The 57,671-nt window shown below is 39.7% G+C and carries 50 protein-coding genes (1 of these 50 running past the window's edge); 16 read left to right on the forward strand and 34 right to left on the reverse strand.

Going from position 1 to position 57,671, the window contains the following annotated elements:
- Both LY11_RS02940 and LY11_RS26615 read left to right on the forward strand, forming a co-directional pair.
- Positions 1-271, forward strand: a 271-nt coding sequence (locus tag LY11_RS02940; protein WP_146610789.1) for a transposase, incomplete at its 5' end; no start/stop codon positions are given.
- Positions 264-416 (forward strand): hypothetical protein, encoded by a 153-nt coding sequence (locus tag LY11_RS26615; RefSeq protein ID WP_170132610.1) that lies wholly within the window; start codon positions 264-266, stop codon positions 414-416. The genes LY11_RS02940 and LY11_RS26615, both read left to right, overlap by 8 nt.
- Here LY11_RS26615 and LY11_RS02945 read toward each other — a convergent pair whose 3' ends face one another.
- The 3 genes from LY11_RS02945 to LY11_RS02955 form a co-directional block, all read right to left on the reverse strand.
- The gene (locus LY11_RS02945) at positions 417-2,816 is read right to left on the reverse strand and encodes an ABC transporter permease (RefSeq protein WP_111632254.1); all 2,400 of its coding nucleotides are present in this window, start codon (positions 2,814-2,816) and stop codon (positions 417-419) included.
- Between the two features lie 386 nt (positions 2,817-3,202).
- The gene (locus LY11_RS02950) at positions 3,203-3,478 is read right to left on the reverse strand and encodes a hypothetical protein (protein ID WP_146610790.1); all 276 of its coding nucleotides are present in this window, start codon (positions 3,476-3,478) and stop codon (positions 3,203-3,205) included.
- A 222-nt stretch (positions 3,479-3,700) separates the two neighbouring features.
- Positions 3,701-5,077: a sulfatase family protein gene (locus tag LY11_RS02955; protein ID WP_111632256.1), complete on the reverse strand. Its 1,377-nt coding sequence runs from the start codon at positions 5,075-5,077 to the stop codon at positions 3,701-3,703.
- Positions 5,078-5,233: 156 nt separating this feature from the next.
- Here LY11_RS02955 and LY11_RS02960 point away from each other — a divergent pair, with 156 nt between their 5' ends.
- Together LY11_RS02960 and LY11_RS02965 are read left to right on the forward strand one after the other, a co-directional pair.
- Positions 5,234-5,422: a hypothetical protein gene (locus LY11_RS02960; RefSeq protein WP_111632257.1), complete on the forward strand. Its 189-nt coding sequence runs from the start codon at positions 5,234-5,236 to the stop codon at positions 5,420-5,422.
- 151 nt (positions 5,423-5,573) lie between these two features.
- A complete protein-coding gene (locus LY11_RS02965) occupies positions 5,574-6,065 on the forward strand; it encodes a DinB family protein (RefSeq protein ID WP_111632258.1) in 492 nt (163 codons plus the stop codon).
- On the opposite strand, the gene LY11_RS02970 is transcribed toward LY11_RS02965, so the two are convergent.
- Both LY11_RS02970 and LY11_RS02975 read right to left on the reverse strand, forming a co-directional pair.
- Positions 6,066-7,745 (reverse strand): sodium:solute symporter family transporter, encoded by a 1,680-nt coding sequence (locus tag LY11_RS02970; protein ID WP_111632259.1) that lies wholly within the window; start codon positions 7,743-7,745, stop codon positions 6,066-6,068. It lies immediately after the preceding gene.
- A 108-nt stretch (positions 7,746-7,853) separates the two neighbouring features.
- A complete protein-coding gene (locus LY11_RS02975) occupies positions 7,854-8,735 on the reverse strand; it encodes an inositol oxygenase family protein (RefSeq protein WP_111632260.1) in 882 nt (293 codons plus the stop codon).
- A 174-nt stretch (positions 8,736-8,909) separates the two neighbouring features.
- On the opposite strand from LY11_RS02975, the gene LY11_RS02980 reads away from it, so the two are divergent.
- Complete coding sequence (locus LY11_RS02980; protein WP_111632261.1) at positions 8,910-9,920, forward strand: LacI family DNA-binding transcriptional regulator; 1,011 nt, start codon at positions 8,910-8,912, stop codon at positions 9,918-9,920.
- Between the two features lie 22 nt (positions 9,921-9,942).
- Here LY11_RS02980 and LY11_RS02985 read toward each other — a convergent pair whose 3' ends face one another.
- The 3 genes from LY11_RS02985 to uxuA form a co-directional block, all read right to left on the reverse strand.
- Positions 9,943-11,304: an MFS transporter gene (locus tag LY11_RS02985; RefSeq protein WP_111632262.1), complete on the reverse strand. Its 1,362-nt coding sequence runs from the start codon at positions 11,302-11,304 to the stop codon at positions 9,943-9,945.
- Between the two features lie 94 nt (positions 11,305-11,398).
- Entirely contained in the window at positions 11,399-12,820 is a 1,422-nt protein-coding gene (gene uxaC / locus LY11_RS02990) for a glucuronate isomerase (RefSeq protein WP_111632263.1), read from the reverse strand.
- Positions 12,821-12,890: 70 nt separating this feature from the next.
- Positions 12,891-14,099, reverse strand: coding sequence for a mannonate dehydratase (gene uxuA / locus LY11_RS02995; protein WP_245952586.1), 1,209 nt, complete (start codon positions 14,097-14,099; stop codon positions 12,891-12,893).
- Between the two features lie 328 nt (positions 14,100-14,427).
- On the opposite strand from uxuA, the gene LY11_RS03000 reads away from it, so the two are divergent.
- From LY11_RS03000 to LY11_RS03030, 7 genes are all read left to right on the forward strand, one after another.
- A complete protein-coding gene (locus LY11_RS03000) occupies positions 14,428-15,447 on the forward strand; it encodes a LacI family DNA-binding transcriptional regulator (RefSeq protein WP_111632264.1) in 1,020 nt (339 codons plus the stop codon).
- A 457-nt stretch (positions 15,448-15,904) separates the two neighbouring features.
- Positions 15,905-19,036 carry a SusC/RagA family TonB-linked outer membrane protein gene (locus LY11_RS03005; RefSeq protein ID WP_111632265.1) on the forward strand — a complete coding sequence of 1,044 codons (3,132 nt, stop codon included), beginning with the start codon at positions 15,905-15,907 and terminating at the stop codon, positions 19,034-19,036.
- Between the two features lie 13 nt (positions 19,037-19,049).
- The gene (locus LY11_RS03010) at positions 19,050-20,591 is read left to right on the forward strand and encodes a RagB/SusD family nutrient uptake outer membrane protein (protein WP_111632628.1); all 1,542 of its coding nucleotides are present in this window, start codon (positions 19,050-19,052) and stop codon (positions 20,589-20,591) included.
- A 92-nt stretch (positions 20,592-20,683) separates the two neighbouring features.
- Positions 20,684-21,859 (forward strand): multiheme c-type cytochrome, encoded by a 1,176-nt coding sequence (locus tag LY11_RS03015; protein ID WP_146610791.1) that lies wholly within the window; start codon positions 20,684-20,686, stop codon positions 21,857-21,859.
- 148 nt (positions 21,860-22,007) lie between these two features.
- The gene (locus LY11_RS03020) at positions 22,008-22,469 is read left to right on the forward strand and encodes a lipocalin-like domain-containing protein (RefSeq protein ID WP_111632267.1); all 462 of its coding nucleotides are present in this window, start codon (positions 22,008-22,010) and stop codon (positions 22,467-22,469) included.
- A gap of 149 nt (positions 22,470-22,618) precedes the next feature.
- Positions 22,619-22,960 (forward strand): PadR family transcriptional regulator, encoded by a 342-nt coding sequence (locus LY11_RS03025; protein ID WP_111632268.1) that lies wholly within the window; start codon positions 22,619-22,621, stop codon positions 22,958-22,960.
- Positions 22,957-26,163, forward strand: coding sequence for a protein O-mannosyl-transferase family (locus tag LY11_RS03030; protein WP_111632269.1), 3,207 nt, complete (start codon positions 22,957-22,959; stop codon positions 26,161-26,163). Before LY11_RS03025 ends, LY11_RS03030 begins: the two co-directional genes overlap by 4 nt.
- A gap of 203 nt (positions 26,164-26,366) precedes the next feature.
- Here the strand turns inward: LY11_RS03030 and LY11_RS03035 are convergent, their stop codons facing one another.
- From LY11_RS03035 to LY11_RS03045, 3 genes are read right to left on the reverse strand one after another with little or no spacing between them, the layout of a single operon-like run.
- Positions 26,367-27,644 carry an MFS transporter gene (locus LY11_RS03035; protein WP_111632270.1) on the reverse strand — a complete coding sequence of 426 codons (1,278 nt, stop codon included), beginning with the start codon at positions 27,642-27,644 and terminating at the stop codon, positions 26,367-26,369.
- A gap of 4 nt (positions 27,645-27,648) precedes the next feature.
- Positions 27,649-27,873, reverse strand: coding sequence for a hypothetical protein (locus tag LY11_RS03040; RefSeq protein ID WP_111632271.1), 225 nt, complete (start codon positions 27,871-27,873; stop codon positions 27,649-27,651).
- 50 nt (positions 27,874-27,923) lie between these two features.
- The gene (locus LY11_RS03045; protein WP_111632272.1) at positions 27,924-28,514 is read right to left on the reverse strand and encodes a TetR/AcrR family transcriptional regulator; all 591 of its coding nucleotides are present in this window, start codon (positions 28,512-28,514) and stop codon (positions 27,924-27,926) included.
- Between the two features lie 103 nt (positions 28,515-28,617).
- Between LY11_RS03045 and LY11_RS03050 the strand changes: the two genes are divergently transcribed.
- Positions 28,618-31,689, forward strand: coding sequence for an AsmA family protein (locus tag LY11_RS03050; protein WP_146610792.1), 3,072 nt, complete (start codon positions 28,618-28,620; stop codon positions 31,687-31,689).
- A gap of 155 nt (positions 31,690-31,844) precedes the next feature.
- Here LY11_RS03050 and LY11_RS03055 read toward each other — a convergent pair whose 3' ends face one another.
- The 10 genes from LY11_RS03055 to LY11_RS03095 all read right to left on the reverse strand — a co-directional run bounded on the left by LY11_RS03055 (position 31,845) and on the right by LY11_RS03095 (position 42,584).
- The gene (locus LY11_RS03055) at positions 31,845-32,135 is read right to left on the reverse strand and encodes a hypothetical protein (protein WP_111632274.1); all 291 of its coding nucleotides are present in this window, start codon (positions 32,133-32,135) and stop codon (positions 31,845-31,847) included.
- Positions 32,136-32,139: 4 nt separating this feature from the next.
- Positions 32,140-32,445, reverse strand: a complete 306-nt coding sequence (locus LY11_RS03060; protein ID WP_111632275.1) for a hypothetical protein — start codon at positions 32,443-32,445, stop codon at positions 32,140-32,142.
- A gap of 18 nt (positions 32,446-32,463) precedes the next feature.
- Complete coding sequence (locus tag LY11_RS03065; protein ID WP_111632276.1) at positions 32,464-37,827, reverse strand: phage tail protein; 5,364 nt, start codon at positions 37,825-37,827, stop codon at positions 32,464-32,466.
- Between the two features lies 1 nt (position 37,828).
- On the reverse strand, positions 37,829-38,236 hold the full coding sequence (locus LY11_RS03070) for a hypothetical protein (RefSeq protein ID WP_111632277.1): 408 nt from the start codon (positions 38,234-38,236) through the stop codon (positions 37,829-37,831).
- 1 nt (position 38,237) lies between these two features.
- Positions 38,238-40,118, reverse strand: coding sequence for a hypothetical protein (locus tag LY11_RS03075; RefSeq protein WP_111632278.1), 1,881 nt, complete (start codon positions 40,116-40,118; stop codon positions 38,238-38,240).
- 211 nt (positions 40,119-40,329) lie between these two features.
- Positions 40,330-40,809 (reverse strand): hypothetical protein, encoded by a 480-nt coding sequence (locus LY11_RS03080; RefSeq protein ID WP_111632279.1) that lies wholly within the window; start codon positions 40,807-40,809, stop codon positions 40,330-40,332.
- A gap of 2 nt (positions 40,810-40,811) precedes the next feature.
- Entirely contained in the window at positions 40,812-41,315 is a 504-nt protein-coding gene (locus tag LY11_RS03085) for a hypothetical protein (protein ID WP_111632280.1), read from the reverse strand.
- 26 nt (positions 41,316-41,341) lie between these two features.
- Positions 41,342-41,464 (reverse strand): hypothetical protein, encoded by a 123-nt coding sequence (locus LY11_RS27160; protein ID WP_262510906.1) that lies wholly within the window; start codon positions 41,462-41,464, stop codon positions 41,342-41,344.
- Positions 41,465-41,559: 95 nt separating this feature from the next.
- The gene (locus tag LY11_RS03090) at positions 41,560-42,078 is read right to left on the reverse strand and encodes a CHAP domain-containing protein (RefSeq protein ID WP_146610793.1); all 519 of its coding nucleotides are present in this window, start codon (positions 42,076-42,078) and stop codon (positions 41,560-41,562) included.
- Positions 42,075-42,584, reverse strand: a complete 510-nt coding sequence (locus LY11_RS03095; protein ID WP_111632281.1) for a phage holin family protein — start codon at positions 42,582-42,584, stop codon at positions 42,075-42,077. The genes LY11_RS03090 and LY11_RS03095 overlap by 4 nt, the downstream gene beginning before the upstream one ends.
- A gap of 274 nt (positions 42,585-42,858) precedes the next feature.
- Between LY11_RS03095 and LY11_RS26490 the strand changes: the two genes are divergently transcribed.
- A complete protein-coding gene (locus LY11_RS26490; RefSeq protein ID WP_146610794.1) occupies positions 42,859-43,260 on the forward strand; it encodes a hypothetical protein in 402 nt (133 codons plus the stop codon).
- Here LY11_RS26490 and LY11_RS03105 read toward each other — a convergent pair whose 3' ends face one another.
- The 4 genes from LY11_RS03105 to LY11_RS03120 all read right to left on the reverse strand — a co-directional run bounded on the left by LY11_RS03105 (position 43,261) and on the right by LY11_RS03120 (position 46,800).
- A complete protein-coding gene (locus tag LY11_RS03105) occupies positions 43,261-43,575 on the reverse strand; it encodes a hypothetical protein (protein WP_111632283.1) in 315 nt (104 codons plus the stop codon).
- Positions 43,576-43,666: 91 nt separating this feature from the next.
- The gene (locus LY11_RS03110) at positions 43,667-43,936 is read right to left on the reverse strand and encodes a hypothetical protein (protein WP_170132611.1); all 270 of its coding nucleotides are present in this window, start codon (positions 43,934-43,936) and stop codon (positions 43,667-43,669) included.
- Positions 43,937-43,950: 14 nt separating this feature from the next.
- Complete coding sequence (locus tag LY11_RS03115) at positions 43,951-44,655, reverse strand: ATP-binding protein (protein ID WP_111632285.1); 705 nt, start codon at positions 44,653-44,655, stop codon at positions 43,951-43,953.
- Between the two features lie 54 nt (positions 44,656-44,709).
- Positions 44,710-46,800 carry a hypothetical protein gene (locus LY11_RS03120; protein ID WP_111632286.1) on the reverse strand — a complete coding sequence of 697 codons (2,091 nt, stop codon included), beginning with the start codon at positions 46,798-46,800 and terminating at the stop codon, positions 44,710-44,712.
- A 153-nt stretch (positions 46,801-46,953) separates the two neighbouring features.
- Between LY11_RS03120 and LY11_RS03125 the strand changes: the two genes are divergently transcribed.
- Positions 46,954-47,847 carry a LexA family transcriptional regulator gene (locus LY11_RS03125; RefSeq protein ID WP_111632287.1) on the forward strand — a complete coding sequence of 298 codons (894 nt, stop codon included), beginning with the start codon at positions 46,954-46,956 and terminating at the stop codon, positions 47,845-47,847.
- Positions 47,848-48,092: 245 nt separating this feature from the next.
- Here LY11_RS03125 and LY11_RS03130 read toward each other — a convergent pair whose 3' ends face one another.
- The 5 genes from LY11_RS03130 to LY11_RS03150 form a co-directional block, all read right to left on the reverse strand.
- Positions 48,093-48,665: a hypothetical protein gene (locus tag LY11_RS03130; protein WP_245952587.1), complete on the reverse strand. Its 573-nt coding sequence runs from the start codon at positions 48,663-48,665 to the stop codon at positions 48,093-48,095.
- Between the two features lie 215 nt (positions 48,666-48,880).
- Positions 48,881-49,819: a tRNA (adenosine(37)-N6)-dimethylallyltransferase MiaA gene (miaA, locus tag LY11_RS03135; RefSeq protein ID WP_111632288.1), complete on the reverse strand. Its 939-nt coding sequence runs from the start codon at positions 49,817-49,819 to the stop codon at positions 48,881-48,883.
- Positions 49,810-50,664, reverse strand: a complete 855-nt coding sequence (locus LY11_RS03140) for a hypothetical protein (protein WP_111632289.1) — start codon at positions 50,662-50,664, stop codon at positions 49,810-49,812. The genes miaA and LY11_RS03140 overlap by 10 nt, the downstream gene beginning before the upstream one ends.
- 60 nt (positions 50,665-50,724) lie before the next feature.
- Complete coding sequence (locus tag LY11_RS03145) at positions 50,725-51,057, reverse strand: hypothetical protein (protein WP_111632290.1); 333 nt, start codon at positions 51,055-51,057, stop codon at positions 50,725-50,727.
- 44 nt (positions 51,058-51,101) lie between these two features.
- On the reverse strand, positions 51,102-52,196 hold the full coding sequence (locus LY11_RS03150) for an MBL fold metallo-hydrolase (protein WP_111632291.1): 1,095 nt from the start codon (positions 52,194-52,196) through the stop codon (positions 51,102-51,104).
- Between the two features lie 192 nt (positions 52,197-52,388).
- Here LY11_RS03150 and LY11_RS03155 point away from each other — a divergent pair, with 192 nt between their 5' ends.
- The gene (locus tag LY11_RS03155; protein WP_111632292.1) at positions 52,389-53,213 is read left to right on the forward strand and encodes an aminotransferase class IV; all 825 of its coding nucleotides are present in this window, start codon (positions 52,389-52,391) and stop codon (positions 53,211-53,213) included.
- 97 nt (positions 53,214-53,310) lie between these two features.
- On the opposite strand, the gene LY11_RS03160 is transcribed toward LY11_RS03155, so the two are convergent.
- The 4 genes from LY11_RS03160 to kynU form a co-directional block, all read right to left on the reverse strand.
- Complete coding sequence (locus LY11_RS03160; RefSeq protein WP_111632293.1) at positions 53,311-55,167, reverse strand: DNA topoisomerase; 1,857 nt, start codon at positions 55,165-55,167, stop codon at positions 53,311-53,313.
- A 282-nt stretch (positions 55,168-55,449) separates the two neighbouring features.
- Positions 55,450-56,358 (reverse strand): histone deacetylase family protein, encoded by a 909-nt coding sequence (locus LY11_RS03165; RefSeq protein WP_111632294.1) that lies wholly within the window; start codon positions 56,356-56,358, stop codon positions 55,450-55,452.
- Entirely contained in the window at positions 56,359-57,219 is an 861-nt protein-coding gene (locus LY11_RS03170; protein WP_111632295.1) for a bestrophin family protein, read from the reverse strand.
- Positions 57,216-57,671, reverse strand: partial view of a kynureninase gene (kynU, locus tag LY11_RS03175; protein ID WP_111632296.1) — the 3' portion only. Its footprint extends 834 nt past the window's final position; 456 of the gene's 1,290 nt are visible here — the last part of the coding sequence; the start codon falls outside the window, past its right edge; its stop codon occupies positions 57,216-57,218. The genes LY11_RS03170 and kynU overlap by 4 nt, the downstream gene beginning before the upstream one ends.

Here is a 57,671-nt window from a genome sequence, read left to right on the forward strand (position 1 = left end):
CATACTTAGCCACTCAAAAGACAGGTTGGTCGCATTTAAGAAACTGGCGATATGGTACAACAGGATAGAAGAAGCGGGGTGCAAGTCATTTAATACAATCGCAAGGACTGTTCAGAACAACTACGAAACGATATTGAATTATTTTGATAACAGATCCACGAATGCTTCTGCAGAATCATTTAACGCAAAGATAAAAGCCTTTAGATCACAGTTTAGAGGGGTGAGAAATGTCAAGTTCTTTCTTTTTAGGCTATCTAAAATATATGCATAGTCACTCCCCAACTTTTTTGCTTGATCCATTTATTGTCAATACGGAAAAAATAACCTCTTTTTCTCCATCAATGATTGAGATAGGTAAAAAAGAAATCCCTATTGGCCCCATGTACAAGCAAAGTGTGGATGCAGCCTTAAGATAGTTATTCATATTTTAAGGCATCAACAGGATTCGCCCGGGCAACTTTAAAAGTCTGTAAGCTAACAGTGAGCAGCGCAACACCAATTGATAATCCTATCGTGGCTATCATTGGCCATAATGTTATCTCCGCCCTGTAATCAAATTGCTGTATCCATTGATAACTTATGATATAGGCCAGCGGACAGGCGATTAAATTGGAGATCAGCACCAGTTTCATGAAATCTTTATTCAAAAGGATCAGTAAATGGCCTGGATCTGCGCCCAATACCTTACGTATACTGATCTCTTTGCTTCTTTGCTCAGCCATATATAAAGCCAGCCCTAATAATCCCAGGCACGAAATCAAGATGGCAAATCCTCCAAATAGATTCGACAAAACGCTCAATAAATGCTCATTTGCCAGTTTATCTTCCATTTCTTTGTTCACAAAGTATAATTCCACAGGATATGCCGGGTTCATCTTTAAACTCAGGTCTTTGATCATTTGTATAGAAGTACTCAAATTCTGTGCAGGGTTCAGCCTCAATAGTGCTATGTAAGTTTCCCTTTTAGGTGTGGCGGCTGTTCCCAGAAAGGTAAGTGTTGGTGATACTTTATAAGCTGGCGACTCATAACTATAATCTTTGATAACGCCTATAATTTTGAACGGGCTTCCTGATTTAGTAATGATGGTTCCCACCGGATTTTTCAATTCCATCGCTTTAACTGCACTTTCGTTCAATAACACACTGCTGGTGTCAGTACCAAACTCTTCGGCGAAATCTCTGCCCGCTAATAATTCAGCGCCGATAGTTTTGGTAAAATCATACCCGGCAACCCTGTTGTTCCACGAATATTTCCAGTTGTCATTATTTCCGGGCCAGGTAACATCCGAAGAGTTGTTGCCATTATTCGTTAATCCTGTAGAATAATCCGTTGCTGAAAGGACAGCACCCGATCTGATCAGTTCTTTCCTGAATACCTCGCGTTTTCCCGGTTTGCTGAACTCCCCGGTAGTTTCCAGCTCAACCAGGTTTTCTTTATTAAATCCTAAAGGTTTATTCCTGATATAGCTGATTTGTTTATAAATAATGACCGCACAGATGATCATACAAACTGAGCAGCCAAATTGTACAACAACCAGGATCTTACGAATAGGCAAGGATGTTTTTCCAATTCCAGTGAAGCCTTTCAAAACTTTTACAGGTACGAACGAAGAGAGATAGAATGATGGATAACTGCCAGCAAGAACTCCTGTAATCAGAACTAGTGCCAGTAGTGCTGACCAGAAGGGTACTGAAGAATAATTGATGATCATTTCAATATTCAGCAGATGGTTGAAATAGGGAAGGCAAAATTCGAGCAGGACGAAAGCAATTATCATGGCGATAAATGATAGTACCAATGATTCTACCATAAATTGTCCGGCAATAGCTTTCCTGGTAGATCCCAAAGCCTTTCTTACCCCTACTTCGCGCGCTCTTTTTTCAGATCTTGCCGTTGAAAGGTTCATATAATTGATACAGGCGATAGCCAAAACACAAAAAGCAAGGAACAGAAATAGTTTGACCTGATCGATCTTTCCACCAACTGATTTTCCGTTTTCAAATTGTGTGTACAGATGTGTTTTACTGAAAGGGAACAGAAAAGCTTCGGTACGATCGTGTTGATCTGTTGAATGATTAATAATCATTTTTCTTAAAGAGGCATCGGCAGACTCGAAATACTTGTTATCCTTTAATTTAATGATAGTATTGGCATATCCGGTAGACCAGCCCAAATCCTTAAACCCGGGATTATCCATCAAAAAGAAAGTCCATGTCGTTAATGCTTCAAATTGTAAAGTCTGATTACCAGGTAAATCTTCAATAACTGCCGTTACTTTAAGTGCTTCCCGGTTATCCCACTTGATAACCTGTCCAATTGGGTTGGCTTCCCCAAAAAGTTTGCTGGCAGTTTTTGCCGTGATCAGTATTGATTTCGGATCTGTAAAAGCAGTTTGCGCATTGCCTCTTATAAATTTATAATCAAATATTTGCAGAAACTGGGGGTCAACTGCCCAGGTATCTATTTTGAAACTGTTATTCTTGTAATTAGCTAATTTGTAAACCTTTACTAAACGACTCACTGCTTCAACACCTTGTATTTTCCCCTGAGCTTCTGGAGCCAGTGTTGCAGGCAAGCCATTGTCCAGCGGCCCGAGTGTACGATCAAAACCAGCCGTATTGGCCGCATGTTTGGGCACACCATAGATACGGTCTATATTTTTGAACTGCTTATCATATCCCCACTCGTAATTCACATAAAGGAGTAACAAAAGACAGCAGGTTAAGCCAATAGCTAACCCGCCGATATTAATCAAGGCAAAGCCTTTGTTTTTCCAAAGGTTACGAAGGGCCACTTTAAAGTTTAGCTTAAACATAATGGTGTGATTTAAATCTGATCAATAAATTCCGATATGCCATTTTCATACCACAGGGCTAAAAACACATTAATATGCTGTTTTATAGAGAAGTACGGACAAGTGATTATCGTATGCTGTTCGTTTTTGAACAGGTCTATGTGCAGTAACGGACATTCAAAGGTTATCAATTGATGATATAAAACTATATGCTGTAAGCGTTGAAAAGATCCGGATACAGCCCATTCTGCGGCTAACATTAATTCAGGGAAGTTGTATTCTTTTTACGGATTATTTGTAACCGGCCAATCCTGATTTTTGGAATTCACATCAAATTCCCCACGTTCTCCCGTAGTTGTTTTTTTATTTCGTTTATTAAAAATTGTAAAGTTTTTCGCTGTTACTTTTTATGTGTTTTTATTGAAGACAATTTCGTTCGCAGTTAAGTCAAAATTTTCACAGCTAAATGTTGCTTTGCCATATAATGCTACTATTGACTTATGCTTATTCCACTTCGTTGAATCCTGGGCAGCATAATTAAATTTTTCTTTTACACTATCTGTCTGCAGAGAAAACTGCCGATTATTTTCTGGTTTTTTTTCTGCGCGGACACCCTGTACAGAAAATATTAAGCCTATACTCACTGGTATAACCAATAAACCAATTATTTTTTTCACTTTCATAAATTTTGAATCAGATACAATTTTAAACAGCTTAAAATACACAAAAAAGAGATCCTATCTTAGCAATAAAACCTCTTTTTTAGCAATGATATTTTTACTTTAATTTTTCTGTTCTACCCGGTTAGTTTCGGAGTTATCTGAATTCCCCGCAGCCTTATTTCTTTTGCTGTTTCAAAAATGGTAAAGCAGCATCGCTTTTCGGTTGTCCCTATATTAAATTCCTTAATTTTCCGTTTGACCAGGATATTGATCAAACAGAACTTTCATCTGCTTTGCAATTTCCGGATTTTCTGCGATCACGTTACTTCGTTCTCCAGGATCATAAGCCAGGTTAAATAGTTCAATTTTATCTTCGGTCGTTTTTTCTGAAATACCATTGTCCGGTTTTCCTCCTTTAACTTTTCTATACTTCCATACGCCCTTTTTAACGGCCTCACAAATACCACTATTAACGATATAAATCTCTCTGTGTGCGGGATGTTTCGCCCCTTTCTGAAGTAAAACATTACCAATATCCTGCCCATCAAGTGTACGATTCTCCGGCAAGGGGGCATTCACCCACCTGGCCAGCGTAGGCAGTACATCCAGATTGCTCATCATATCAGTAATTGTCGCTCCCACAGGGGTATGATTTTTCCAGTAGACGATGAAAGGTTCGCGCACCCCGCCTTCATAACTTTCTCCCTTACTTCCCCTGAAAACTCCTGCTGTTCCTGCATGCCAGCGTTTTGTAGCACCATCTGCAGACATTCGCTCAGGAAAATCTATCCACGGTCCGTTATCACTGGAAAAAATAAATATAGTATTATCAGCTAAGCCTTGTTTTTCCAAAGCGGCCCAGACTTCAGCCAGGCTTGCATCCAGTTGTTCAACCACATCACCTAATGGCCCGCCTTCAGAACGCCCTTTATTCTTTTCAGAAGAAGCAAAGGCTACGGGTAAATGTGGCATATTATGCGCTAAATACAGAAAGAATGGTTTATCCTTTTGCTGCGCTTTGATATATTTCACCGCTTCATTTTTATAGAGTTCGGTGATGGACAAATCAGCAGGTTTGATGACTTCCGCTCTGCGGTTCCTGAAAATTTTCAGCGTAGTATCCGTCTTCACATATGGCGCATGATAATCATGGCTGTATAACATGCCGTAATAAGAATCAAAACCCTGGGCAATAGGATGATTATAGCGTTCATGATCACCAAGATGCCATTTACCGATCATTGCCGTATTATAACCGGTTTTCTTTAACACTTCTGCAATGGTCACTTCCTGATCAGGCAGCCCCAATACAGATCCAGGGCCAATTACGATAGGCAAATTCATTCTTGTCGCGTATCTTCCTGTAAGTAATGACGCTCTGGAAGGTGTACATGAAGGACTGGAAACTACATAATTGGTTGCCTTCACTCCCCTTTGGGCCATTTTATCCAAAAAAGGAGTCATAATTACCGGATTACCGTAACAGCTAAGGTCTGAGTGGCCCATATCATCAGCCAATACAAAAATGATATTAGGCCGCTGCTGCGCATAAATATTTACAGAAAAGATTAGAGATAAATAAATAAGAACTCCTTTAATAACTGCTTTTTTATGTTTCATAAGCGAAAATATCAAATAATCTATAAAACAGTATACTTTAATAAACTGTAGCAGAAAGGTGACCAGATTCAAGAATTCTTCAATTTAATTTTATGACAAACTATTTATAACAGAGGTTGTTATAGCCCGGAATCTACAATCAAAAATTATTGACATATGAAAGCAAAACCTAAAGAAAAAGAAAGATTTGACCCTGTTAGAGATTATTCTTATCGTAAACGCGGATATTATTTTCACGCGGATGAAGATTTCAGAGAAGATTGGGACTGGGGTAAAACAAAAGATCAAAAATCAACCGATCACCAGCGTCCGGGAAAAGACACGCCAGATATTTTTATTTCCTGACCAAATCTGATACTCCTGGAAAAAAACTAATAAACCATGTCCTGATTACCCCCTGAAATTGCCTTATCTGCACCCCCTTGCTGCCAATAAAACCGCTTAGATTTACATTATAAACAACTAAATATTAATCCATTAGTTAAATCTTAGTCTCATGAAAACAGCAAGCGACAGAATGAATTCACTACTCGTTTTATACGATATGTATACCACATTTTTCCCTAAAGCTTTAGACGGTATTTCAGCGCAGGACGCGCAAAACAGATTGGGTACAAAAGCAAACCACATAGCCTGGATCACAGGAAGTCTTGTTCAGGAAAGGTACGAATTAGCAGGAATTCTGGGAACAAAACTACAGCAAACTGCCCATGACCTGTTTAAAGACCATCAGGGAATTCAGGATGAAGTTACCTACCCCTCTCTGGAAACATTTCAGCAAGACTGGGATAAAATCAGCCCCGTATTAAAAGACCTGCTCCTGAAGGTCAGCGATGAAAAACTGGACAGCATTTTCGAAATGATGCCCGGTTATAAAATGAGTATTTATCACCTGATCTCCTTTACCACCTACCGGGAAGCCAGCTGCATTGGCCAGATTGCTTTATGGCGAAGACTATTGGGCTACCCGGGGCTGAAATACGATTAGTTACCAGAAACGTGCATATATAGCAATCAGCAGCAGCATAATAGATACGATTAGTACAATTGAAGAAGGCTTTAATTTAAACATTTCCGCATCCAGTTCAAAAGCTTTTGGATTGATACGCGGGCCTAAAATACTCGTACCTACCATCACCAGCACAGTGATGATGAAAGACCAGCTCAGACAAATAAAGAATGGGATTTCATATATGCCGTCCATATTCGGGAAAGCTGTGTACAAAATTGTCTCCGGACCAAATACTTTCACAGCGAATTCGTTAAAGAAAACAGAGATCACAAACCCGAAAATAATGCCCGTAAAAGCAGCTATACTATTGGTACGTTTCCAGAACATTCCTAAAATGAAAGTGGCAAAAACCCCGGGACTGATATAACTGGTATATTTTTGAACGAAGGTATAACCACCTGCCCGGCCGATCCCCAGTAAATCATTCCACGTAAAAAGTACAGCAACTACCATGGAAATTACAATCGCAATACGCCCTGTCCAGACCATGCGCTGCTCACTTGATAGTGTATTTATATGTTTTTTATAAATATCAAGCGTGAAAATAGTAGATATACTATTACATTTTCCAGCCAGAGAAGCCACAATAGCAGCTGTTAAAGCAGCAGCGGCCAAACCTTTTAACTCAGGAGGTAAAAGACTAAGAATAGCAGAATATGCACTGTCTTTGCCTCCTGTCAATTGCAAATGGCCACCTTTATATAACACATAAGCTATAATTCCCGGCAGCATAACAATCACCGGCATTAATATTTTGAGCAGACTTGCAAAAAGAATACCAGTACGGGCAGTTTGCAAATCTGCACCTAATGCACGTTGCGTGATATATTGATTACAACCCCAATAATTCAGATTACTGATCCATTGTCCTGCCGCATACATACCCACAGCAGGGAGAATCAGGTATTTATTAATATCCACCTGTGAAGCACCCGGTTTAGGTTTGGCCAGCATCAGGTGAAAATGTTCCGGCGCTTCTCTAAGCAACACTTTAAAACCAGCAATAGCTTCACTGCCCACACCAAATTTTTCGCCAACAATAGTTAAGGTCATGTATGTTGTAGCCAGCCCGCCGATAATCAATACCCCAACCTGAATTACATCTGTGTAGCCAATTACGCGCATACCTCCCAGTGTAATTATAATCGCAAATACAGCCAGGCAGATCATCACGATATGGAAATAATCACCACCTATCAATCCATTGATCGCTAAGGCCCCAAGGTATAAAATAGAAGTTAAATTGATAAAAACGTACAGGAAAATCCAGAATACACTCATGATCAGCGCTACACTGCCATTGTACCTGTTTTTAAGGAACTGAGGCATCGTATAGATCTTGTTCTTAATATATACCGGCATAAAAAACACCGCAACAAGGATCAGTACCGCAGCACCCAGCCATTCATAGACAGCAACTGCTATGCCAGCGAAAAATCCTTCGCCACTCATTCCAATAAATTGTTCTGCTGATATGTTAGAGGCAATAATTGAAGCCCCTATTGCCCACCAGGTCAGTGACCCTTCGGCTAAAAAGAAATTCTTGGAATCATTAACCTTACTTTTCTTTTTGTAAACGTAGTATCCATATAAAGCGACGATGATAAAATAAATTACAAAGACGCTAATACCCCCCATTGAGAGTGTCGAGTTCATAGTTTGATATTTGGTTGTAGAATTGAGGGGATTAGATTCATTACATTAACAGCTAACCGTGTTAGGTAAATGTAATGAATCTAAAAGAAATGATAGGTATAGCTTTGCTTAAAACCGCAATTTAGCGGGCAGATATTTAGCAACCAGGTCTTCATAATAAGGTTTTAGCGCTTTCCAGTCTGGCGGAACCGCACTTTTAGAATAAAGGTCAAAAGGATTAAACAGATCTACCCATTTAAACATTTCCTTATCATGACTGGTCATCAGATGCGCATAAGCATTTTCGCGGTGCTGAGGATAAAATGAATGATAACGAAGCATATACAAAGCTTGTTCCGGCATATAATCTTTCAATAAATGATAAACATATTCATCATGCCCCCAGGTCATGGTGACGTTATCCAATCCACATCCGGGTTCATAAATCCCATATTTAGTATTGTATAATGGGTTTTTAAAATCAGGGTTATCTGCAAAAAACTCAGAGAAAACTATTTTATCAGAATAAGCGCAGCCCACAGGATAACTGTCTCCTACTACTGCCCATTGTGGCTCACCAAATAAACAAAGTACTTTTCCCATATCATGAAAAAGCCCTGTCAGAACCATCCAATCGGGATGCCCCTCTGCCCGGATTGCCTCACTGGTTTGTAATAAATGTTGCAACTGATCCAGGTCAGTATCCGGATCTGAGTCATCTACCAGCTGATTTAAAAAATCAAAAGCTTCCCAAACCGACATTTCCATTTGAGCAAACTTCAGGTATTCTGCTCTTTTCTGTTGTACAAAATCATAAGTCTGGTTAAGATGCTGTAATCTGTAAAATTCTTTTACAGATGCCTTTTCAGGTGTTTCATAATTCCGGAATGCAGCAGTATCTTTTTCCTGAGCGATCCCTTTGGGATCAGGGTAACGCGCTAATAAATCGTCTTCCCATTGATCGAGTGAATTTAACGGATTTTCCTGGTCTGTTCTGATTGCTTCTTTCATATTACAAATTTTAAGATTCCGACCATTAACTGATCTGGTTATTAAACAATTACCTTATTTAAATATCACGATTTGTTTCCTCAAACCAACATAAACACTATGAATTATTTACGTTAACGATAAAGTAAATAATCAGTTATTTTTCTGTATTTTTTGGGTAAACTTGATCTTCTTATGGAAAACATAACCATTAAAGTACTGGCCAGCAGACTGAATTTATCCGCTACGACTATTTCAAAAGCCTTACAAGATAGCCATGAGATCAGTGAACCTACAAAACAGCGGGTAAGGGAACTGGCAGCAGCACTCAATTACACCCCGAACACCTATGCCAGAAGCTTAAGAACAAGAAAAAGCGAAACCATAGCTGTCGTTTTACCCGAAATTGCAGACCACTTTTTCGCACTGGTCATCAATGGTATAGAAGCTGTAGCCAGGGAAAAAGGTTATCATGTACTTATCTATTTAACGCACGAAGATTATCACCGCGAAAAAGAAATCCTGGAATATATCAAAAAAGGAAGAATAGACGGATTATTGATCTCCGTTACCAAAAACTCGACAGCCACGGAACACATTGCAGTTATGGAGCAGGAAAATATCCCTGTCATATTTTTTGATAGAGTTATGGAGCAAATGCAGCTGCCAAAGGTAGTAACCAATGATTTTGAGAGCTGTTATCTGGCCACTCAGCATCTTTTGGATTGCGGCTGTAAAAAGATAAATGTCTGTACGATTTCTACAAATCTGGAGATCAGCAAACAGAGAATCCTTGGGTATCAAAAGGCAATGTCAGACCACAATATCTCTATTGAAAAAAACCAGGTCCTGATTTGCGATGATGATGCACAATGTTATGCGAAGCTCTATAACAGTTTACAAGCAACAAACAGACCTGATGGCATCATTGCAATTGTCGATAAACTTACCTTACCTATTTACCTGGCCTGCGAACAATTAAATTTAAAAATCCCTGAAGACCTGAAAGTGATTAGTTTTTCCAATAACCCGACAGCCGGAATTTTGAATCCATCTTTAACCACTGTTTCCCAGCCCGCATTTCTGATTGGACAAACCGCGGCAACTCTGCTCCTGAATTCTCTTGATCCCAAAAACAATAAAGTTCAGCAAGATATTACGGTAATACCTTCTGAACTTATCATTAGAAACTCTACTGGTTATTAAAAACTCTACTGGTTATTAAAAACTATAAATCAGTAATCACTTTATATTTTGGAACCAGAAATTTCATCACTGCCCAGGCGATCACATAAGTTAAAGCACAAATCGTAAACATGATCGTATAACCTGTTTGAATATGGCCTAAAGATTTATAATAATCAAAAAGTCCGCCGCCTAATTTAGACATGAATACCCCTCCAAGGCCTCCGGCCATACTGCCAATACCAATTACAGAACCAATACATTTTTTGGGGAACATATCAGAAACTGTCGTAAAGATATTAGCCGACCAGGCCTGATGCGCAGACGCACCAATACCGATTAAGATAACAGGGATCCAGACACTAATATGCCCAAGAGGTTGTGCCAATAACACGACTAAAGGAAAAAGTGCAATAATAAACATCGCTTTCATCCTTCCATCATAGGGTGTATATCCTTTTTTCATAAAATACATAGGGAACCATCCGCCACCTATACTTCCAATCATAGTCATACTATACAAAACGGCTAATGGAACCATGATGTCGGTATTGTCCATTCCGTACTGAACTTTAAGATAAGAAGGTAACCAGAACAGGAAAAACCACCACACCCCGTCTGTCATAAACTTACCAAAAGTAAATGCCCAGGTCTGTTTATAACCCAGTAATTTAAACCAGGACACTTTTTCAGTTTCAGCTACGCTCGCCACCTGCTCATCAGGGTCATACTGGATATATTCCAGTTCTGCTTTGGATAAACGCTTTTGGGCTTCCGGCTTTTCATAAAAGATGAACCAGAAAAACAACCATAAGAAACCAATAGCACCAATGATCATAAACGCAGACTCCCAACCCCACTTTTCAGCAATCCAGGGTACGGTTAATGGCGCAAGAATAGCCCCGACATTGGCCCCGGAATTGAAAACACCAGTAGCTAGTGAACGTTCTTTTTTAGGAAAATATTCTGCTGTGGCTTTGATAGCAGCAGGAAAATTACCTGACTCTCCAAAGCCCAGTACCGCCCTTGCACAGATAAATCCGAGTACAGAAACCGAGATACCGGTAATTCCTAAAACGGCTAATAACGAAGAAAGCCCTTCGCCCAGGAAAATAGCTTTAGCATGTAGAATTGCGCCTAAACACCAGATAATCAGGGCTGCAGCATATCCCCATTTTGTGCCCAGGCGGTCAACTATGCATCCTGCAAATAACATCGAAATAGCATATACCAATTGAAAGGCAGAAGTAATATTGGCGTAATCACTGTTTGTCCAGTGAAACTCGGCTTCAAGCCTGGTATGTAAAAGACTTAAAACCTGTCTGTCCAGGTAATTTACAGTGGTTGCAAAAAATAACAGGGCACAGATTGTCCAGCGGTAGTTACCCACTTTTTGTTCGCTCATTATATTTGGTTTGTTTTTTGGTTTAGGTTGGTTATAATTTATCAGGCTCCGCCAAAGACAGTGAATCCCCTATCTATACAGATCATTGCCCCCATTATTGATTAGCCCGGTTTAACCCGAAATAGTTCTTAGCATTGTAATAGCAGATATTCTGGATCATTTCCCCTACCCATTTTTCATCATCCGGCAATAAACCCGCTTCCATTTCTGAGCCGAATAGATTACACATAATTCTTCTGAAATATTCATGACGGGAGTAAGAAAGGAAACTACGCGAATCTGTCAGCATCCCGATAAATGTGCTGACCACTCCCATATTAGATAAAGCATTGAGCTGCTTCTCTATCCCATCTTTCTGATCTAAAAACCACCAGCCTGATCCAAACTGCATTTTCCCTTTGATCCTGCCATCTGCGAAATTACCAAGCATGGTTGCAATCACCTCATTATCTGCAGGATTCAGGTTGTAAACTACAGTTTTTGCCAGCTGGTCTGTTAAAGTCAGGTGGCTTAAAAATGCGGTTAAATTCTCTGCATGTTTATAATCCCCGATAGAATCAAAACCAGTATCAGGCCCTAGTTTAGATAACATTCCTTTATTGTTATTGCGGATCGCACCTACATGAAATTGTTGTACCCAACCCCTTTCATCATACATTTTGCAAAGCTCAGTTAAAATAAAGCCAGCAAAAGCATCAGGAGCAGAAAACACGGCCTGATCAGATTTAAGGAACGTTTTGAACTCTTGTTCCTGCTCAGTAGTTAATGTAAAGCGGGTTGGTAAAGTACTTAAACCATGATCTGATATAGAACATTGGTGTAAATCAAAAAAGTCAACCCTATTTTTCAGCGCCTCCAAAAGAGAATCTATAGTTGTAATTTCAACTCCTGCTTTTTCACCCAACACTTTAAGATAGGCTTTAAATGCAGCCGGCTCTCCAATCATAAAAACCTTATCGGGGCGAAAGGAAGGTTTAACCTTAATTTCATACCCTTCTTTGATTAATTGCTGATGATATGTTAAATCATCACAAGGATCATCAGTTGTACTTAACATTTCTACCTTGAAGTTCTTCAATAACCCACGGGCCGAAAATCCATCCTGAGTTAAGTACTCATTGGCCTGCTGATAAATCCCGTCTGCCGAATAATTATCTAAATACCTGTTGATTCCGAATGGATTTTTAAGTTCCATATGCGTCCAGTGAAATAATGGGTTTCTTAAGGTTGCAGGTACAACCCTTGCCCAGGCTTTAAATTTCTCTGCATCACTGGCCTGTCCGGTAATCAGCGCTTCATCTACGCCCAATGCCCGCATTGCTCTCCATTTATAATGATCACCTTTTAGCCATATATCGGTCAGATTATCAAATTTCTTATCTTCTGCGATCTGCTGCGGGGATAAATGATTATGAAAATCAATTACAGGCAAATGCTTTGCATATTCATGATAAAGCAAAACTGCCTTTTTATTACTCAATAAAAAGTTATCAGTAATGATCGTACTTTCCGTCATATCAGCTATTTTTCGGTTTAATATTTGGTTGTAATATTTGTCTTGCCGTTTTTTTAAGGGGCACAGACTTTTATAATTTGTTCTTCAGCAGGTATTCATTAAAGATCCCAAATTCAAGTCCTCTTAATTCTGCCAGGCCTTTTAAACGACCAATTGCTGAATAACCAGGATTAGTTTTCTTGCGTAAGTCATCCAGTAGCTGATGCCCATGATCAGGGCGAACAGGGATACTGAGCTGCCGTAATTGCTGCTGATTAAATATTTCTTTAACCACCTGGTACATATCCACATCACCCTCCAAATGATTGTCTTCAAAGAAATCACCTTCCGCATTTCTTTTCGTACTTCTCAAATGAATGAAATTGATCCGCTCTGCAAATTCTCTGATCATTTCTGGCAGGTCATTATCTTCACGAACACCAAAAGAACCCGTGCAAAAACATAAACCATTATTTAAAGACGGTACAGCTGAAAATATTTTACGTAAATGTTGCGCAGTACTGACTACACGGGGCAAACCAAAAATTGCATAAGGCGGATCATCCGGATGTACAACCATTTTAATTCCAACCGCATCAGCCACAGGCATAATTTCCGAAAGAAAGTATATCAGATGATTACTCAGTTTCTCTTCATCTATTCCATGATACTCATCTAAAGCAGCTTGAAATTGTTTCAGCGTAAAACTCTCCTCACTTCCCGGCAAGCCAGCTATGATATTGCGCTGTAACAGTGTTTTCTGTTCGGCATCAGCCAGGTTAAACCAAGCTTCACCTTTAATGAGCTCTTCAGCGGTATAAGCCTTTGCAGCGTCCGGTCTTTTTAAAATAAAAACATCAAATGCACAGACTGCGGCTTTCTCAAATTTCAGGGCCTTTGCACCGTTTGGCAATTCAAAAGCCAGGTTGGTGCGTGTCCAGTCCAGCACCGGCATAAAGTTATAAGTAACCGTATGAATGCCGCAAGCCGCAAGATTTTTTAAAGATTGTTTGTAATTATTAATATAGTATTCAAAGTTTTCAGCCTGCGTTTTAATCGCCTCATGTACTGGTAAACTTTCCACTACATCCCAGCTCAAACCTGCATTTTCAATCAGCTGTTTATGCTTGATAATCTCTTCAGTCTCCCAGACTACCCCATTCGGAATATGGTGTAAAGCACTGACAATGCCGCTGCAGCCGGCCTGCAAAATATCACTCAGGATCACCGGATCATTCGGGCCAAACCAGCGCATGGTCTGTATCATTTTATAAATAACTGATTTTCCTGTTACATTCATTATTCAAATCTTTTCAATAAAATAATTCTAAAAAACAATTATTAGGTGGACGCAATTTATAAAAGGGCAAAGGTATATCCTTCATAAAATCTGTTACAATAGGCTATCAAACGTTTGATTCTCCGTTTCAAACGTTTGAAATAAATCAGGTTTTATAGCCCGTTAACAGCCTCTGCAATGGTTACTCAATATCAGATTTATTTAATAATTAAAATAGAGTACGCAAATTTTAATTATTAATTTCCAGGCGATAAATAAGCCTGTCCAGCTTATCAAACGTTTGATATAGTTTATTATCTTTATATTTAGGCGATCGTTAACTAACCTAATGAGTACAAAAACGCCCGTAACCCTGAAACTTTTAGCCCAAAAGCTAAAAATATCTATATCTACAGTATCCAAAGCGCTTAACGACTACCCTACCATTAATGCGTATACCAAAGAACGGGTAAAGCAAATGGCTGCAGAACTGCATTTTACGCCCAACAAATCGGCGCTTAACTTACAGATTCAGAAATCTTATACCATTGGGATCATTTTACCAGATCTGATGGATCATTATTTTACCAGGAGTATTTTCGGAATAGAGCAACACGCCCGGCAGTATGGCTACAATGTAATTATCGGCCAATCTTATGACGACCTGAAGAAGGAAGTTGACCTGGCCAATATGTTATTGAAAAGTCGTATTGATGGTTTAATTATTGCCATTTCCAAAAACACACAGAACTTTGATCATTTAGATATGTTTGAAAACCTCGGCCTGCCAATTATTTATTACGGCAGAAACCCGAGTTTTAATTTAAGTTGTCATAAAGTATTAAGTAATACTTACCAGGGATGTTATAAAGCCACTGATTTTTTAATCAAACGCGGACATCAAAGAGTCGCTTATCTGGGTGGCCCGAAAATGATCAGCTTTACACATGACAGGTTTAAAGGGTATATCAACGCATTGAATGATAACCAGATTCCTTTTGATGCCAGCCTGGTCGCTTATACAGATTTTGATAAAGAGAATACCAACAGTGCAATTAAAGAGCTGTTTTATAAGAGTGAAAACCCGCCTACAGCACTGGTAGCTTTTAAAGAACAGATTTTATTTGATGCCATGAAATACCTTCGTGCCAACCATTATGAAAAAATGGATCAAACAGATTTCATTGGTTTCGGCAATATGCCATTTATCCGCTACCTGGACAACCCGCCGCTGGCCTCTATTGAAGAGAACCCGGAGTCTATGGGTGAGAATGCGATTAAACTACTATTAAAATTAATTGACCAGAAAACAGAAGCCACCGAATACCAGGAAGTTATGGTAGACTGTGAGCTGGTTCTGCATTCCTGAAAAATCAAACTGAGTTTCCAGATTATTCCTGATTTATTTTCCAGTAAAGAAAATAAACCGGGAATAATTATGCCCTGAAATCCGGCTGTTTTCAAACCAGATTCCAAGTTGGCAGAATTCCAGAAAAACACAGGACTAAATGTACAAACTACACACTAGAGAATTTCCCCATAAGCTTCCTTTAGAAGCACCATAACCCTGATTTATTTCAAACGTTTGAAATAAAGAAACAAGCGTATAATCAGCTGTTACAATACATTTATTTCAGGAGTTCCTTATTGCCTTTTCTAAATTGCGCCAGCGTTAACGAATTGTTTTTATTTTAAGGATTAAATGATTAACATTTTTGAAACCAATTCACTAAATAATGATCATAAATAACTAAATAAAACAACACGGTTTACGCAAACGTGCAACTATTAACTAATCAAATATTTACTTTTTAAATTCCCAAAGTATGAAAGGAAGATTTACTCTTATTTTCTTGATTACCTGTGTACTCTTTTTCCCCGCAGCATTATTTGCGCAGGATATTAAGGTACTAGGTAAAGTCACAGACCAGGTAGACGGATTACCGCTTCCCGGTGTTTCAATTACCATAGAAGGTACCAACAAGGCAACCTCAACAGATTCTAATGGTAAATTCACTATATCAGCCCCTATTGGCGCAAAATTGTTGATCAGACTTGTCGGAATGTCTGCTAAAACAATCACAGTAATAGACAATGCAATCCTTAATATATCTTTAACAGAAGACACCAAAGCCCTGGCAGAGGTTGTTGTTGTAGGTTACGGTGTACAGAAAAAAAGTGTGGTGACCGGTGCAATATCTGGTGTTAAAGCTTCAGATCTGGAAAATCAGCCTGTTACACGTATTGAACAATCTTTACAGGGAAGAACTTCAGGAATCACTATTGCAAGCAGCTCAGGCCAGCCAGGCTCAGCAGCAACGGTAAGAGTAAGGGGTATCAGTTCTTTCAACAAAGATGGAAGCGGCGACAACAATCAGCCATTATGGGTAGTTGACGGTGTGGTGATAGATAACGGAGGAATCGGTTTTATCAATCAATCGGATATTGAATCTATTGAAGTGCTGAAAGATGCCGCATCACAGGCAATTTATGGTGCAAGAGCAGCAGCAGGTGTAATTTTGGTAACGACCAAAAAAGGTAAAGCAGGTGGCATCCGCGTAAATTACAGCGGATATTATGGCTTATCAGGACCAGCGAAAAAATTAAAACTGCTGGATGCCACACAATATGCCATCATTCAGAACGAGACTAAAACAAATGCCGGTAAAGCTGCTATTTATCCAGACCCACAATCTTTAGGTAAAGGAACAGATTGGCAGGACCTGATCTTTAACAATAGTGCAAAAAGACAATCACAGGAATTCAGTTTAAGCGGAGGTAATGATGTATCGACCTTCTATTCTTCTGTCGGTTATTTACAGCAGGACGGAATTGTAGCCACGGATATTTCTAAATATAAAAGAACAAATATTCGTTTAAACTCTACCCATAAATTAGCTAAATGGTTAACTCTTGGACAGAACCTGGGTTATTCGCATGATAAATCACTCGGACTTGGGAACACCAATTCTGAATTTGGAGGCCCATTAAGTTCGGCAATTAACCTGGACCCGATTACACAAGCAGTAATCACAGATCCTGCAGCAGCAGCTTTATCGCCATATAATAGAACTGATATTATAAGAGATGCGCTGGGCCGTCCTTATGGGATCTCACAGGCTGTAGTACAGGAAATGACCAACCCACTTGCCTATATGCAGGTAAGACAAGGTAACAATAGCTGGGCTGACAATATTGTAGGAAACGTTTATGCTGAATTAAAACCAATTGCAGGCTTAACATTAAGATCTACATTGGGTACTAAACTTGCTTATTATGGCAACGAGAACTTCTCTCCAATGTCATACCTGAATTCTTCTTCCATTAATGTTCAAACCTCTTTTAACCGTAAACTAAACCGCAGTATCAGCTGGAACTTAGAAAATACAGCTGCTTATACCAAAGCATTTGACAAACACAATTTTGGTGTCTTAGTAGGACAAGGTCTATATTCAGACAATAACAATATCGGTACAGATATAACCTATTTCGGAATCCCTGTAACTACATTTAAAGAAGCTTCCTTAAATTTCAAAGTTCCTAATGAAAAGAAAGTAGCTTTAGGCTCAGAAGGAAATATCCATAAAGTGGCTTCCGTATTTGCCCGTTTAAATTACAATTATGATGAGAAATATATTGTTGAAGGGGTAGTCCGCAGAGACGGTTCTTCACGCTTTGGTGCCAACTATAAGTTTGGGGTTTTCCCGTCAGTTTCCGCAGGATGGGTAGTTTCCAAAGAAGATTTCTTCCCTAAAAACGATGTCATCAACAGTTTAAAATTCAGAGGTGGATATGGTGTTGTAGGTAATGATAACATTGATGATTTCCAATATGTTCAATTGATAGGTGATGGCCGCGATTATACTTTCGGTACAGATCAGGTTTATAACATCGGTTACAGCCCTCAAGCCGCGTATGCGAGTCCTAATTTGAAATGGGAAGAGACAAGAGCAACCAATATTGGTATGGACTTAACACTTTTCAAAGACTTCACTTTAACCGTAGAATGGTACAATAAATTAACTAAAGATATTCTTCAGAAACCTCGTATTCCTTCTTATTTGGGATCAGCAAATAACCCGGCTGAAAACATTGCAGATATGAAAAACAGCGGGATAGAAATTGAACTGGGCTACCGTAAAAAAATCGGAGAAGTTAACTTTAGTGCAAGTGGTAATTTCTCTTACCTGAAAAATGTAGTGACTAATCTGGGCAGTGGTATTGATTTCCTATCAGGAGGCCAGAGTTTTAAAGCCACGACCTACCCTATTACCCGTACTGCTGTAGGACAAGCCTATAATTCATTCTATGGTTTTAAAACCGCAGGTATTTTCCAGACACAGGCCGAAGTAGATAGTTATGTAGGTTCAAAAGGAAAAATACAACCAAATGCAAAACCTGGAGATTTCCGCTGGGTGGATACAGACGGAGACGGTGTGATCAGTGAAAATGACCGCCAGTTTATTGGTAACCCTACCCCGAAATATTCATTCGGTATTACCTTAAATGCAGCTTACAAAGGATTTGACATCAGCGTTTTCGGACAAGGAGTTGCAGGTAACAAAATTTTCCAGGGCTTACGTCGTCTGGACATCAACAATGCCAATTATCAAACAAGCGTATTAAACCGCTGGACAGGCCCTGGAACAAGCAATACTTATCCAAGAGTTGTAGACGGAGATCCTAATAAAAACTTCACTAATCCTTCAGACTTCTATTTAGAGAAGGGTGATTATTTTAGAATAAAAGTTCTTCAGATAGGCTACAACCTGCCAAAAACTTCAATCAGCAAAATGGGTCTGCAACGTGCACGTGTTTATGTGATGAGCGAAAACCTGGTAACTTTTACGGGATACTCAGGATATGACCCGGAAATTGGTGGTGGCGTATTAAGTATTGACAGAGGTATCTATCCTCAGGCAAGATCATTTATGCTTGGTTTAAATATTGGATTTTAATAAAAAAACAGAAATGAAAAGATATATAACATATACAGCAGGGATTTCAATTGTACTTTCATTGTTCAGCTCTTGCAAAAAATTCGTAGAAACTGATCCCAGAGGGCAATTTACTCAGGAAGGTTATTACAGAAATCAGGCAGAAGTTTTCAATGGCCTGGTTGCTGCTTATGACCCGCTTGGTTTTCAGGGTGGTGATTATGTAAGTAAAATTACGGCGATGAATGCAGGTTCGGATGACAACCTTGCTGGTGGTGGAGGTTCAAGTGATTTTACGCCGCTGCAGGCGATCTCTAATTATTCATTAATCCCAGCCAACGGCCCGCAAGATGCCTTATGGAAAGGTGGATTTTTAGGCGTATACAGAGTAAACATTCTGCTTTCTAAAATAGATGCAGCAACGATGCCTGATGACATCAGAGCGAGATATAAAGCTGAGCTTAAAGCATTAAGAGCTTATTACTATTTCGATTTGGTCCGCTTGTTTAAGAACATCCCGCTCATGCTTACCCCGGTTGAACCAGATCAGGCCTATAATGTGCTGCAAGTTGCGCCGGAAGCAGTTTATGTACAGATTGAAAAAGATCTGAAGGAAGCTATAGCAGAAGAGAAACTGCCTAATCTTGTTCCTTTAAAAACGGAAGCAGGCAGAATCACTAAAGGTATTGCGCATGCCCTGTTAGGCAAGGTATATCTTTATGAGAAAAAGTACACAGAATCTGCTGCTGAACTAGCCTTGGTAAATGGAGTTCCAGGAGAACTGAACGCAGTTTATGGTTATAAATTACTGGATGACTTTGCTTCTTTATGGAAGGCAACCAATAAATTTAATACAGAATCCATACTGGAAATTTCCCATACTTCTAAAGGTAACGGTGCCTGGTCTTGTATTGAATGTACGGAAGGAAATTTGTTGAGTATTATGCTTGCACCAAGAGCCTATAGCACTTTATTACCTGGCGCACCAGATTATATATCCGGATACGGTGCGATTATAGTTACTAAAAACTTTTTTGACTTTATTCATCTTGACCCGCGTAATAAGGCATCTGTAGCTAACCTGGACAGTTTGAAAAAGGCAGGGATTGCTAAATACGATAACAGCTATGAAAACACAGGCTTTTTTGTAGAGAAATTTGCAGGAAGAGCATCAGACAGATCTACCGGAGGAGGAAATGCAGAATTAAACTATCCTCAAAACACGTATGAAATCAGGTTAGCAGATACTTACCTGATGGAAGCTGAAGCTATAGTACTTGGCGGAGGAAATCTTTCCAGGGCAAGAGCTTTAATTGCAGCGGTAAGAAACCGTGCCTATAAAGACGGAAAAGATCACGCAATTGACGCAACACTGGAGAACATCATTACAGAAAGACGTGCAGAGCTTGCTTTTGAAGGTCAAAGATGGTTTGATTTAATCAGATGGGGTAAAGCAGCTACTGTTTTAGCTTCAAAAGGCTTTATCGCAGGGAAGCATGAAATTTTACCTATTCCATTGAAAGAACTGGAAAATACTAAACTCGTTCAAAGTAAAGAATGGGGCGGTACTAAATAAATAGCACTACTAATTATTTTAAAAGGAAGGTGAATGTAAAACATTCACCTTCCTTATTTAACCTCTGTCAGCAATATACAATTCGTTAAACATTGAAAAGACGCTCAATTTACATTTTAAGCCTGATAACTATCATCGTGGTACTGCTTGTTCAATGTATGGATTTCAAAAAAGCCACTCCTGCAACTGAAAAAACTATCGCCGGCGCTGCAACTTGCAAACAATGTCATCAGCAGATCTCAGACACTTATCTTCAGAATCCGCATCAGCAAACCTCCCATAGTATTACAGGCACTAAACTCATGGATGGTCCATTACCACATTCGCCGGTTTATGCTTTTGATGAACACTTAAAAGTGAAAATAGAAAAGCGCAATGGCAATATGTACCAGGTAGCTTACAGGGATAATAAAGAAACCATTGCCCGTGGTTTTGATATTTCTTTTGGTTCAGGAGAAAAGGCGGTCACCTATGGTACATGGGAAGGAGATCAGCTCAAACAACTTCCCCTCTCCTATTTCAGGCAGGTAAAGAGCTGGGTAAACAGCCCGGGTTTCCCACAAAATACAGCACACTTTAGCCGGACAATTGATGTGCGCTGCATGGAATGCCACAGCTCTTTTACAGACCGTAAAATAGTTCAGGATGGCCCGTTAAAGGTTAAAGAAGAACTGTTTAAAGGGTCTGTTGTTTATGGAATTGACTGCGAGCGTTGCCATGGCCCGGCAGGAAAACATGTAGAATTTCATTTGGAACATCCTGCGGAAAAAGCTGCCAAATATATTGCGCTTTATCAAACCCTGACCAGGAAGCAAAAGACTGATGCTTGTGCAACTTGTCATGGAGGAAATGATATGGAAATACTAAAATCAATATTTGCTTTTAAACCCGGTGACGATCTCCGTGATTATTATAGCCATGCGTCAGGCAATAACGCCAAAAAAGCACCGGATGTACATGGCAACCAAAGTGAAATGTTAGCAAACAGCAAATGCTTTATTCAAAGTAAAACAATGGATTGCTCTTCGTGCCACCGCACACATGAAAACCTGAAAGGGAAGCTGACAAGTTATTCTCAACGTTGTATCAATTGCCATGCAACGATCAAACACAGTCCGTTAACCTTAAAAAATGCGGTAGTCAAAACAAATTGCATAGACTGCCACATGCCCAAACAGGTATCCGGGGTCATCACCTTTCAGCAGGCCGGAAAAAATGATATTTCAGCTTATCAGCTAAGGACACATAAAATCGGAATTTATCATTAACCGATCTCTTGTTTTAAGAGTTCCATAATCAGCTAACCTTCATTTAATTAAAATTCCTTGCTATACAATTATTTTACTAGATTGTATCTGTTTTAACTTTTCAATTAAAACAACGTTTTAACCTAAATTAACCCCTTAACCAAATTAAATGAAATTTCAATTATTAATACTCGCCGGCCTTACCAGCCTGGCTGCCTGCACAAACAAGGCTCCTTCTTCCTCTGAGTTAACCAATCAATCTATTGCAGGAACCTGGAAACTGGTTTCCAGTAAAGTAACTACAGGGGCAAAAACAGAAGTTACCTACCCCGTAAAAGGACAGGAAATGATTAAGTTATTCAATGGGACACACTTTGCGTTTTTCAAACATGACTTAGCTAAAGGTGCTGTTCCCGTTCCGGTTTATGATACCGGTGCAGGAACCTTTTCACTTCAAGGTGATCAGTACCAGGAACATTTAGAATATTGTAACTACCGCGATTGGGAAAACAGAGATTTTAAATTCACACTGACTTTAAAGAATGATACGATTACGCAAAAGGGCATTGAGAAAATTGATAGTCTGAATATCAACCAGGAAATCGTGGAAATCTATACTAAAATAAAGTAAAGCAGAACCCTAGATAAAGTAAACCGGAACCCCGTTTTCCCGTTTAAAATAGCTGCCTTTTACATTTTCCGTTCGCAAAGTATATTAAATAACTAAAAATCAGTATACATAATTTTCCTATGTATGTAAGAAAATTATATATTTGCTTTATGAGTACAGCAAACGGAATGTTAAAAGGCAGCCTGCAAACTATCATTTTGAAACTTCTTCAGGAAAATGAGAAGATGTATGGTTATGAGATCACCCAGAAAGTGAAGGAAATCACCAGTGGGGAAATTAAACTGACAGAAGGTGCAATGTACCCCAGCTTACATAAAATGGAAGCCGAAGGTATGTTAAGCACCAGTACAGAATTAGTGGACAACAGGGTCCGCAAATATTATGCGCTAACTACCGCAGGCAAGAAAGAAGTAGAGAATAAACTTCAGGAAGCCGAGAGTTTTATTGGGAATCTGCAATTACTGCTTAACCTCAAATCTAAACTCTCATGAAGCTAACCGCACAACAGCATTTAGAAATACGGCAGCATCTTCTGGGTTTATCACTCACCGAAGACATGCTCGACGAATTATACGATCACCTGCTTACTTCTCTGGAACAGCAACCGGCTTCCGCTAAATTCAATATGGCAGATGTACGTGAGCTGCTTGATACAGAATTCCATGAACTGATCAATACGCCAGAAGAGAAAAAGAAATATCGCCTGTTTAACAGGGTCACCGGCTTTGTGATTTTTGGCATTGCCCTGCTTACCTACTGGCTTACCATGGAACCTACTGCAAGTTTCTACGACTGCGGAGAATTTATTGCAACCGCGAACAAGTTACAGGTTGGACACCAGCCGGGTGCCCCGCTTTTTCTGATGATTGGTAAAATGTTCAGTTTACTGGCGATGGGTAACCCTGCGAAAATCGCTTACTGGATCAATTTTAGTGCTGTACTTGCCAGTGCGGCTACGATTATGTTTCTTTTCTGGACCATTACAGCGCTTGCTGCCAAAGTTTACAGCAAAGAGAAAATTGGCAGTAAAACCTTCAGCATTCTTGCTGCGGGAGCTATAGGTGCGCTTGCCTATACTTTCTCCGATACCTTTTGGTTTTCAGCAGTAGAGTCAGAAGTATATGCACTTTCCTCTTTATTCACCGCTGTTACTTTCTGGGCTATCTTAAGATGGGAGAGCGAAACCAATAACCGCTGGCTGGTTTTTATTTCCTTTATTGTCGGACTTTCTATCGGGGTCCATCTTTTAAGTCTATTGACCATACCAGCTGTAACCCTTGTTTATTACTTTAAAAAGGCAGAGAAACCCGGAGTCCTGGGAACAATTAAAGCCTTCTTCATTGGTTGTTTGATCGTAGGGATTGTTCAGTTTGTCCTGATCCAGTACTTTGTACTTTTCGCAGCAGAAGCTGACCTGCTTTTTGTGAATAATCTGGGGCTTTTCTTTGGCTCAGGCGCTATAAGTTTCGTTTTACTCTTTGCCGTAATTTTATATGGCGCGATAAATTACTCCATACGTCACCAAAAATACAACCTGAACATGGGGCTGCTTTGCCTGGTATTTGTCCTTTTTGGCTTTAGCTCTTACCTGATGATCCTGATCAGGGCGGATGCGAAAACCAATATCAATTTAAGCAATCCGGATCAGCCATTTTCGCTTTACGATTACCTCGGACGTACAAATTATGGATCTACCCCATTAATTTACGGGAATACCTTTGATGCTAAAGTAGTAGAGAACAAAGAAACCGGAAATACCTACCGTAAAGGTGCTTCCAAATACGAAGTATCCGGAAAAACCTATAAAACCACTTATGATAAAAATATCCTCTTTCCAAGAACTTTCAGTCAGAAAGCGGGACACGATAAATATTACCAGCAATGGCTAAACCTGAATGAAGGACAAACACCAACATTTACCCAGAATCTGAGCTTTTTCACTTCATGGCAACTGGGATTTATGTACTGGCGTTATTTCTTGTGGAATTTTGCTGGCAGACAAAATGATGTTCAGGGTGTTGGAAATGTACAAGACGGGAACTGGATTACCGGGATCAAACCATTGGATAGCCTGCGTCTGGGCAGCCAGTCTGACCTTCCCGCCACAATTACCACCAATGCCGGGCATAACGTATATTATGGATTTCCATTGCTGATGGGAATTGCCGGGCTGATCTGGCTTTACCGCAGAAATAAAACAGATGGAATCGTTGTCATTACTTTGTTTTTCTTCACCGGGATAGCGATTATTCTCTACCTGAATCAAGATCCATTACAGCCAAGAGAGAGAGATTATGCCTATGCAGGCTCTTTTTATGCTTTTGCCATTTGTATTGGTTTTGGTGTACTCGCACTTCAAGATTTGTTCGCTAAAATAGCAAAGCAGAAATTAAGCCTGATCATGGCTACAGGAATTTGTTTACTGGCCGCACCAGTTTTGATGGGTGTACAAGGCTGGGATGACCATGACCGTTCTCATAAAAACACGGCAACAGATTGGGCGAAGAATTATTTAAACTCCTGTGCGCCCAATGCGATTCTTTTCACCAATGCAGATAATGATACCTTCCCGCTTTGGTATGCACAAGAAGTAGAGGGTTTCAGAACAGATGTACGCGTAATTTGTATGCAGTTTTTGCCCGATGCTTCTTTCATTAATCAATTGAAGAAGCAAATGAATACATCTGCCCCATTACCGATCACTATGGCTGAAGAAAAGTATGTTTCCGGAGTCAGGGATTATCTTCCCTATGTTGATTATGGATTAACTGATAGTGTAGAATTGAAGGATCTGTTTGCTGTCATGACTTCTGAAAATAAAGAAGATCAGGTACAGATGACTGATGGCACATTTATGAATTTCCTGCCCACTAAAAAGCTCAAACTTACTATAGATCCTGAACAGCTCGTTAAAACACAGACCATCACTCCTGCTCAGAAAGCGCTGGTAAGCAAAACGATGGAATGGAACTTTAATAAATCTTATGCCAGTAAAGGTGATTTAGCCTTATTTGATATTCTCATTCATAACAATTGGGAACGCCCGGTATATTTTGCAACTTCCGTATCACAGGATACTTATATAGGTCTTGATCAATACCTTTATTTGGAAGGATATGCGTACCGGTTACTTCCTTTTAAAACTGCAGCAGGTGATTTCAGAGATAAAACTGAGAAAACAAATTCGGATGTGATGTACGCAAATGTGATGGACAAAATAGATTATACGGCATTCCATAAGGCTTCTTATCTGGACCAGGAATCCAAAAGGATCGTATTTTCTACCTGGGGGTTTAACAATACATTGGCCGGTAACCTGATTATGGAAGGAAAATCTGCGAAGGCTAAGCTGTTGATGCAGAAATGTCTGAGAGATTTACCACTTACTAATTATTCCGTAAGGGATACGGTGAACCGGATCAGTACTATTCAGAATCTATATGCGCTGAACCGGATCAAAGAGGCGAATCAGCTTGCCAAAGAGACAACGGGCTTTCTTGCGCAAGAATTCAGCTATGTCTGTACGCTTGCTCCGGAATTCCAGCAAGCTTATCTGCAGGATACAAGGTTAAGCCTTTCTGTTTTACATCAGCTTGATCAATTGACAGCCGGTTATAAACAGCAAGAGTTAAACCGTGTTATTCAGGATACTTTTAATCAAATGATAGACAAATCCGGTATCAGAAGGAGCTGATATGATACTGTTATAAATAACAAAAGAGATCAATTAATCATCATCGTTTCACAAAAGATAATGAACTATTCAGCAAGTATCAGGGTTCGGTGTTGAGAAGGGGTTGGTAAGGCCATTGGCCTTACCAACCCCTTCTCAACACCGAACACAATACGACCTGTCAATTTACTTTGACAGACTGGCCGAAAAAGACGTAAATACTGTTAAAACTCCGACATAACCAGTTCAGGTTCTTCTGCCTTAGGCGATACCGTAGCTGGTTTCTTTTTAGCCAGCTGGTTCACCCTGTACATTAAAAATATACTAATCAAAGTGACTACAGCCACCACGTAACCAACAGTATCATAATGTTCTATAGGACTGAATTTCGTTTGCTGAACAACGATCATCCCTGAAACTGCCGCTGCTACACCACCTGCAATTTGCTGCATAGAAGAGTTAATGCTCATAAATGCACCTCTGTCTTCCATATCAGGAATTGCGCTTGTTAAAGCAGAAGAAGGAACCATCCGGCTCATAATTCCGATCATCATCAAAACGTTAAGACCAATTACGATCCAGAATGATGTGGCAGATAAATTGGTATAAGCCACACAGATCAGCATAGTCCAGATGGAGGCAATACTGAAAATTTTGAATTTACTGACCGTATCACTTAACTTCCCGATTAAAGGCATGATGATTAATGAACTTATGCCGGAAACCATGAATAATACAGGTAGCTCCTCTGCTGTAACATGCAGGTTATTAACCGCAAATACACTTCCAAATGGCATCATCATGAAACCACCTATGGACAGTGCAGCTGTTGCGGCAAAACCAATCCTGTAATTCTTTTTGGACAAGGTATGCCAAAGGTGTTTGAATGCTGAACGGTCATGTTGCAAACCAAGATGCTTGTTAATGGGTTTTAAAACTACCACGATCAATACGGCAATGATTATTGCCACCGCTGCAACCATTACAAAAGGAGATTCCCAGCCCCATTTGTTAGCGATATACAAACCAATCGGAATGCCCAGTACCTGGCTTGCGCCAAAACCCATCTGTATAAAACCCATTACTCTCCCTCTTTGCTGTAAACTGAAAAGATCGGTAATAATGGCCATAGAGATAGAACTGATCACCCCGCCAAATAAGCCCGTGATAATACGTGCAGCAACCAATAGTTCAAAGGAATTGGCTAAACTGCATAAAAAGGTTCCAACAATGAAACCACTGTAAAAGAATAAAAGCAGTTTCTTACGATCAAAACGATCTGCAAATCCTGCGGTTAATAAACCTGAAATACCCGCGCTGAAAGCATAAGCAGAAACTGCAATCCCGAAAGAGGAAGGCTTCATACTTAAAGACTTAATCAGCATATCTCCTAAAGGAGACATGACCATAAAGTCAAGTATAACAGTAAATTGAGTCATTGCTAAAATAAAGATTACTATCTTTTGATAGCCCGAAAAAGGTATAGTTCCTTCAGTTTTCATAAAATTAAGTTAATTCACAGCAATTGTAGCCGCGATCTTGTACCATTTCGATAACCTGGTCGTGTTTTAAGGTATAAGAGACTATCCTTAAAACATAGTCCTCATCATCGAGATCTACATTCCATTGTTCAATATTCTTGTTTTTGTCCAATAAAGGCTGCAAAGCCTGTTTATCCTCTTCAGATTTTATATCCGTTCTAAAAAGAAGGATATGATTGAAATTTTCCATTTGCTGTCATTCTTAATTCTATTTAAATAATTGTTTAAAATCATTGATATTTATTTTTTCAGTCCCTTGACTACCAGATCAAAAGCTTCCCACAACATTTCATCGGTCATCTTGAATGGCTTACCACCCAAGCTCTGTCCTTCATTGTTAAACTTAATTAAAGCGTAAAGCGGCGCGAAAGCAACTGACCAGTAAACTTCGAATGGCATTTCCCGGACTTCTCCGCGAGAGATAATATTGTCATTGAACCTTTTGAATTGAACTAAGGCATCTTCCATTAAAGTGGAGAGAAACTGGTCCTGGTAAACCGAAGCCCTCAACTGGTCATTAAACTTGCTCAGCGTTGGGTTATTGATAAGTTCCCGATACCGGTTTTCCCACTGCTGACGTAACCCGGCTTCAAAAGAAGCTTCCGCATCAAAATTGTGAAGCATTGATTTTGCCAGCATCTTACCATGCTCCACTGCAAGCTGTGAAAGAAGATCATCCTTGTCCTTGTAGTAAATGTAAAGTGTGGCTACGGAAATGCCACAGGCTTTGGCGAGCTTATTCATACTAAAACTTTCAAAACCACCTTTTGCTATAGTTTCTACTGCAATTTTTTTAACCAGCTTCTCTTTCTCTGTATCTCTTGTGCGCATAATTATCAAATGATTAATCAAATATAAGTGAATATTCATTCATTAATGAAATAATAAATAAAATATATCTTTGCGCCACACACATTCTAATTACTCGCCTCCCTTGAAGAAAGCACTTAAGATCACCGGAATAAGCATTGCGTCTTTAATTCTGCTGATATTACTCCTCCCCTATTTAATACCCAATACCATTTCTAAAGAGATAGAAAACAGGATCAACCAGAATATCAATGGAAAGGTTGAATTTGAAAACACCAGTTTATCATTCTTTAAACACTTTCCCTCTTTAACCCTTAGCCTAAATAACTTCACTTTAAAAGGCTCTGCCCCGTTTGAAAAGGAAACTCTGATCCAGGCAAAGCAATTATCATTTCGCTTAGACCTGAGTACTGTTTTGTCAAAACAGGTAAAAATTGATCAGATCTTTTTAGACCAGGCCAATATCAATATCCAGGTAGATCAAAAAGGAAATGCAAATTATAACGTTTATAAGAGCAATAACAATCCTGCTGCTGCTGAAGATGGCGGTTCTACGTCGATAAAAATTGAAGGTATCTTTATCAATAAAAGTAACCTGACTTATAATGATCAGTCGATCCCGATGAAGGTTAGTGCTAAAGGATTGAATTATATAGGTAATGGAGATCTGAGCAAGGCGATTTTCGACTTAAAGAGTAATGCCAGAATTGATACGCTGGATCTGTACTATAATAATGCGCCTTATCTGTTAAATAAAAAGATAGATGCGAAACTGCTGACCAAGATCAATACCAACTCGCTCGATCTGATGTTTAATGAAAATGACTTAAAAATAAACTCCCTGCCGATTTTGTTTGTGGGCAAGTTCTCTTTTCTGAAGGATGGTTATGACATCAATTTTAAGACCGCTGCTAAAGAAACCGATCTTCATAATATTTTCACAGTATTGCCTCCATCAATCGCCAACCGGATGCAGAAAACAGCGATTAAAGGTTATGCCGAAATCAATGCTTCTTTAATAGGAAAATACCTGGCTAAACAAAAGGTTATGCCTACCCTGGCTTTTAATATTAAAGTACGCGATGGTCATATTAGTAATCCCAAAGCGCCGGAAGCCATCAGTAATTTGTACTTGAATTTACACCTGAAACTACCCAGCTTAAACCCTGATAGTTTATATATTGATATGGACAGCTTATATTTTAATATGGGCAAGGATTATGTAAATTCTGTAATTAAACTCAATGGCTTAAAAAAGCCTAAGGTCTTTATCAATACCAGGGGATCGATTGATTTAATGAAATGGGGTAAAATATTTGAAGTGAGCAACTTAAAAGGTATTTACACCATAGATCTGCAAGCTGACGGACAATTCACCAGAAAAATAGTAAGAACTGGTATCAGGCAGGTAGATACCGTGAGTGTCATTCCTAAATTCACATTAAAATCATCACTGCGTGACGGTTATTTTAAATATCCTTCGCTGAATGCTTCCATTGAAAAGATCAATTTTACAATAAACGGGCGTAACAGTGACGGAAATTATAAACACACGCAACTGGATATTAATGATATTAATTTACAGGCGCTGAGTAATTATATCAGAGGGTCAGCTAAGATACAACCGGGTAATATGGCTATAGCCATAAAGTTAAAGTCGATGATTAATCTTGCCGAAATCAAACAGTTTTATCCCTTAAAGGATCTGGAACTCAATGGGGAGCTTAACCTGGATTTGCAAAGTAAAGGTGTATATAACAAGGCCAGAAAAACTTTCCCTGTAACCGAAGCGTCTTTCAAACTGGCAAACGGCAGAATTAAGACTGCACACTTTGACCAGCCCTTAGAAAATATTATTGTAGATGGAACGCTGACTAATAAAGATGGAAGCTTAAGAGGTACGCAGGTGAATATCAAACCGATCTCTTTTGTAATGGCAGGCCAGCCATTTATGCTGAAAGCCGCAGTCAGGAATTTTGAGAATGTAGCTTATCATATCACCTCGAAAGGTTTTATAGATATTGGTAAAATGTATCAATTCTTTGCAATTAAAGGATACCATGTTAATGGAACAGTATTTACGAATTTATCTTTAAAAGGTTTACAAAGTGATGCCACTTCCGGAAACTATCAAAAGCTGAATAATAAAGGTCAGTTGATTGTGAATAATATCAGCCTGCAATCAGATCTTTTCCCAAAATCCTTTTTAATCAAAAACGGCGTATTCTCTTTCGCACAGGACAACATGAAATTTGAGAAGTTCAAAGCGAGTTATGGAAAGTCAGATTTTACGATGGATGGTCAGCTGGGCAATGTGATTAACTATGTACTTACGCCTAAAGCAAAGCTAACCGGTAATTTTAATTTTCAGAGCAAGCAGATTTTTGCAGATGAATTAATGGTTTACAATACTCCAAAACCAATTCCCGGAGCTCCTGCGGGAAGCAGTGGGGTCATTTTAATTCCCGCCAACCTGGATGTAACTTTATCCGCCAATGCGGGTACTGTATATTACAATGGTTTACAAGTTAAAAATGCCAAAGGTAACCTGGTTTTAAAGGATGGTACATTGACATTGAACCAAACCAGCTTCAACCTGATTGATGCTTCGGTGAATATGGATGCAACTTATAAAAGTATAACTCCTGAATCTGCTTTGTTTGATTATCATATTTCTGCTAAAGAATTTGATATTGCCAAAGCTTATAAAGAGATTAAAATCTTCCGGACGCTGGCAACTTCAGCTTCAAAAGTTAAAGGAGTAGTAGGCCTGGATTATCAATTGTCAGGAAAACTGAACCAGGATATGCTTCCGGTATATCCATCCTTAAAAGGTGCTGGTGTATTGTCTTTGAAGAAAGTGAGCTTAAGCGGATTTAAAATGATGAATGCGGTAAGTAAAGCTACCCGAAGGGATAGTTTAAACAATCCGGACCTGCGTGATGTTGAGATCAAATCTACTATCAATAAGAATATCATTACTATAGAAAGATTTAAAATGCGGATTGCAGGGTTCAGGCCTCGTTTCGAAGGACAGGTTAGTTTTGATGGCCGCCTGAATATGAGCGGAAGATTAGGTTTGCCACCTTTTGGTTTAATTGGTATTCCTTTGACCATTACCGGAACACAGGATAAACCAATCATTACTTTAAAAAGAAACAAAGAAGCGAAACTGGAAGAAAAAGAGGAAGAGTAATCTTTATTCAATATCGGATGAGCTTTCCTATAACACCGCCAAATCGATATGTGCCTGAAAAATTCCAATAACTCAAAACCAGATGTGCGGTTTTGAGTCAAAATAAAAGGGGCTTTTAATTGAATTAAAAGCCCCTTTATTTTTAATTGCAGACCTTAAGCTGCAGTGATCAAATCAACCTCTGCTTTAATTGCTGCTACAAGCGCATTATCACATTCGGTATTGTTGAATGAGATATTGATACTCGTACCGTTTTTAGAATAAGATACGTAAGGCTGAGTTCCTCCCAGCTCCGAACTGGTAAAATTACCATTCACTTGCACATCTTTTACTGGTTTACCTTCTTCAAACGAGTATTGAAAATTTAATTTCCATCCGTTAACTTCCATTGAATCATTTTTTTGTGTGCGGGTAGAAATATTAACCCTTTTTGTTGTTGTTGCCATGTTATTATTTATTTAAAGTTTGTAATTTGTTAGTCAGGTAAGCTTTTAAAGCATTGTGCGCTGGCGTACCGAGCATTTTTGTGATTTCAATGGCCTGAATTAATAGTTCAAGCTCATCTGAGTTTAGTTCTGCTATTCGTTCAGTAGTATAGGAATGATAAATTTTGCTTCCCAATTCAGACATAGGAATAGTCCCCCCGATATAAATTGTATTTCCAAAGCCTTTAATCCATTGATCAGGAAGAGCTAATTCCGTTCCTTCTAAATCCTGATAGATGACTTCTTTAAAGTCTATTATTGTTGTTTCCATCTTTAATTATATTATTATTTAAATTCTGACCGCTCCTACACAGATACCCTTGACGAATTTAAGACCAAATCCACCACCAATATTTTGAGTAAAACTTTGTCCCATTGATCCGGAAACCCGTATATCTCCAGCCAAAATATCTACCGCAATATTAATTGACGCTCCTGATGCAGAAGCCACCATTCCGATATTAAGACCTGATGATTTATTCATCTTGTTTTCAAACCTTGCCACCGCAGTAACTCCAGATGTTGCCGAATACACAGTATGACCGATACCAGAGAAGGAATCATCTTTGTTATTTAAGAAAGCCATAAGTCCTCCACCAGGATTTAATATAAATTGATTGCCGTTACCTTCATTTATATAATCCATATAGCCATTCCTGATATTAAAACCACCTATAAAGCCAGCATTTACATTGATAGTTCCTGAAATATTGGCATTTGCCGCTGTTAAAACCCCCTCACTGGTTACAGAAAAAAATTTGTTAATTGATGTTATCGAATTATTTTGAATCAAAATTCCACCTATTGAACCTGCACTTGCGTTTATGGTCCCTGAAATATTGGCATTCGTTGCTGTTAAAAATCCAGCACTGTTTACAGAAAACAATCCATTAGATGAAGTAATCGCATTTCCTTGAATTATAATACCTCCAATTGAACCTTTAGTGAAATTTAAATCAAGTCCGGTGATGTAACCTACGTTAATGACATTCGCTGTTATAAAAGCTGCATCCACAGCAAACGTCACTACACTTCCATTATCTATCGTAGTTACACCTTGTTTTGCCGCTATATTAATGTCACGATAAGCCATTGTTTTCAGCCGGTCGGTCAACGCATTATTTGCCTGCTGTGCTAATACTGCTTTATCATTTGCATTTGATATTGCTGCGCTCACATCTTCAGGCGAAGGGGACCAAGTAGTTGGTTTGCTTCCTTGCTCCAACTTCATCTGAGTAAAATAAGCCTTATGTAAAACGCCTGCACCATATATAAACGGTCTTATAAATAAATCACCATAGTCAGTATTTACTCCTCCTGTTTTAAAAGTCACATAACAAAATCTAAAATTATCAACTTGTATTTTTTGTTGATAAGCAATTATCTCATAACTCCAATCATTCGTATTTGGCCCAGCCCCCAACCAGAAGTGCATAGGCACGATGTTATCGACTTCTCCGGAATAGTCCTGTGAGTATACCCATCCGGAATATGTATAAACAGTACCTCTTCTAACTCTGACAGGTTCACTGTATGATACGTTACCTGTAGCAATGTCGGGCGAAAATAAACACGTTGACCCGTTAGTAAACTGGCCCGCAACAACGGTATTAGACCAATAGTTATTATTAACAAAATTTGCCGTATTTTTCAGCATATTAACTCCGCCAAAATCCACAGAATCCACTAACTGCCTGGCTGTTAGATCTGCGGCAGCCTTAGCAGCATTGGCTTTTGCCTGTGCATCCTGGCTTGCACCATATAACGCATTGGCCTGTGCTGCATTTGCTTTCGAAGTAGCCACTGAATTAGCAAAATTATTAGCCTCATTTGAAACATCAATTGGAGCAGGGGACCAGCTAGTAGGCTTATTTCCTTTTTCAACATTAAGATCTTGTAAAAGGAAATATTGCCAGCCGATCGTATCGAAATCAACAAACGTATACAACTCTGGAGTGTAATTAGTGACATTTACAGTATGCTTAAAATATACCCACTCATTAATTTTTCTAATAGGTATAACAATTCTGTTTAGGTCACAAATATCAATTCCCATATTTATAGAACCATTACTCTTGATGTACCCTGATACAGTCCATTCTCCATTTGATGTGATAACTGAATTTATACGAAGTAGTCCATCATTCTGACCTTGTGTACCTACTGAAAAGATACCATTAGTAATTCTAAACCCCGACACAGTGCCATCCTTAACATATTGCACGCCGGCTAATCCGGTATAACCTGTCATTGGAGAGGTCGCCCCAAATGTATTAGTTCCTCCTATTTGTATACCATCAACTTTGGTTTCAATATCTTCGGGTGCCGGTGACCAGTCCGCACCCTTGTTACCTTCTACTATTTTAAAATTTCTAATGTAAAATGCCTGTCTGCCACCAGTTCCGTAAATAATTACAGGTTGATTTCCACTGATTGCTCCGCTATTAGTTGTTTGGCTAACCCTATTCCAGATATTAGTATCAGGTACTGAAATACCATTAGATACACCGTTTATTCCAACAGCCAAATAGTGGCCGCCTGTATAATCATAACCTCGTATATCGAAGGAAACGATATAATCTGTATTAGCTTTTATAGGTACTGTCAATTTATTAAATGCGTATATTCCATTTGCATCTGCTGCAGACTGAATATACAAAGCAGGAATACCGTCAACAATTACGGCTTCTGCTGACCCTCCATTTTGCTCCCACCCAGACAGACCATTTTTAAATGCTCCATCTAATACTATATTCCTGGTTCCAAGTGTAATACCGCCAATTTTATCGGTAACATTTTTAGAAAGATCATCAATTGAAGGTTTCCAGTCAGTTGCTTTATTTCCAATTTCTACTTGCAGACCATCTAAAACAAACCAAGTAGGAGAATTAATATCAAATCTGATCGCCATCGTTTTAGCTTCTGCAGGGGTTGAAATTGTTATTGAATTTCTTTTTCCCCATGAAAAATCTGTATTGGTATATGTTACAGGAATAGCTGGCTGGACATCAGTTCCATTATACGCCAGAACTATATTAATTCCCTTCGCTTCCGAAGGTGAAATCGAATAGAAAGATATGATGTATTGAGTACTACCAGCCACTTTAATTCTTGGCATCTGGTAGTAGAATATAGGATTCAAACCTTGATTATCAGCTAATAAAAAATAGCTGCCCAATCTTGGTAAGATACCTCCGTATTCACTTGACAATCCCGGATTACAATTGTATTTCCCTTCCAGTAAAGGTTGTGTATCGAAATTCCCCCCAGTAAATAGATTAGCCCCACCAACTTGTATAGCTCCGATTTTATCTGTTACACTTTGATTAGTAGCAGCATTACCACCGGTAATGACTATTTTCCCTTTTATAAATGCGCGCTCAGCATACAACCCATACCCATCCAGCTCACCAAGATCCGCATCGCTAATCCCTGAAAGTTTACCCAGACGCACTTTGGTTTTACCCGCTAAACTATCCGAATTAATACCATCTAAAACATCAATATAAGGTGCACCAGTATCACTATTCGTCAAATATATCAACCCCTGGCGACTGGTATCAGTCGTATTACCAAACTGAAAAACGCTATCTCCCGCAGCCGGAATACCCCCGCCGGTTTTACCCGCTTTATCCAGATCAAAAATACCTGCACTAACCGCCCTGACACGTGCCGTATAATACTTCAAACGCTTACCATCCCAAACCTGGCAACGTACAATATCATTCACCCGGAACTGCACAGCAATTGTTCCCTCATCGGTGTTAATCTGACAAGACCAATAATCAGCATTATCAGTTACCGTTTTGATTTTTGCCACATTTGTAATTGCGATACTACCTCCGCTACCAGTGATTTCACGAACATTAAGCACATTTACATTCAATTCCTTACGCACGGTAAGGTTATCGAATTCTGCACTTCCATCAGGGTTTATTTTATAACCTGTCCCTGTAAAACCACTCACATAACCTTTACTATTTACTGTATCGGCAACAACTGATAAAAATGTAACCGCATCAGTTTTTCGCACGGGCTGGCTGATGAAATCATCAAAATGTCTACCATCCCACTGATCACTATCTTTAGCATAATCTGCTTTTAAAGCATGTCCTGACTCAGGTGTATAATCTGCTACTCCGGCTTTGGTTTTAGTTCCGGACAACATTAAATACCCATCCTGTTCAGATAAACGGTTCAGAAAAATGTTTTTCCTGATCTGGTTAATGTCCAGTAAACCACTGCTTTCAATCAACTGTAAAGTCCTTTGCTGCTGCGCATACTGGCGGATAATTTCATTCGCGCCAATACTGTCAGTTACTTCAAATTCATACTTATAAGCACTTTGAAGATCACGTTTATACGCAGCGATCCGGATTTCTCCATTGATGCCCATATCTGTATCAGTGATCACAACCGTATTCCCAAGCGTCACTTTAACACCCAGTTTTTTAAACCAGATCGGATCACAGTCAATAGTGTAAGCAAAGTTTAAAACAGGGTCACTATTTTTCTCATAATAGGCTAATGCAGCCTGATTCAACCTGTTTTCAGCAGCTAAAACATAACTTTCAGGCATCGCTATATCCACCAGGACATATTTATCCCCCACTGCAGGCCTTAATAGATCAGAAGGCATTTCTATAGCCTTTTCTTCCTCGTTCTTTTTAATCGTCACCTGTTTAGTCTGATGATTATAAGCCGAAATTTCAAAAGAATATCCCGCTAATTGCCCGGTATTGAATCTTACTTTCGAAGCACCATCAAGCTTAACCGTATTCAGGTCAAAATCTAAAGTATTGTCAGTAAAGAACTTCCAGTTACCACTACCGGCAACGATCGCACTCACTACGCCTTCACGTTCTGGTTTCACGTCAAAAACCTGTGTAGCCTCAATCAGCCCATATAAAGCAATCTTTGCCGGATCTTCATAATAGGTTTTACCACCAGGCAGCAGCAAACTGCCAGAAGCATTTCTGTAGCCCGCAGGTAAATTCTGAGCAGATCCCCGAACATACAAGCGCGTCACGATATTGATGCTTTTGTTATTACCTCTGAAGATACTGTACAAACCCTTTCCCTGGCCATATCCGAAAGACATTCCGCTACTTTGCTCCCGCTTTTGAAGGTGGATAGTCTTATTCTCAATCCAGAATTCTGTTTCAAAGTCCTGAGCAAGCCTGTTCAATCCCTGCAAACAGTTCTCTGCGTTGAACGTGAAATTTTTATAACCTGTATCATCTACTGTACCTACAGACCAGCCAGCACTGTGGCGGTTTGCATTTTCTACAATTAAACCAACAATGGTCGCCGCATTACCCATCAGGGTAAAAGACGGCTCTAAAAGCTGATTTTTTGTATTCAGGAACTGCAATTGCACTTTTGCCAGGTCATAAAATACAGCTTCTAACTGCATGTTATATTCAAAACTGTTCTTCGCGACTTTTTTTACCGAAGGAAGTACGTTCAGCTGATAACGCTCTCCATACACCAGTACAAAGTCCATCAGCTTAAAATCAATATACCTGGGAAGCGTGAAAGAAAAGTCCACCACGTTCTCTCCCATAGCTTTTTTGCTCTGTTTACCTGTCGGGCTTACCGTGGCAATGAGCTGCTCTGCAGAACCATTGGTTCTTTTTATCTCGTATCTCATCTTATAAAAATTTTACTTTGATTGTTAAATCAAACATGATTGCCGTTTTACCGCCATTGTCAAGCTCATTCAGTTTTTTCCAGTTTCCACTTTTCTTAAAATAAACCTGGTAAGTCATCGCGTGGTCTGCGACTGTCAGGCTTGAATACCCGGGCTTACGCAGTTCCGCAAAAAGCGCATTCCTTTTAAGCCAGAAATCGGAGCGGTTATCAGCCACAATGCAGCATTTCAAAGTCACTTCCAGATCGTCAAACTTGGGATCACTTAAATCTATATACTCTCCGTTCTCATCTTTATAATCAAAAGAATCAGAGTTTTTTCTATCGCCATGCCCTAATAAAGCAGAAGCGTCTTCGATTTCCAAACCGTAGTTTGGTCTTACATCAAGATTGTTTATTGCAAAATCCATATTATATTCCTGCGGCTCTAGTTGCGTTATTAGTATTCGTTAATTTACTGTCGATGCTCATTAAATAAGGCAAAAAGCGCTCTTCTACATCGGCAGATCTGCCAGTATTCAGCTCAATCTCTTTCAGAGAAAGGGTCTGCGACCTGATCTCCATTAAAGATTCAGACATACTGGATGTATTTTGTTTCGCCAGCTCATTTCCTTCAATCTGCGCTAAGCGTAAGCCACCAAACTGGCCGGCCAGTAAATTAGCTTCCTCAGAAGTAATCCCTTTAATCGAACTGGCCATTCCGGTATCGGCAGAACTTTTGTCTCCAAAACTTACCCCGGTAGTTTTTGAGATTGAATCCCACTGCGCAGATAAACTAAGCCCCAAAGCCGTAGCCCTGTCTTTCCAGCCTTGAATTTCTTCTTCCGAAGGAATTTTACCATTGGCAGTTAAGGCAGTAAGCTCCTCATAAAGAGGCTGCATTGCCTTTTGTACGGTGTTATATTTAAAACTATTGACGATTGATTTCTTCAGGATACTTTCAAAACTATCGCCCAGGTCTTGCGCAGATAATTTACCACCTGCTACCAGGTCAGCAAATACATCTGATAAACCCTCGACAGAAGTTCCCGTTAAAAGACCGTTAATCTTCTCCTGCAGATTTTCAACATCAATACCAGATTGTTTCAATTCTTCACGAAGTGATTTTAAAGCCTCAAAATCAGACTTAGCCTGGTTTTTTAATTTACCTTGCAGGTAAAGCTCTTCCATCTTCGCATAGTCACTTCCGCCAAGACTGGCCATAATATCCCATGTCTTAGCTTTTCTGAGCCATGTACCATGTTTTGACCCTACCCCGTCTACAAACTCCTGCCCTTGAATAGAGGTAAAAACCTTATCGTAAGCTTTTTGTAACTCAGGACTTTGTTGTTTCAATAGGTCAAGCTGGGCAATCATGCCCTGATAACTTGTTTTACCACGCTTTACCTCATCCTGATCTCTTTTTCTGAGCAAAGCCTGGTAGGCCAGCTCTCCTTTGGTAGCAGCGTCCTGGTAATCTTTAATATATTTGGCTGCAGCTTCTTTAGCGGCCTTTAAGCCACCAAAGTAACCCAGCACACTATTGACCACACCAAATGCTGCTGAGGCAATCCCCATTCCTGCACCCAGTTTATCCAGCGTGCTTGACTTCGAGTCTTTAAAAACTGCAGTTTGTTTTTTAATTTCACCAACACCAGCAACTCCAGTTGCTACTGTGCCAACCATCGCAGTAATATTGCTGTTGATCCCACTAAAGCTTTGACCTACTGCGCGGAGTTTATCTGCCAGGTCGGTCAGTTCTTTGACACTGCCGGTTTGGGCTGTTTTCTTAACCTTTAAAATTTCACCCTCCAGTTTGTTCTTTTCATCAGCAGTCAATTTTGTAGCACTCAGTTCTTGTTCAAGCAAGTCAATGGCTTTGAATGTGTTTTGAACAGTCATCTGCTCCAGGTTATTGAAAAGATTTTTATAAGAAGCCATTTTTTTGACATTTGCTTCGTCAGTTTTAGTCACCTCCTCGTCGCCAACCTTCAAAGCCAGCTTAGCTTGTTCTTTGTATCCCGACGCTTCCAATAAAGCTGCAGCCTTTTGATATTCTGCTACCATAGCCGCACGCGTTTCCGCATAGGCTTTATAAGTTTCCAGAAGCTTTTTTAGATCAGCCTCGGGATCTATGCCGCTATCAGGTCCTTTTTGAGCTAATGCGGCCGCACTTCCAAGGCGTTGTAAAAAACCTTCCTGAATTTTTGCCTCATCGCCGATGCCTTTGATCCGTTCACGGGTTGCTTTCAGTTCCTGTTCAATCTGAGCAGCATTGAAAGTAAAAGTTATGTCTAAATTTGAGTCGTTCATTTGCTTTGTTATTTTAATCCCAATCGTTCAGCCAGTGTATCACCGGTAACTTTTTTAGGTTTCTTTTTAATACGTTTCATTGTCGGGGCATCGGCTAACATCAGCCTGATATTTATCCAGCTGGTTCCCCACAAAATATCCTTAAAGGTCCAGCCGGTCCGTTCTGCTATGGAAAATATTACACCCCATACGCTATCTAAGCCACAGGCTTTTAACTCGTATGACTGATCTGTTGGCTCATCTTTGGTTTCATCATATTCAATGTCTCTCCCAAGCTGATAATGTGTGTAAAATCCTCAATCCCACCTTGCAGCACAACGATCTCCATCACCATGCACATGTCTCTCAGGGTCAGTTTGTTCATCAGGTAAAAAGCCAGTACAGGTGTAAATAACAAGCTTAGTAAACGATCATTTAATAAGGCGCAGGCAACCAGCTTAGCAATCGTTTTGGTGTGTCTGAGCTGCTTGCCTACGAGTTCATTAAATGGAATTTCGTTTACTTTCGCCACATCAAGCCCCAGTTGTAAATAGTAACTGCTAATCTGTACCAGTGTCCCGCCCATAGGGTTTTGTATCTTTACTGTTATTCTCTTTTTTCCAAAGAGCCGAAGCAACAGAGGTGCGGGGAAATGAACCGCCACACCTCTGTCCAGCAATGTTTCGGCAGCTCTAAACTCTACCGTATTCATTGTTATGCTGGATTACCATAACTTACAGAAGTTACTCCGGCTTTGGCAGGCTCTAATACCGTACCTTTTACGCGGATAACGTTAACATCTGTAGGACTGAAAACACCAACCAGTGTTGCTGAAACATGAACGCGTGGGAATAACCAGGTCGCGCCCTGAGCATCAATGATCTCATGAGTTTTCTCAATAATCGGAGATTTAGAAGGTTTATTCCAGATCTTATTTGGCCCGGTTCCTGTCAGGGTACCACCCATATAATTCTGCATCACCTCTACGTCAAAAGTCATGATGTCGTACTCAACGGTGATGTCTCCATCCTCATTGATCACGATAACAGGCTGGGATTTACCAGCAGCTTTAATTTTAGTCTGCGTTGCATCTGCCTGCGTAACTTTTACCGTGTTTTCTTTGATCTCTCCCGGAGAAGCTAATACTTTACCAGCATCGCCATCTACTTCTAAACTTCCTACTTTTAATGATTTAATATCTAAACTGAATTGTGACATAATATTGATTTTTAAGGGTTTAATTTTTAATGAAGGATCGGACGGTCGTCTTTTCCTTTTAATTTGTTTAACTGCTGACCCACCTGTTCAGCTCTTTTAATGACTTTTTTTGTTTGCTGCTGAAGTGATCTGCCGACAACCTCAGGCATTGTTTCAGGTTACATTCAATCCATTGCTTTTCTCATTTTTCGACTTTTAAATACACGTTTATTTATTTCTCTTTCTTTTTATTAGTCAACTCAGATCAGACCTCTACGGCATAGATATACCCCTCTACGTTCAATCCTTTTTCATTGAAATTCCTGGTAATCGTCCGTAGTTTCTGCGCCACACGGTCCCCTTCCCTGCTTCCGCTGGCATTGGTATTTCCTTCGATAGTTGTCATTGTGTTTTTGGCGTGATCAACGCTGATGACAATACCTGCATGGCCTGTAGTGCCTCTTCCCATCCGCCAGATTACAATTGCCCCGGGCTTTGGCGTTTCCCCGACAGGAAAAGTCCCGTTATTCTCGTGGTTACGTAAGGTCTGCAGCGCTCCGCCACTACAACAGCTGTTCACGATCGACTTGAAGCTTTGATGACCGCCATAAGCTTCTTTGTAAACCAGCTTGGTAAAAAAAGCACACCAGGGTGCACCTTTATACCAGCCCACATTCTTCATCTGCTGCTCAAAAACAGCGTCCCCAAAGCCTGAGTTACCTTTTAGTTCCAATTTCCCTAAATAGCTTCTTGCTATTTCAATTATTCTATTTACACTGCTCACGATAGGAGATTATTAAGTTTATCCTGTATTTTACTAATCCAATGGGTCTTCTCTTTCCCACTGATCACTGCAAGGTTTTCAAGTACACTCACCACATTTTCAAGTAAAATCTGGGAGAGCAGAAACAGATGCAGCCAATCGAACATGAGCGCTGCTGCAGCCCTTTGATGCGCCTTAAAACTTTGAGACATCACATATGGAAGCGCAATCAAAACGAGGTAATAAAAGACCTTAAAACTAAAGCGGCTAAGCTTCATGCTGCTGATCCCCTCTTTCCGGATATGCGCCGCGACTACCCCGCTGGTAACTTCTGCCATGAACACCAGGATCAACAGTGCAAAAGCATAAGTATCCAGGCCAAAAACACGGTCTATCAAAGGAAACATGACACTAAACATAGTACTGGCAATGGTTAAGCGGTATTTAGTCGTCGGCCATAAACTCTGACCTAATTCTAACCAGCTGTGGTAATCAAAAGAGCTAAGCATTCTGGTTAAAAACTGCATTAGCCTGTACAATTTGAAGTCTTGTTTTAAGGTTGATATTTAGTCGTTGTTTTCTCATTTGCTGTTCGATTATGATACAAACGTACAGCAGAAAAAAGCCCTAAAAAAACGCTGTAAAACCATCATAGCACAGATTTTAGTTTATATAGCAGTAATTACCATGATAGAATTACCCAGTTTTTTTGCCCTGTTTATAGTACCGATTTTTGAACTGTTATCACGCTTAAACGGGTCGGGGAAATCAATCCGGGAGAGCTTATTTAAAATCAGAAAAATGAAGAAAGTTTATTTAAAAATGTTGGAGCGCTTCAAAGAATTGCCTTCAATCAAACAGGTCGAAGAAGACTACGGACAACTGGAACAGAGCGACAAAATTGCAGTACTTAAATTTCCGTTTGTGGGCTTTTCTATTTCAGAACCTGTCCGCAAAAATCTAACAGCTACAAAGCAGGTTTGTGATTGTGAGATCAGCTTGCGGCTGGCACTGGATTATGGGAAGGATGTTAGTATTTCGCCTTATGATATTCAGGAAGCCCTGGAAGCGAAATTTCAAGGATGGGGAGATCAGGAAATGAACCGCTGGGAATGTAAATCCCTGGTGAAAGAACCAAGACTGGACGGGCTTGTCGTATTCAGATTCCTGTTCAAAACAGGTTATCAGAAAAGCCCTCAGTAGTTACTGCCAGTTCAGGTGCGGATATTTTTTTCTCAATGTGGTCTTGTCGGGAGACAGGGCCACAATTTCTTTCAGGTTTGCATCCCCTTCGGTCAAACAGCTGATAATGGTACTGCCACTGATAAAGAATTCCTTTTCCATATCCGCAACCGCTACATCAAATCTTTTTTTCAGGATATGGTAATAATAATAGAACCGGTGGGCCATACAATCATTGCGTTCTGTTGCATAAATATTGCGTTTCCCTTTCCGGGTTGCATCAGCTTCGAAAGCTGGTGGAAAAATTGAAGTAAGTGTCTGGCTGCCTCTGATCATCGTAATACAAATGTCCTCATTAGGTAGTAAAAATTAAAGAAAAGTTATTAAATGAAGAAAAACTCCTGAGGGGAGTTTTTCTTCATTGCCGTTAATCATCACCTAATCTTTTGATACTTTCCAAGTACCAGTTTTTAAAAAGCCTGTTGTATAAAATCAGGTCATTAAAAGCGTCTCTGCAGTGGTATAAGATCCCTATCCGGTTATGCTTGGGGAACAGGGCAATAATCTCACTATCGGCTGTCTGGTCTTCTGTTAAGATCATCACGGTAATATATTTTGCAAACAAAATATCAGGTAAACGGCTTGCGCCTTGCATATCAGCAGTGGTAACTCCGCAAACTTCTGCTACCATTTCCATTATATGTACTGGTTTCATATTGCCTGCCCTCCTTTCCTGTGATAAGCATGTACTAATCGTTTTACCCTTCTGATATCTCCTTCACTCTCATTGACAATACGGTTCAATTCAAAATCATCTGAAACCCCGTTAAGCTGCGCAATCCTTTTTAACTCACCCTGGTTATTCGCAGGAAGCTCAACGAACTTTCTGCCGATACGGCTGTACATTTCCTTATACCCTTTTTTATTCATGGTCACGCCTTTAAGAATTCTCTTCTTCAAATGATCTGTAGCCTGTAAAACAATCCCGCACTTATCTTCGGTTTCATTATAGATCGTGATAAAGAAATAAAGCAGCGGATCACTGATTTTATCCGCTTCATCGATGATGATTATCGGATTTTCTACACTTAAAATGGTTTCAAGAATGGCAGACATCATTTCATAAACACTATAACCACCACTATTTTTACCCATTGCCGTTAATAAATCTGCTAAGAATGTTTTACGGTTCAGATGCTCTTTACATTTGATCAGAAATACGTTCTGCTGATCGGCAAAAAGTCTGGCTGGTTCTGATTTACCACTTCCTTCGGCTGCTACAATGCAAAAAACTTCACTGTAATTCTTAGCGTCCTGATAGATTTTTTCTATCAATTTCATTCTGCGCGTATCCCTGGACACGATCCAGCTCTGGGATAAGTCATTTTTAATTCGTTGCTTTGTTTCTGTATTCATTTTGTCGTTTTAAAATGTTTATAATGGCCGCCTCTGCAAAGGCGGCTTTTTTTGTTAATAGAAGTCGTAGGGATTTAATTCCTCTTCAGCTTCTGGCTCTTGCGCTGCTATTTGTTGTTTTGTTGCCTGTTTAACTGCTTTTTGGCCCTTTGGCCTGATGGACTCAGCCTGATATTGACCTTCCAGATAAAGTGTTTCTGCACCCTGCTTTAAATCCTTAATTAAGATACCTGCTTGTAAAAGACTTTGAGGATCTATATGAATTTCATCTAAAATCTTTACCCTTTGCTCCAGTGTTTGCGTTAAAAGCGCTCCTATTTGCTTTTTGGCTTCAAATAAACCTCCGATTCTTTCCCGGTCACCTGTTTGATAATCTGCAATGGCAGCTGGAACTTTCTGATAAGGCCTGGCAACAAACCTCAGCCCTTTACCATCGGTGATTAAAACCTCACTAAGATTTTGAGGATCATAAATAACCTCTACTTTTTTACCATGATTCTCATAAATTACCTGGTCAGGAATATCCAAACTGATCTTCTTTCCTTCCAATACCGGCCTTAAGCCACTTGCGGTCAGCATTAGTGGTTCGCCTGCTCTTTTTTTACCCATGAGCTGAAGTTTCACAGCTGTATCAATGATTTTGACTTTACTTTTTTCAGAAGCATTGAAAGCTTTCAACCATTCTTGTTGTCTGCTTATACCAGTTTTAGGATTAGGTTTCATCCGCATCACCTTGATAAATGTTTCCACGATAGCTGGCATTTCTTCTATTTTAGGATAATCCTTTGAAGCCTGTACCACATATTCAGCACTCAAACGCTCCTTAGCAGTGATATTTTTACCTGCATAATTATTAGAAGGCATTGCTTTTAGCACCTGGTGCCACTCTACGCCAAAACTTCTCTCGATGTACTTTCCTTGTGGTACGCCATGAGCCTGCGGAGTGAATATTGCTACTTTACTATAAAATTCAGCCAGTTTGTTTTTCAGCTTGACATCAAGTCCCCAGCGATCGGTTTGCAGCTGATGCGGCAAATAATAATTGCCCGTCAGCGTCTGAATGTGATTCATTGCATTCCGAAAAGCTTCATAAATCAATTCGTGCGTTACCCGATCTCCAACAGCATAACCCAGTATATAGTCATTATAAGTATCAGTGATTACGTACAGCATTGGGCGATAGTATTTGCTTTTCTTTGTACCGCCAAGCTCTGTCCAGGTTTCAGTTTCAAAAAACAGGTCTAAGCAGTTATCATCTGCGTTGACAAAAAGCAGTGGCGCTGAAGCCCTGTCTCTTTGTATATGTTTACTGTATTTGCTATACGCATTTTTCCTACCTTCTCTGGATGCGGCAAGAATATGTTCATTCCTGTTTTTAAAGTATCCAATAGCTCCTGGTGTTACCTGATGCTGACCATTTGATTCTGCAAATTTATTATAGGCCGCTGCCACTACGGTATAGTCATGCTTCCTGGGATCAGATAAAAGCTTCAGTAAAACAGCTTCTGCTGCTGCTCCTTTAATCTTCTTCGCGTTACCATTTCCAAATCTGAACTTTTCGATCAATAGCTCATATTGCTGCGCCGGCTCAGTTAACTCCTGATATTGTTTAAGTTTTTCTTTTAATCTTTTTGCATTCGCGGGTATGCCGATCTCTTGCGTGCGGATCAGTTCTGTAACTATATCCCAAAACACAGCTAAACTAATTTTCAGTTCTCTTTTAAGTGCTTTTTTATCATTTGTAAAGTCCGACAGCATATTCAGCCAGCTCGCGGCCCTGGTATACCGGTCTACATAATTGATTTGTCTTTTTCCATTAATATCTTCATCACAAGCCGGCAGCTTTAATCCATTAGGCAATACATAATGTTCATAGAATTTTTGCGCTTCATAGTCCCAGTTGATTAAGTTCAACACAGGCTTTTTAGCCAGGTATTCATAAGGATCACCGTATTTCGCCCTGATCACCTGCTTACGGTTTTCTTTGAGTGCTTCATACTCAATATATACTTTGCGGCCATTGCCACCCAGCCCGTGGACGATAATGTTATTACGCCGCTTATCATTCTTATAAGAATCCAGCCCAAACAGATCAACATATTCACCATAGGTAAGCGCTATCTTATTATTGCTTATATATTCCATACGTGTTGTCTTTTGTTTTTCTGACACATGTCGTTTTTATTTTTCTTACCTTCGATTATTGTTCGGTTAAGTTCACAATTATACAGATATTCTGTATTAAAAGAAAATATATTTTCAAATCGTACAGAATATCTGTAACAAGCACATAGTCAATTGGAGAAAACAATTAATCAGCGGTTTAAAGAGGTGGTTGACTTCCTGACAAGGGATAAAATAGTCAAGAGTAAGAAGGATATTGCGCTGCAACTAGGTATAAGTCAATCTTATCTTTCAGAGATTCTGAATAATAGAATTAAGATCAGCGGAGATTTTCTACAGATATTCTTTAATAAATTCGGAATAAACCCTAATTATATCTTTGGTACATCCTCAGATATTTTAGTGCAGCCATCAAATCTGCTGGCAGAACCGCAGGCTGTTTATTCAAAAACAACAGGGTCTAAAAATGACACCCCAGCGCTGCAAAAACATGACACCCCAGCTGACCCCCCAAATCTTAATTTCGGCGTACCAAAAGTAGTGTCGGTGAATGAGAACAATGAGGAGCTGATCAGTCTGGTCAATGTAAAAGCAGCAGCCGGTTATCTGAATGGTTATGCGGACCCGGAATACATTGAGCGTTTACCTACTATCCGTATGCCGGGGATCAAAGGTGGTTCACACAGAGCATTTGAAATCAGAGGCCATTCTATGTCACCCACCATGCACAACTCTTCTATAGCTATAGGGAGGTGGGTAGAAAGCTTTGATGATATTCGTGACAGATATGTTTATATAGTAATTACAAGCTCAGAGGGTATTGTAATGAAAAGGGTATTAAACAGAATTCATGAAACAGGAAAACTTATCTTATTATCTGATAACCAAAACAAAAGAGAATATCCTAATATAATTTTAGATGTTTCTGATGTACTGGAGGTCTGGAAATTAAGGGCCGGGTTTATATTTGAATTCCCTGAACCCGGAGAACTTTACAACAGGTTCAATGACCTGGAAGCCAAAGTCTCCATTATGCAGGACCAGATGTTAAGAATGTTTAAACCCTAACAATCAGGATCAAATAAGCTACCTGAGCACAAATGGTTTTTACAGGCTTCATGCGCATCAGGATTTAAACTCTTGTTTAACAAGGTGATTCTGGTAGTTCAGCATAATCCTGTTGACGCAACTGGTTTTAATTGGCTTATACTAGCGTAACTGAAACAATCAACTGATTAATTCTTGCTTATAAACAAAAAGGGGTGGGTATCTTAAAGATACCCACCCCTTTTGTATTAACTTATACTTTAAGACTATAATTTGAAACCGTAAGCGATACGCAAAGCGATCTGTCCTACACTTTTGTTATCATAGTTATTTGCGTAACGTAATGCGTCACCTTTACCAGTATTTTCATACTTCAAACCTAAGTCTAAACCATTACTCCATGAGTAACCTAAAGTTGGTGCATAAAGGAAAGTTGTTTTTGAATCTTTAGATACGCCAAAAGCAGCACCTACTTCACCCATTGCATAGATACCTGAACCACTAGGATCAAAGAAATACTTTAAACCAGTTTTCACAGGAATGTAAGCATAGTCAGGAACTTCAATATTATTGATAGCGCCAACACTATATACACGGTCTTTAGCAAAATAGTGATTATAACCAGTAGCAATCGGAACCGATAACTGCTTAGTTACGTCAAACTGTGCACGTACATCGATACCTGCAGCAACACTATAATTGTTGTTGGTAGGGATACCTATATTTGCACCGATACCTATTTTTTGAGCACTAACATTAGTTGTAAAGAATATTGCCACAACAGCTGCTGCCGAAGCAAGAAATTTAGTAGAAACTTTCATTTTATTATATTTATTCATGTGTTTTGACGATTGACAATTTTTATCAACCTTTCATGGGGTAAATACAAAATGTATGCCACTACGGTAATCCGCAGCTTATTTCACTTATCAAACAAGCCTGAAACCTGTGTAAGTGGCATTTTTCAAAATACAAGGATCTTAGGTCTTAAGCAGCAACCTTAAATCCTTCAAGCCTGAGCAAAGAATGCGTGATACACTTCTGTAACAGCCCCTTACCGCTTGAATGATTCGCTGTATAATTTAACAACTTCATCGGTTAACTGCGCAGTATCCATAGCGGAATCAAGCCAGTTTATCATAATACCGTCTTTTTCCATTTTTCTGAAAAAAGTCATTTGCCGCTTCGCGAATTGACGGATTGCGATGTACAATTTCTCTTTTAAGTCTGGTAAAGTGAGCTTATTTTGAAGATATTCAGTGATGAATTTATATTCCAAACCATAAAACAGCAGCATTTCAGCACTTACACCACGCTGTAAAAGCCCTTGTACTTCTTCTATCAATCCGTTATCGAAACGTTCATTTAACCTGTTATAAATTTTCTCCCGCCGGGAATCAACTTCTCCTCCCAGGCCAATGACCAAAGGATTCAGTAAGGGACGGTTTTCTTCCACTAAGGTATGTTGCTGTAAGTAGGCTGCAATTTCAATGGCCCTGACTAGTCTCTTGGCAGAAGAAAGATCTGCATGTGATGTTAATGCAGCCGGATAACCAGCCAATATTTTACGCAATGCTTCAATATCGTGTGCAGGAAGACTGGCTCTTAATTCTTCATGGACAGGAACAGCTGTATATTGATGGTTTTGCAGGATACTATGTATGTACATCCCTGTGCCCCCACATAATACCGGAACTTTATGCCGCCGGTTAAGGTCATCAAATATTTGATAGAAGTCATCCTTAAATGAATTCACATTATAACTCTCTCCTGCTTCTCTGATATTAATCAAATGATAGGGAATGAATTTTTCACCGGCTTTGTATTCATGCAGATCTTTTCCGGTTCCAATATCCATATCTTTAAATACCTGCCTGCTATCTGCACTGATCACCTCACCATCCAATACATTGGCCACACTAACAGCAAGTTTGGTTTTTCCTGAAGCTGTTGGCCCGAGTATGATTAAAAGCAGATTTTTCTCTATTTGCATGGTATGATATATTTCAGGTTCCCCATATTAAAAATACGGCTATAGTTTAAAGAGTTTAAGTAGGCTGTTTTCCCGGGATCTGTTAATTTTTCGGTAGCGATCGTAATTTCTTCTGGCAGACGATGAGGAAAATAGCGGATGTAATGAAGCCGGTCCAGCCATATTTCTGCAGGGGGAATTTGTCCGACCAGCTCAAAACCAAGTTTCGTATAACCTTTGCCATAAGACCAGTCTAAATCTGCATAGGTCATCACATCACTCGGAAGGATAGTTCTGATCAGATGTTTGATTAATTTACTTAACCCGCCTTGTACCGTAAAACCATCAGCAGTAGCAAACCTGATCAGTTCAACAGAAGTATAGTCCTCTTGTTTCCTGGTCATATTCCGTTTGCCGCTAAAAGTAGCCACAGCAACAAACTGACCTGCAAAAACTAAGGCATACCGATGCCTTGCTTTAGCTGATCCCTGCAGATGATTCTCTTTCAAAAAAGTATCAGCTTCTGGCTGAGTAATGCTCAACACGGTAGTTTTCCTGCCATGAATTCTTTGATTCTTTCCCAGCAATGCACTAATCCGGCTCAAAATCTGTGCAGGTTTAGTAAACCATATATCCTCCCAAAGTTGAATGAGTTGTTTACCCGAAGCCGCATATGCTTGCTGTAATGCTAACGTTTCCGCCACGCCGGGATGATCGGCTATACTTAACAAGTTAAGATACAATTCATCATTATCCCGGAACTTTAATAAAAGAAAAGAGTCAGAAGTATAAAGTTCTGACTCCATGCCAATATCCAGTAACGCTTGTTTAAGCTCTTGTTGCCAGCTTATTTTTTCTACACTCACTCTTGTTTTTTATTTATAGCAATACCTGCTCTTATAAGCTCTGCTCAATTTTAAGCTGCCCTATACCCACTCGTGCTCTTTGAATATTTTGTAACCAGCAGCAACTTTATCCTCTATTAAATTCAAAGTTACATCGTCCAGTTCTTTAATAAGCATAGCCCGCTCATGCTGAGGCACGGTATCAGGTAAAAGCTCAAAAGCTACATGGTCGTCTTTAATCTCTATACTGAGAAAAAACACGCCTGGTTTATCCTCTCCGTCTTTCCCCGCAGGCGCAGCGGCCCAAAGATCGTATTTCTGATCACTATTTTCCCCATCATTGAATCCTAAAGTGGTATATGGTTGTAAAGTTGCCCTGATTGTTTGAAAAATTTCTATAAGATCCGTTTTCATAGCTTTGATATTTTGAATTTCACAGGTATAACAAGCATTAAAAACTATTGTTTACCATTCTCTGCATTTAGCCACCATTTTTTATCCGGATAAGCTCCACCCAGCACAAAGGTTTCTCCCATTAAGGGAGTGGTTATCTGCTGAGCTGATTCTTCAGCACTTTTAGAAACGCGTATAATAGAGTCATTCCAATCATGCAAAGCCAGCGTGAACTTTCCCCAGTGCACAGGTAAAAGCACTTTTGCTTTCAAATCTTTTGCCGCCATCACTGTTTGTTCAGGAAACATATGGATCAGAGGCCATAATTCATTATACTGTCCGCATTCTAAAATTGCCAGATCAAAAGGGCCGTGTTCTTCGCCAATAAGCTTAAAATGGCTGTCATAGCCCGAATCTCCACCTAAATATAATTTATGTTCAGGAGTTTCCAGGATAAATGAAGACCATAAAGTCCGGTTACGCTTGAATAATCTCCCCGTAAAATGTCTTGCCGGTTTTGCCGTGAATTTAAGACCAGATAAAACAGCTTGCTCCTCCCATGCCAGTTCTGTAATTTTCTCAGCCGGAATTCCCCAGCGGCTTAAATGAGAGCCTGCACCGGCCGAGGTCAGGAAATGTTTTACGCTATCCTTCAGCTTTAATATACTTTGATAATCCATATGATCATAATGATCATGGGTGATCAGCAGCACATCAATTGCAGGAAAATCTTCTGCCTTGATAAAATCAGTACCCGCGTATTGCTTTTTACCGATAAAAGAAAACGGAGAAGGTGTTCTACTAAATACCGGGTCCACCAGTACTTTTAAAGTATCCAGTTGTAATAGATAAGAAGAATGTCCGAACCAGGTTACTTTCGCGCCTGATACGGAATCGAGATGGGGTGAAGCATGTGGTAAAACAGTTGCCGGCCTGCTGTCAGGATTGCCCTTCAGCATAGCTTTGAAAATAGCCAGATAGCCACCTTCGGGCACCATAGGTGTTAAAGATTGATTTTGCAGTTCATCACCTTCCGCATTTGGCAGCCGCCGGATACGTTCCAGTCTTGCACCTTGCGGCAAACGACCAAAAACTGGTAAGGTTAAAATAGCATAAACCAATATGGATAATGCGCAGAGAATAAATAAAGTGATATACATAGGTTTAGAATAGCTAATCATGAAGACTATGTAATAACATCTGTTTATTCATGCTTACATAGAAATTCCGGAACGAATATAACAATTGGATGAAGTATCATGCCCCGGAAATTTATTAATATTGCACGGGCCTGTTAATTAGCAGCACCTTTTTTATTTAAAACACCGACTAAACTTCAAACAGCGCAAATAATGAGTGTTAATACTGTTTTTCTAAACCATGCTTTTGTAGAGGAAACTCAAGCCTCCTTATTAGTGACTGACCTTTCTATACAAAGAGGCTATGGAATATTTGACTTCTTTAAAACAATAAATGGCAAGCCCGTTTTCTTGGATGATCATATCGCACGCTTTTATAATTCTGCAAAAAAAATGCACTTGCAGATTAGTCAAACACCTGCAGAATTAAAGGGTATCATTGCCGAATTGATGCAGAGAAATAATTTACCGGATTCCGGAATTAAGATGACTTTAACTGGTGGTTATTCCGGGGATGCCTATACCCTGCCAACAGCACAAAATCTGATCATTACCCAAACTGCCCTAAGTATCCCTAAGGGGCTTCAGGAACAGGGCACTACTTTGGTTACTTACCCTTATCAAAGACAGTTAGCAGAAATGAAAACACTGGATTATTCTATGGCCATCTGGCTACAACCGTTTATTAAGGAGCATCATGCGGATGAGGTATTGTATCAGTATGATAGCTTTATTAAAGAAACACCAAGGGCAAACTTTTTTATAGTGACTACTGAAGGCGAAGTTGTTACTGCTAAAGACAATATTTTAGCCGGGGTGATCCGCAAAAACATCCTGAATCTTGAAGACACCGTTTTTCAACTGACCGAACGTGAGTTTAGCCTGGAAGAGCTTTACAATGCAAGTGAGGCCTTTATTACCAGTACAACCAAAAACATACTTCCGGTACTAAAAGTAGATGGAAAAGAAATTGGTGATGGAAAAGCGGGAAAGGTTACAGCGCAATTATATGATTTGCTGCTGGAAAAAATAGGATAAACTCAACAATACAGTATTCAGCAAATAAGTTAAAAAAAAGACTTATTTGCTTTAAATCAGGGCAAATAAGTCTTTATATCTTAAAAAAAGGGGAGCACTATACCACTGCCGGATCTTCTTTCTTCGGTACTAGTTTTTCTGCCAGACCAGCTCCTGCGGCAAGCAATTCATTGGTAATTGACCTTGTATATTCGGAGATTTCTGCTTTAAAGTCTGCAACCGAGGCACCAGACCGGATTTCTTCCAGTCTCTTCTCCCACGAACCAGTCAATTCTGCCTGTGCAATCTTCTGGTCTTTCACGACATCGTAAACTGCCAGTCCTTTAAAAGTCGGGACAAGATTTCTTTTCTCCCGCATAATATATTCCCTGGTGATCAGGGTTTCGATAATTGAGGCCCTGGTTGCCGGAGTTCCCAGTCCGCTATCTTTCATCGCATAACGAAGTTCTTCGTCTTCAATCTCTTTCCCGGAAGTTTCCAGCGCTTTTAATAAGGAGGCCTCATTATACAAAGGTTTAGGCTTAGTCTGTTTTTCTAATAAGGCCTTTTCTACGATAGGCAGCAGCTCTCCCTTTTTAACCTTTGGAAGAGAAGGGTTATCCTCATCTTTTTTATCTTCTTCTTTATCATTTAATACCGAGCGCCATCCTGCGGAACGGATAACTGTTCCGTTAGCAATAAACAGAGAACCGGATTCAATAGTAATTTTAGTCACTTCCTTTACACATTCCTGATGGAAAGCTTCCAGCATACGGCCTACCACCATATCATAAACAGCTTGTTTATCGGCGCTTAAATGAGCAGCAGGCTCCCCGGTTGGTAAAATGGCATGGTGATCCGTAACTTTTTTCGCATTCACGCTCCTTTTATTCAAAGGTATAGTCATCAGAAACTCTGCCTGTTTTCCAAAATCCGGATGTGTGGTTAGCTGCGTAATCAACTGAGGAACACCAGCAAAAACATCGTCTCCGATATATCTGCTACCTGTCCTTGGATAGGAAACCAGCTTACTTTCATATAAATTCTGCAGCAAATTAAGGGTCTGATCTGCGGTATAACCTTTACGCTTGTTAGCTTCCTGCTGTAAACTACTTAAATCATGCAATAACGGAGGCGGCTCTTTACGTGGCTTGGCTTCCACATCCAGGATCTTTCCTCCTGTGGAAAATCCAGAGCCTACATCTTCAATCTTATCAAATAAAACCTGCGCTTCCTCTTTGACATTGAAGTTGACCGTAGAAACAGCCTTAAAAAGCTGCCCGTCTTTATCCAGCTGTATACCCAGCTGATAATATAATTGGGGTACAAAATTCTTTGTTTCAATAAACCTGGAGCAGATCATTGCTAAAGTTGGGGTCTGTACCCTGCCCAGGGAAAGCACTGACCTTGCACCGGCCGATATACTTAAGGCCTGGGTGGCATTCATTCCGACCAGCCAGTCAGATTCTGACCTGCAGTGTGCTGAATTAAATAAAGTATCATAATCAGTACCGGGTTTGAGATTCCGGAATCCTTCTTTAATAGCTTCATCAGTCTGCGAAGAGATCCAAAGTCGTTTAAAAGGTTTTTTACATTTCAGGAAATAATAGATATAACGGAAAATGAGTTCACCTTCCCGCCCGGCATCCGTTGCGACGATAATCTCTGTAGCTTCATCAAATAGCTTTTTGATAATATCGAGTTGTTTTCTGACCCCGGGATCTTCCACAAAACCATCCTTGGTTTTAATTTTCCGGATTGCCAGTTTAAATTTAGCCGGAAGCATTGGCAGATGTTGCCTTCTCCAGCCAATAAAGCCGTATTCCTGCGGAGGTGCCAGTTGCAGCAGATGTCCGAATGCCCAGGTGAAAGTATAACCTTTCCCCTCAATGTACCCGTCTTTTCTACCCGTTGCGCCAAATACTTTAGCCAATTCACGTGCAACGGATGGCTTCTCTGCAATTACAATCTTCATCTATTCTCCTTTTTTAGAATCACTAAATTTCATCAAAATACTTCACATTAAAAAACCATTAACTCGTTTCCCGGCCGTATTCAACTGCCTAAAGGACTCAAAGAATATGATGTCAATAAACAGGTCATATGCTTTTTAACTCTCATTATCAAGCAGATCTGACACAATAACAAGTACTTGTAAAGAACACGAAAGGATGTTGAAAAAAAGGTGAAATCATCAGGAAAGAGAATTCCATTCTAAGGACTAAAGAAAAATCAGCGGCTTAATATTCCTGTGGTTTTATAGTGGAGACAACAAATCCAAACCAACTTTAAAAGTATTACAATGTGCGTCTACAATATCTTTAATAGCTGGTGAATATCCGCCTCCCATACTTACTTGTACCGGCAATCCCTTATCTTTGCAAAACTGAAAAACCATGCTGTCCCGCTCTTTACATCCCTGTTTACTCATGCCTAGTTTCCCTAACTTATCTGTAGACAAAACATCCACTCCAGATAAATAAAACACAAACTCCGGCCTGTGCCGCTCATATAACTCAGGCAATACATGCGCAAGCAGTGAAAGATAAACATCATCGCCGGTCCCCACATCCAATCCTATATCCCAATCAGAAACTTCCTTGCGGAAAGGGAAGTTCTTTTCCCCGTGCATAGAAAAGGTGAATACCCCCGGTTCATTCTCCAAAATCTGGGCTGTCCCATTCCCCTGATGCACATCTAAATCTATAATCAGAATCCGTTTATAAATCCCCCTGTTCAGCAGATAATTCGCCGCAATTGCCTGATCATTCAGCAAACAAAATCCTTCTCCCCAATCAGAACCTGCATGATGCGTACCACCGGCTATATTAAAAGCCAGACCATACTCTTTCGCAAATAAAGCTCCGTCAATAGTTCCCTGAGCTATCCTCAGTTCACGTTCCAGCAATTGCGCATTCAGCGGGAAACCGATCCTCCGCTGCTCTCTTGGTGGTAAAGTAAAATCCCTCAGCTGCTCCCAATAAGAAAGATCATGTGCTAACAGTACGATCTCTTGCTGCAACTGTTCGGGGGCAAAAAGCTGATCAGCAGTAATCACCCCCTCATGTAGTAGCTGCTCTGGTATGAGTTCGTACTTTAACATAGGAAAACGATGCCCCTGTGGTAAAGGATGTGCATACAAAGGATGATAAGCTATTTTTATCATTTAGTTCAGAATCTCCCCCACGTGTTTTTCAATATTATTACAGATCTCATCCACAGGCAAATCATTTGCATCCTGTCCAAATGGATTTTCTATTTCCTCAGCAATCAGCTCCAAACTCGCCAGTACATATAATATAAAAGGTACAATCGGGATTACGAAATAACCCAGGCTAAATACCCAGCCAAATGGTAAGGTAATTACATAGATAAACAAGAATTTTTTGATAAAAGCACTATAAGAAAAAGGAATAGGTGTTTTCTTGATCCGCTCACAACCTCCGCAAATATCTGTAAAGCGGTTCAGATCACCACTCAATATAATCAACTGTTCTGCAGAAATCTTGCCCGCAGCCTCCAAATCAAAAACCCGTGCAGAAAGACTCGCTGCGACCTGGTTAGGAATATGCTTCCCTCCATCAACCTCCACTAAAAAACTGTTCTTACCAAAATACTGCTTTTCCCGCAAGTGTTCTTTCAATGCAAAAGCGTACTTAGGAATCGCATAGCTGAAATACTCATATTCCTGTTCTCCTAACTTCAGCGATTTGATCTTGATAGCCAGGTTACGGCTGATATTTGTCAGCTCTCCTAATAATCTCCTGCCCTCCCACCAGCGGTCATAGGATGTATTCGTCCGGAAAACCAATAACATGGAAATCACAAAACCCAGCAAACTGTGCATCATCCCAATATTCTTGACCGTCGCTGTTTGCGCCAGTTTTAAGAAATGGAGTTCCGTATAAGCGATGATGCCAGAAAATACAGCAACACTAAGCATCAGCGGCCATAACTTCCGGAATGTATCTGCTTTATGGATATGAAAAATAAACGTGAACCAATCTTTAGGATTGTAATTTATCATACAGCTATCTCTTTACTTATTTTTAATAACAACTCACCCGTCAGGAATACGTCCTCAAAAGAATTATACAAGGGTACAGGGCTCAGACGTATTACATTCGGCTCTCTCCAATCTCCTAATACATTATGCGCAACCAATTTCTCAAAAACCCCTTTTGCATTTCCTGAAGCAATTATAGAAACCTGCGTACCCCGGTCATTTTCATTTTCGGGCGTAATTACTTTATACTGCTGATGACCGATAGCCAGGTTTACCTGGTCTATGATATAAATCAGATAAGCAGTTAAAAGCTTACTCTTATCTCTGATCGGACCCATAAAACCTGCGGCCTCAAAAATTTGCAGTGAAGCATGATATAAAGCCATTGGCATCACCTGCGAGCAGCTAATTTGCCAGCCATCTGCTCCTGGTTCAGGTACAAAGCCCTTTTCCATTTTAAAACGGGTAGACTC

Origin of the sequence: Pedobacter cryoconitis (genome assembly GCF_003259615.1) — a bacterium.
In the GTDB taxonomy this organism is placed as follows: Bacteria; Bacteroidota; Bacteroidia; order Sphingobacteriales; family Sphingobacteriaceae; genus Pedobacter; species Pedobacter cryoconitis.

Coding starts and splice junctions, on each gene's coding strand:
- LY11_RS26615 (WP_170132610.1), top strand. CDS start 264: ATGCATAGTCACTCCCCAACTTTTTTGCTTGATCCATTTATTGTCAAT.
- LY11_RS02945 (WP_111632254.1), bottom strand. CDS start 2,816: ATGTTTAAGCTAAACTTTAAAGTGGCCCTTCGTAACCTTTGGAAAAAC.
- LY11_RS02950 (WP_146610790.1), bottom strand. CDS start 3,478: ATGAAAGTGAAAAAAATAATTGGTTTATTGGTTATACCAGTGAGTATA.
- LY11_RS02955 (WP_111632256.1), bottom strand. CDS start 5,077: ATGAAACATAAAAAAGCAGTTATTAAAGGAGTTCTTATTTATTTATCT.
- LY11_RS02960 (WP_111632257.1), top strand. CDS start 5,234: ATGAAAGCAAAACCTAAAGAAAAAGAAAGATTTGACCCTGTTAGAGAT.
- LY11_RS02965 (WP_111632258.1), top strand. CDS start 5,574: ATGAAAACAGCAAGCGACAGAATGAATTCACTACTCGTTTTATACGAT.
- LY11_RS02970 (WP_111632259.1), bottom strand. CDS start 7,745: ATGAACTCGACACTCTCAATGGGGGGTATTAGCGTCTTTGTAATTTAT.
- LY11_RS02975 (WP_111632260.1), bottom strand. CDS start 8,735: ATGAAAGAAGCAATCAGAACAGACCAGGAAAATCCGTTAAATTCACTC.
- LY11_RS02980 (WP_111632261.1), top strand. CDS start 8,910: ATGGAAAACATAACCATTAAAGTACTGGCCAGCAGACTGAATTTATCC.
- LY11_RS02985 (WP_111632262.1), bottom strand. CDS start 11,304: ATGAGCGAACAAAAAGTGGGTAACTACCGCTGGACAATCTGTGCCCTG.
- uxaC (WP_111632263.1), bottom strand. CDS start 12,820: ATGACGGAAAGTACGATCATTACTGATAACTTTTTATTGAGTAATAAA.
- uxuA (WP_245952586.1), bottom strand. CDS start 14,099: ATGAATGTAACAGGAAAATCAGTTATTTATAAAATGATACAGACCATG.
- LY11_RS03000 (WP_111632264.1), top strand. CDS start 14,428: ATGAGTACAAAAACGCCCGTAACCCTGAAACTTTTAGCCCAAAAGCTA.
- LY11_RS03005 (WP_111632265.1), top strand. CDS start 15,905: ATGAAAGGAAGATTTACTCTTATTTTCTTGATTACCTGTGTACTCTTT.
- LY11_RS03010 (WP_111632628.1), top strand. CDS start 19,050: ATGAAAAGATATATAACATATACAGCAGGGATTTCAATTGTACTTTCA.
- LY11_RS03020 (WP_111632267.1), top strand. CDS start 22,008: ATGAAATTTCAATTATTAATACTCGCCGGCCTTACCAGCCTGGCTGCC.
- LY11_RS03025 (WP_111632268.1), top strand. CDS start 22,619: ATGAGTACAGCAAACGGAATGTTAAAAGGCAGCCTGCAAACTATCATT.
- LY11_RS03030 (WP_111632269.1), top strand. CDS start 22,957: ATGAAGCTAACCGCACAACAGCATTTAGAAATACGGCAGCATCTTCTG.
- LY11_RS03035 (WP_111632270.1), bottom strand. CDS start 27,644: ATGAAAACTGAAGGAACTATACCTTTTTCGGGCTATCAAAAGATAGTA.
- LY11_RS03040 (WP_111632271.1), bottom strand. CDS start 27,873: ATGGAAAATTTCAATCATATCCTTCTTTTTAGAACGGATATAAAATCT.
- LY11_RS03045 (WP_111632272.1), bottom strand. CDS start 28,514: ATGCGCACAAGAGATACAGAGAAAGAGAAGCTGGTTAAAAAAATTGCA.
- LY11_RS03055 (WP_111632274.1), bottom strand. CDS start 32,135: ATGGCAACAACAACAAAAAGGGTTAATATTTCTACCCGCACACAAAAA.
- LY11_RS03060 (WP_111632275.1), bottom strand. CDS start 32,445: ATGGAAACAACAATAATAGACTTTAAAGAAGTCATCTATCAGGATTTA.
- LY11_RS03065 (WP_111632276.1), bottom strand. CDS start 37,827: ATGAGATACGAGATAAAAAGAACCAATGGTTCTGCAGAGCAGCTCATT.
- LY11_RS03070 (WP_111632277.1), bottom strand. CDS start 38,236: ATGGATTTTGCAATAAACAATCTTGATGTAAGACCAAACTACGGTTTG.
- LY11_RS03075 (WP_111632278.1), bottom strand. CDS start 40,118: ATGAACGACTCAAATTTAGACATAACTTTTACTTTCAATGCTGCTCAG.
- LY11_RS03080 (WP_111632279.1), bottom strand. CDS start 40,809: ATGAATACGGTAGAGTTTAGAGCTGCCGAAACATTGCTGGACAGAGGT.
- LY11_RS03085 (WP_111632280.1), bottom strand. CDS start 41,315: ATGTCACAATTCAGTTTAGATATTAAATCATTAAAAGTAGGAAGTTTA.
- LY11_RS27160 (WP_262510906.1), bottom strand. CDS start 41,464: ATGCCTGAGGTTGTCGGCAGATCACTTCAGCAGCAAACAAAAAAAGTC.
- LY11_RS03095 (WP_111632281.1), bottom strand. CDS start 42,584: ATGCAGTTTTTAACCAGAATGCTTAGCTCTTTTGATTACCACAGCTGG.
- LY11_RS26490 (WP_146610794.1), top strand. CDS start 42,859: ATGAAGAAAGTTTATTTAAAAATGTTGGAGCGCTTCAAAGAATTGCCT.
- LY11_RS03105 (WP_111632283.1), bottom strand. CDS start 43,575: ATGATCAGAGGCAGCCAGACACTTACTTCAATTTTTCCACCAGCTTTC.
- LY11_RS03110 (WP_170132611.1), bottom strand. CDS start 43,936: ATGGAAATGGTAGCAGAAGTTTGCGGAGTTACCACTGCTGATATGCAA.
- LY11_RS03115 (WP_111632285.1), bottom strand. CDS start 44,655: ATGAATACAGAAACAAAGCAACGAATTAAAAATGACTTATCCCAGAGC.
- LY11_RS03120 (WP_111632286.1), bottom strand. CDS start 46,800: ATGGAATATATAAGCAATAATAAGATAGCGCTTACCTATGGTGAATAT.
- LY11_RS03130 (WP_245952587.1), bottom strand. CDS start 48,665: ATGAATAAATATAATAAAATGAAAGTTTCTACTAAATTTCTTGCTTCG.
- miaA (WP_111632288.1), bottom strand. CDS start 49,819: ATGCAAATAGAGAAAAATCTGCTTTTAATCATACTCGGGCCAACAGCT.
- LY11_RS03145 (WP_111632290.1), bottom strand. CDS start 51,057: ATGAAAACGGATCTTATAGAAATTTTTCAAACAATCAGGGCAACTTTA.
- LY11_RS03150 (WP_111632291.1), bottom strand. CDS start 52,196: ATGTATATCACTTTATTTATTCTCTGCGCATTATCCATATTGGTTTAT.
- LY11_RS03155 (WP_111632292.1), top strand. CDS start 52,389: ATGAGTGTTAATACTGTTTTTCTAAACCATGCTTTTGTAGAGGAAACT.
- LY11_RS03160 (WP_111632293.1), bottom strand. CDS start 55,167: ATGAAGATTGTAATTGCAGAGAAGCCATCCGTTGCACGTGAATTGGCT.
- LY11_RS03165 (WP_111632294.1), bottom strand. CDS start 56,358: ATGATAAAAATAGCTTATCATCCTTTGTATGCACATCCTTTACCACAG.
- LY11_RS03170 (WP_111632295.1), bottom strand. CDS start 57,219: ATGATAAATTACAATCCTAAAGATTGGTTCACGTTTATTTTTCATATC.